Genomic DNA, 56,433 nt, shown 5'->3' on the forward strand with positions numbered 1-56,433 from the left:
ATGAGCAGACAGAGGTTGATAATGCTACTGTTCGTTCTGAGGATGTTTCTCTCATCTCTGGTTCTGGCTTGTCAAGCTATAGCGTAGTAGTTGGTTCTTTCTCTCTCAAGGCTAACGCTGAGGGATTGGCTAGTACATTGAAGAGCGCTGGCTACGATGCTCAGATCGCCTTGAACACAGAGCGTAACATGTATCGCGTGGTAGCTTCTACATTTGCTGATAAGGCTGCTGCAGTCAAGAGCCGCAATCAGCTTCGCGCTGGTAAGTATCCTGATGCTTGGTTACTCCTTAAGAAGTAATCTGATATTATATAAGGATAAGATATCCGTAGATTAATGCGAATTTTATCTATAGATTACGGTAAAAAACGTACCGGACTGGCTGTGACCGACCCATTGCAGATTATTGCCAATGGGTTGGCCACAGTTTCTACACATGAACTTTTCACTTATATCGAAACTTATATTCAGAAAGAACAGGTGGAGCGCATTGTTATCGGAAAACCGATGCAACCTAACGGGCAGCCAAGTGAAAACCTGGCAAGAGTAGAAAACTTCTACAACCGTTGGCGAAAGGCTCATCCTGAAATTCCAATTGAATATTATGACGAGAGATTTACATCAGTCCTGGCACATAGAGCCATGATAGATGGAGGTGTAAAGAAGAAAGTGAGAAAAGAAAATAAAGGATTGGTAGACGAGATAAGTGCTACCATCATATTACAAGATTATTTGCAATCAAGAAGATAATGATTTTACCGATTTATATTTATGGTCAGCCAGTGCTGAGAAAAGTGGCTGAAGATATTACACCTGATTATCCAGATCTCAAGGTGTTGATTAATAATATGTATGAAACCCTTGATTCCAGCAACGGCATCGGACTGGCTGCACCTCAGATTGGCTTGCCTATCCGCCTCGTTGTTATCGACCTGGATGTGCTCAGCGAGGATTTCCCTGAGTATAAAGGATTCCGTCATGCTTTCATCAATGCCCATATCCTAGAGCGCGATGAGGAAAATACCGACTCTTCTGAAGAGGGATGTCTTTCTATTCCTGGTATCAATGAGAATGTGGTTCGTCCTACACGCATCCATGTAAAGTATATGGATGAGGATTTTAATGAACATGATGAGTGGATAGGGGGATATCTGGCTCGCGTGATGCAGCATGAATTTGATCATTTGGAGGGTACAATGTTTGTTGACCGTGTGTCTCCTCTTCGCAAGAACATGATAGCAGGAAAGCTCAAGAGTATCATCAAGGGCAATTTCCGTGCTGCCTATCGTACTAAGATACGTCGATAGTTCTTCCGAAAATATAGTAAGCTTCATGGTAATCGTGACGATTGGGCTTACTATATTTTTTTATTCTACATTCAATAGGTTTTATTTCAGAGAGTTACGAACAGATGAAGAAGATTCTCTTAGTTCTTTTTATGGTAATGGGCACCATGTCGACTTCTGCCCAATATCGTGTAGACCGACTTGTTACGGCCGGTCGGAGTGCATTGTATTATGAGGATTTCGTCCTTTCAATCAAGTATTTTAATCTGGCTATCGGTGCCAAGCCTTATCTGTATGAGCCTTGGTATTACCGCAGTGTGGCAAAATTTAATCTGGATGACTTTACGGGTGCCGAAAGTGATGCCAGCGAGGCGTTGCATCTCAATCCCTATATCAATGATATTTATGACTTGAGAGCCATCTGTCGCATCAGACAAAACAGGTTTGATGATGCGATAGCTGACTATAATGAGGCTATCAGACTGGAACCGCGTAACCGCAACTATTGGTTCAACCGGGCTATCTGCCAGATGGAAAACAAAAAGTATGAGGCGGCGCAGCAGGAACTGGATACCATCGTGGGAAAATGGAAAGACTGGTCGAATGCTTATTCGCTCAAGGCTGAAGTGTATCTGCATCAGAAAGATACCGTGCAGGCTGAGAAATGGCTAGACAAGAGTCTGCAGCTCAATCCGTATGATGGGGATGCCTGGACTACGCGTGCCTATATGGCGCTGGCTAGAAAGGAATGGAAAACGGCAGATGAGGCGCTGACCAAGAGTCTGCATTTCAAACCTAACAATGTGAACAGTTACATTAACCGTGCTTTGGCGCGTATCAATCTGAATAACCTCAGGGGGGCGATGAGCGATTATGACAATGCCCTTGATCTGGATCCCAACAATTTCATGGCTCATTATAATAGAGGACTGATGCGTGTACAGTTGGGTGATGATAACCGTGCTATCACTGATTTCGACTTCATTATCAAGATGGAACCCCAGAACTTCATGGCTATCTTCAACCGAGCTCTATTGCATGACAAGACCGGTAATCTGAGAGCTGCCATCAAGGATTATACTATGGTTATTAACCAGTTCCCTAACTTCTGGACCGGTTTATCTAACCGTGCCAGCTGTTACCGACGCCTGGGCATGACAGCTAAGGCAGAGATGGATGAATTCCGTATCTTCAAGGCGCAGATGAACAAGCATATCGGAATCCAGCCGAGATGGAGCGCAAAGACCAAGAAGGAGATGCGTAAGCGCTCTGAGGTTGACCCGAATAAGTTTGCTTCGCTGGTAGTAGATGACGAACCGAAGTATGAACACAACTATAAGAGCGAGTATCGTGGTAAGGTTCAGAACCGTCAGGTAGAAACCGCCTTCCTGCCGATGTATCAGCTCTCTTATTTCCCAAACAATCAGAATGTAAATGGAGTTCAGGCCTATGACAAGGAGGTTGATGCGCTCAATCAGCATACCAAGGCAGACAAGGTTTATATCGTTTGCAGTAAGGAGCAACTCGATGAGAATGGTTCTATGAAGATATTCTCGATGATTGATAAACTTTCGGCAGAGTTGAGTGTGGCGAGCGATAATGAAACCAAAAAACGTCTCCTGATGCGCAGGGCCATCGCTCATAGTGTACTTCGTGATTTTGAGGCTGCCATCAGTGATTTCACCTATTATATCTCGCTCGATGACAAGAATTCTTTGGCTTACTGGCAGCGTGCTGTCTGCCAGGCTGAGATGGATGAATTTAACAAGGCTGAGGGCAAGGGTGTTCTGAACATCCATTCTGCCGAGGCTGATTTCAGTGATGCCATCCGCCAGAACAGTAACAATGCTTACATCTATTATAATAGAGGTAATCTTCATGCAGGCAGAAACGAACTTTCAAAGGCAATAGATGATTATACCATTGCCTTGAGAATTGATAACCGCCTTGCAGAGGCTTATTATAATAGAGGTATAGCACGAGCCAAGAGTGGCAATAAGCAGACTGCCATCCAGGATCTTTCAAAGGCAGGAGAACTTGGTTTGTATGATGCTTATTCTGTGATCAAGCGCTTGAATAAGTCGAAATAAAAAAATCCCGCAGTTTTTCTCTGCGGGATTTTTTTATGTATTCCGGTTTTATATTCTCGTTACCTGCTTAACGCCCTTCACGGCGCTCAGTTTCTTGATGAGTGCATCGGTCTTGCCAGCATCATCAATCATTACGGTAACATTGCCAGAGAAGAGACCATCCTTGGAAGAGATGTTGATGCCTCGCATGATGAGTTTGTCTTCCTTGGAAATGATGTTGGTGATGTTGCTCACGATACCGATATCGTCGTTTCCGATGATGCGGAGCGTGATGGCATACTTGGATGTTCCCTTGCCGCTCCATTTCGCCTTCACGATGCGGTAACCGAAACGGCGGCGCAGTTCCTTGGCGTTAGGACAATCCATGCGATGTACCTTGATACCCTTGCTGATGGTAACGAATCCGAAGATTGGGTCGCCGTAGATAGGGTGGCAGCAATGAGCCAGTTCGAAATCGATGCCCTTGAGGTGCTCATCGATAACCAGCACATCGTCGCTCTGTTTCATCAGTTCCTCGGTAGGATTCTCAAACTCGAAATTCTCTGCACTTTCTGCAGGCTTGTTGGTATTGGCGAGGTTCAGGTCGTGGTCGCGCTCCTCTATGTATCTCTCGATGATGCTGTTCACGTCGATTTTCTCCTCGGCTACATCCTTATAGAAGTCTGAGTTCTCCTTATATCCCATTTTCTTGATGATGCGCGCCATGATGCTCTCATCAATTTCCAGTTTCCTGTTCTTGAATCGGCGCTCCAGAAGTTCCTTGGCATAGAGGCCGTCCTTCTTCTGGGTTTCCTTCAGCGCTAGACGAATCTTGGCTTTAGCCTTGGATGTCTGCACGATGTTGAGCCATTCGCGGCGTGGCTTCTGGTTGCTCTGTGTGAGGATTTCTACCTGATCTCCCGAATGGAGTTCCTGTCGGAAGGTGACGGCTCTTCCGTTAATCTTTCCGCCCACACAGGTATTGCCGATGCGGGAGTGGATATAGTAGGCAAAGTCGAGTACCGTAGCTCCCTTCTGGAAGTTCAGCAGGTCGCCCTTTGGAGTGAACACGTATACTTCGTCTTCCTTCAGGTCGGTGGTAAACTGGTCCATCAGCTGCAGATCATCGTTGCTTTCCAGGGCAGCACGGATATTGGCAAGCCATTCGTCGATACCGCCTTCTCCCTGCTTGATGCCCTTGTAGCGCCAGTGGGCAGCGAGTCCGTGCTCTGCAATATCGTCCATGCGCTCGGTTCTGATCTGTACCTCTACCCATTTGTTTTCAGGACCCAGCACAGTGGTATGCAGACTTTCATAACCGTTGCTCTTAGGCACGCTGAGCCAGTCGCGCATACGCTTTGGGTTTGGCTGATACATGTCGGTGATGAGGGCAAAGGTCTGCCAGCACTGCATATACTCTTTCTCTCTTGGTGCATCGAGGATAATACGGATGGCAAAGAGATCGTATACACCCTCGAAGGCGCACTTCTGCTTCTTCATCTTCTGCCAGATGGAGTGGATACTCTTTGTGCGGCCCTTCATGTGATATTTCAGACCGGCAGCATCGAGCTTCTCCTGGATTGGCTGGATGAAGCGGGCGATATAGGCATCGCGCGAAGCCTTGGTGGCGTTCAGTTTGTCCTTTATCATATAGTAGGCATCGTGCTCGAGATACTTCAGACTGAGGTCTTCCAGTTCGCTCTTCAGCTTGTAGAGTCCCAGTTTGTGGGCGAGTGGGGCATAGAGGTAGCTTGCCTCTTCGCTTACTTCATGTTTTGCCTCTTCCTGTTTGGTATCGCGTATCTGTCGCATCACGTTCACGCGGTCGGCAATCATGATGAGGATGACGCGCATATCCTCAGAGAATGAGATAAGCAGATTTCTGAAGTTCTCGCTCTCGATGATAGGGTTGCGCTTGTATAAATCGTGGATGCGAAGCAGACCACTGATAATGTGGGCTACGCTATCTCCGTATTTCTTCTGTATCTCTTCGATGGTCTGATAGCCATCGATAACGCTGGTCTGCATCAGAATGGCGATGATGCCATCTCGTTTCAGACCTATCTCGTTTACTGCGATTTCTGCGGTTTGCAGGGCAGCGAGTATTGGATTCATTCCGAAGACATTGCGCTTAATCTGATGGTTGATGAAGGCATGCTGTATGTCTTCACGCAGATGCTGCTCATCGCCTGGCTTGAATGTATCGCCCACGGCGGTTCTCAGGCGCTCTAGTATCTGGAGTGTCTGTTCCTTTTCTTCGGATGTGAATTTAAAAGGTGTTTCATTCATTGTCGTTCCCTCCTGCTGATGATATATTATTGAGTTTTATAACTCGTCTATCCACTTCTGACCAGACTTAGTGTTGAGCCAGATGGCAAAGCTGGCACCTATCAAGGCTCCTAGCCCCATAAATATAGTATATAGTTCCATATTGTTTCTTATTTATCGTTATACTTCATAACTCTGTTTGCACTATACGCAAATACAAAAGCTGCTATTGCTCCAAGTACAAGGCAGAGTATATTATTTACCCCCATCTCGTCACCGGTAATCATTGGAGATAATCCGCCTATACCGGTTCCGCTGATGAACAAGTTAGATACCCCATAGAGGTAGTGTGATAGCCCCGACCTTCTGTCGTGCTCTTTTGATAATTTACTAACCATGTTGCAATATTCTATTTTAAATTTGACAAACAATGGCGTTTCGGCGTTAAAAACCGCGTACTTCGTTAAATTTTCATTGCAAAGGTACAAAAAAAAGCGGAAATATTTCTGATTATCAGAAAAAACTATTATCTTTGTAGCACATATAGTGTAAATTTAACATAAATATGGTATTATGAATCAGCAAGATCTAAACCAAATCTCTGCTCGCGGTATCTCCGAACAGCAGATTGAACACCAGTTGGAACAAATCAAGAATGGCTTCCCATTCCTCAAGCTCGAGGGTGCGGCTGCCATCGGTAAGGGTATCATGGCTCCTACAGCTCAGGAAGTAGAGAACTACGAGAAGGCGTGGAACGACTACAAGGCTGAGGGTCACAAGATTGTGAAGTTCGTACCTGCTTCAGGTGCGGCAAGCCGCATGTTCAAGAACATGTTCGCGTTCCTGGATGCTCCATACGATGTTCCTACTACTGACTTCGAAAAACAATTCTTCGAGAATATCAAGAAGTTTGCTTTCCGCAAGGCACTCTGCGATAAGTGCCATGTAAACAACGAGAAGGGCATTATGTGCCTTATCAAGAAGGGCGATTACAAGGCTATCGTGGCTAATCTCCTCAAGCCAGAGGGATTGAACTACGGACAGTTGCCTAAGGGATTGCTCCAGTTCCACGAGTATGAGGACGAGGTTCGCACCCCAATGGAGGAGCACCTGGTTGAGGCTGCGCTCTATGCTAGCAGCAACGGCGAGGCAAATGTTCACTTTACCGTTTCTCACGACCACCTGGAACTCTTCAAGCAGATGGTAGCCGAGAAGGCAGATAAGTATGCACAGCACTACGGCATCAAGTACAATATCTCATTCTCAGAGCAGAAGCCTAGCACCGATACCATCGCTGCCAATCCAGACAATACTCCTTTCCGCAACGAGGATGGCTCTTTGCTGTTCCGTCCGGGCGGTCATGGTGCACTCATCGAGAACCTCAACGAGATTGATGCTGATGTGGTATTCATCAAGAATATTGACAATGTGGTTCCTGATCGCCTGAAGGCTGAGACTGTTACCTGGAAGCAGGTGATTGCAGGTGTATTGGTTACTTTGCAGAAGCAGGCTTTCGATTATCTGAAGGTTTTGGATTCTGGTCAGTACAACCATGAGAAGCTGGAGGAGATTATCCGCTTCGTTCAGCGCGACCTCTGCTGCCGTAAGGCTGATATCAAGGAGCTGGAGGATGCCGAACTGGTTATCTATCTGCGTAAGAAGTTGAACCGTCCTATGCGTGTCTGCGGTGTCGTTAAGAACGTGGGCGAGCCTGGTGGTGGTCCATTCCTTACCTATAATCAGGATGGCACGGTAAGCCTTCAGATTTTGGAGAGCTCTCAGATTGACAAGAATAACGAGGAGTATATGAAGATGTTCACCGAGGGTACTCACTTCAACCCGGTAGATCTCGTCTGCGCGACCAAGGATTACCGGGGCAATGCCTTCGATCTTCCTAAGTTCGTTGATCCATCTACCGGTTTCATCTCCAGCAAGAGTAAGAATGGTAAGGATTTGAAGGCACTCGAGTTGCCAGGTCTCTGGAATGGTGCGATGAGTGACTGGAATACAGTATTTGTAGAGGTTCCTCTCGGTACATTCAACCCAGTGAAGACCGTGAACGATCTGCTCCGCGACCAGCATCAGGCTGTAGAGGGTGGTATCAAGCACGAGCATCATCACGAACACGGAGAGGGCGGCTGCTGTGGTAAGCACTAATATCCGATTCCGTATATCTCGATGGTAAGATATAAACACAATAAAGGCTCAGTTCCCGATTTTATTCGAGGATTGAGCCTTTATCATTGAGCTAATAATGTGTCTGCTAAAAATTATAAGATGTTCTGAATCAAATAAAAATAGCCTCTTGTTTCAAGTCTGCTAAAGGAAAAACTATCGGTTACAAAGGATAGGAATCCTTAGCAGGAAGTTCTTAGTTGTACCAAATTTCTCCGCCTAATACTGTTGGATACTCTTCAGCTGTTGCTCTTTCTACAGGAGCCGCAATTTCTACGAACTCACCATACTCCTTTACCTTGTTAATGTTCATAATTTGTTGGTTTTGTTGATTTATTAATTTATATTACGGATTGGTATCTAATAAGGATACTGATCTTTTACTTTTTTTCTACGCTGCAAAGTTACACAAAAAATGATATGCAACAAGTTTTTTGGCAAAAAACTGTCAATATTTAACCTTCGTTAAATGTTTTCTGCATATTTCCTGTAATACTATTCGGTTTTGTAGGGTAATTTTCTTTGTTTCGCTAAATGACTCATAATGAGCAAGTAAATGACAGTTTGCCAATCTGTAGTTTAATCGTATACACTATCGGGAGACTGTCATTAACTTCATTGCTTCATTATATGGATGAAGATTTCACCTTATACTATATAGAGATTTCGCCCGCCAGGGATTCGGTCAGTTTTTCTCTTACCTTTTTGTTATCTGCATATCTTCCCTGCAGATACATCATCTTGGTGACCATAGCCTCTACCGTAGAATCGTATCCGCTTATCACATGAGCTGCTTTCAACTGGAAGCCGGCTCCGTAGCGTTCCATCTCTACACTGCCCGTAAGACATTGGCTGATATTCACGATGTTTACTCCGCGATGGGCAGCCTGATCCAGAAGACGCATGATCCATGGCGTGTGAGGAGCATTGCCTGAACCGAAAGTACGCATCACGATGCCGCGGAGGTCTGGTGATTCCATCACGTGGCGCACAATGTTATCCTGGATACCTGGGAAGAGACTGAACACGATGACGTTCGGATCGAGCTTCAGGTGTGGAACCATTGGCTTTCTGTAATCCGGCGTAAGAATGTGATGGTCGTGATATTGGAAATTGATTCCTACATCGCAGAGGTGAGGGTAGTTGAATGATTCGAAAGCATGAAATCCCTCGGCATTGATCTTGATGGCACGGTTACCGCGAATCAGCTTGCCGTTGAAAAAGATGCATACCTCGGGCACCATAGGGCGTCCTTCAGCATTCTTGGCAGAAGCAATCTCTATGGCTGTCATCAGATTCTCCTTGCCGTCGGTTCGCAATTCACCGATAGGCAGCTGGCTACCTGTCAATATTACAGGCTTGGTCAGATTCTCAAGCATGAAAGATAGGGCAGACGAAGTGTAAGCCATAGTATCAGTGCCATGAAGGATTACGAATCCGTCATAGTCGTTGTAGTTGTTGGATATCATGCTTACGATTTCTGCCCAGCGCATTGGATCCATGTCGCTGGAATCGATAGGTGGGTCGAATTTTCGCACATCGATTTCTGCCTGAATGAGCTTGAATTCGGGCATGGAAGAAACGAGGTGATTGAAATCAAGAGGTTCCAGTACACCTGTCATCGGGTCCTTTCCCATACCGATGGTACCACCGGTATAGATGATGAGAATCTTTGGTTTTGCCATTTTCTATGTTTCTTTACATTTTGTCACGTTATCGGATGCAAAGATAATGAAAATATTTGTTTCTCCAAAACTTATTGGCTAAAAATGTATCTGAATTTTACAAAGTGTTACGAAATATTGGTAGAAAAGCAGATGAAAACTTCAATATCTCAGCATTTTCGGTCTTAAAAGCCCTTAATATAAAGAGGTATTAGCAAAGTTTAGCAAAATAAATGCATTTTTATTCGCTTGTTACAAAAAGAAATCGTACTTTTGCAGACGATTTAATAAAAATACTAAGTTGTTATGGTAAAAATCACATTCCCAGACGGATCTGTTCGTGAGTATGAACAGGGCGTAACTGGCTTACAAATCGCCGAGAGCATCTCACCGGCTCTCGCTCGCAACGTTGTATCTTGCGGTGTTAATGGTGAGACAGTAGAGTTGAACCGTCCTATCAATGAGGATGCAAATGTAGAACTCTACAAGTTTGAGGATGAGCAGGGTAAGCACACATTCTGGCATACATCTGCCCACTTGTTGGCTGAGGCTCTTCAGGAGCTTTACCCTGGCATCCAGTTCGGTTTCGGTCCAGCCGTAGAGAGTGGTTTCTTCTACGACGTGATGCCAGCCGAGGGTCAGGTGATCTCAGAGAATGATTTCGCCAAGATTGAGGCTAAGATGATGGAACTTGCCAAAAAGAACGAACCTGTGGTTCGCAAGGAGGTGGCTAAGGCTGATGCTCTCGCTGAGTTCAAGGCTGACGGTCAGACTTACAAGTGCGAGCATATTGAGCAGGACTTGGAGGATGGTACCATCACCACATATACCCAGGGCAATTTCACCGACCTCTGTCGTGGTCCTCACTTGATGAACACTGGCCTTATCAAGGCTGTGAAGATTACAAGTGTGGCTGGTGCATTCTGGCGCGGTGATGCCAAGCGCGAGCAGATGACCCGTATCTACGGTATCAGCTTCCCTAAGAAGAAGATGCTCGATGAGTACTTGGTAATTCTCGAAGAGGCTAAGAAGCGTGACCACCGTAAGATCGGTAAGGAGATGGAACTCTTCATGTTCTCAGAGCGTGTAGGTAAGGGTCTTCCTATCTGGTTGCCAAAGGGTACACAGCTCCGCCTCCGTTTGCAGGAGTTGCTCCGTTCTCTCCTGAAGCCTTACAACTATCAGGAGGTTATCTGCCCAGGTATCGGTGGCAAGAGTCTTTATGTTACATCTGGTCACTATGCTCACTATGGCAAGGATGCATTCCAGCCTATCCAGACTCCGGAGGAGGATGAGGAGTATATGCTCAAGCCAATGAACTGTCCTCACCACTGCGAAATCTACGCTCGTAAGCCTCGTTCTTACAAGGACCTTCCTTTGCGTATCGCTGAGTTCGGTACTGTGTTCCGCTATGAGAAGAGCGGTGAGCTCCACGGTTTGACCCGTGTTCGTACCTTTACACAGGATGATGCCCACATCTTCGTTCGTCCTGAGCAGGTGAAGACAGAGTTCGAGAACGTAATCGACGTAATCCTGAAGGTATTCAAGATTTTCGGTTTCGAGAACTACGAGGCACAGATTTCTCTCCGCGACCCTAAGGATACAGAGAAGTATATCGGTTCTGATGAGATTTGGGAAGAGAGTGAGAACGCTATCCGAGAGGCTTGCAAGGAGAAGGGTCTTGAGACTCGTGAGGAGATTGGCGAGGCAGCCTTCTATGGTCCTAAGCTCGACTTTATGGTAAAGGATGCCATCGGTCGTCGTTGGCAGTTGGGTACCATCCAGGTGGATTACAACTTGCCAGAGCGTTTCAAGTTGGAGTATACAGCCGAGGATAACTCTAAGAAAACTCCTGTGATGATTCACCGTGCACCATTCGGTTCATTGGAGCGATTCACAGCCGTTCTCATCGAGCATACAGCCGGTCACTTTCCATTGTGGTTGACTCCAGACCAGGTAGCAATTCTTCCAATCTCAGAGAAGTTCAACGACTATGCTCAGAAGGTACGTCAGTACTTTGACAAGCAGGGTGTACGTGCTTTGGTTGATGACCGTAACGAGAAGATAGGCCGCAAGATTCGTGACAACGAGTTGAAGCGTGTTCCTTACATGGTTATCGTTGGTGAGAAGGAGAGTGCCGAGGGCTTGGTATCTATGCGTAAGCAGGGTGGTGGCGAACAGGCTACCATGAGCATGGAAGAGTTCGCTCAGCGCATCAATGCCGAGGTTGCAGAGCAATTGAAGGCCGCTGAAGAGTAATCCCGCAGATTGATATTTTCTAATCTCCCGCAGATTTCACAGATTAACACAGATTTTTTGTGTTGAGGGTTTAGTCCCACAGATTTCACAGATTTACACAGATTTTTGTGTGTTCTGTTGAATATCTGTAACAACTGTGACGTCTGTGGGAGATTTTTTTTGTTAAGGAGGATTTTAAAATCGTTTGGTTATGACAGAAAATGAGATATCTTATAAGATCATTGGAGCTATTTATAAGGTTTATAATGAATTGGGACCAGGTTTACTTGAGTCGGTTTATGAAGCAGCTCTGTGCTATCAGTTGCGCAAAGATGGACTTAGGGTAGAGAATCAGGTAAAGTTGGATGTCATGTATGATGGTAAGGTTTTGCCTGTAGATTTCCGTCTGGATATTCTTGTAGAAGATAAAGTCATAGTCGAACTGAAGTCTGTGGCAGAAATGAAAGATGTCTTTCATAAGCAATTGCTTACGTATTTGCGTGTGGCGAAGAAGCATCTTGGAATATTGGTCAATTTTTCCACCACAGATATACGAAAATCAATCTTCCGTAAAGTCAATGGATATACTCCCATGGATTGAAAGCTTTTCTTAGTCCCCACTGATTTATTGTTTTCTTAAGTCCCACAGATTTCACAGAATTTTACAGATTTAGTTTCTTAATCATAAAGATCTGTGTTAATCTGTGAAATCTGTGGGACTAAAATATATCAATTTGCGGGATTAAATATATCAATCTGTGGGGTTAAAACATTAAATCCATTAGAAAAACAAAGAATCTGCGGGCAAAAATGAAAATAACCCACTGAAAATTTGGTGGTTTCACAAAATAATCGTAACTTTGCAGCCGTTTAATCAAAAAGACAAAAAAAGAATATATCGAATAGTTAATGAAAAATGACAAAATGAAAAATCAGTACCGCGTAAACGAACAGATTCGTGCACGCGACGTGAGAGTAGTGAGTGATGGTGGAGCAGAAGTGATGCCAGCACGTAAGGCGTTGGAGTTGGCACGTCAGCAAGAGCTTGACTTAGTCGAGATATCTCCTAATGCGCAACCACCAGTTTGCCGTATAGTTGACTATTCTAAATTCCTTTACCAGCAGAAGAAACATGCAAAGGAAATGAAGCAGAAGCAGGTAAAGGTGGAGACCAAGGAAATCCGTTTCGGACCTCAGACCGATGAGCACGACTATCAGTTCAAGCTCAAGCACGCTATGGAGTTCCTCAACGAGGGCAACAAGGTTCGCGCATACGTTTTCTTCCGTGGTCGCTCTATTCTCTTCAAGGAGCAGGGTGAGGTTCTTCTTCTCCGTTTCGCCAATGATTTGGAAGAGTACGGAAAGGTAGAGCAGATGCCAAAGCTTGAAGGTAAGAAGATGTTCCTCTATATGAGTCCTAAGAAGGCTGGTACTGCAAAGAAGAGCCAGCAGAAGATGGACCGTGAGAAGCGAGAGGCTGAAGCTAAGGCTGCTGCAGATGCAGAGCGCGCTGCTAATGCTGAGAAGAATGGCTTGCTCGCCAATGCTAAAGGCGGCGATGCCCTGAAGAAACTCGCAGAAGAGGCTGAGTAATTGAATTTGGCACGGATTACACGGATTTTTACAATCCCAAGGTAAAAAGGTAATCACAAAGTTCAAAGTAAAGAAAAAGATGCGTAACGCCCTGGTATATGCGTTGCCATCGCTATAATAAATAACAATTTAAAATTAAAAGTAAAAATGCCAAAAGTAAAGACTAATTCCGGCGCAAAGAAGAGATTCCGTTTCACCGGTACAGGTAAGATTAAGCGTCATCACGCTTTTCACAGTCACATCTTGACTAAGAAGACAAAGAAGCAGAAGAGAAATCTCCTCGGCGAGACTCTCGTAGACCGTTCAAACTTGAAGCAGGTTCGCGACTTGCTCTGCCTCCGTTAATTATTAACTTTTTAGTCGAACTTTTAAAGAAAAAAAATTATGCCAAGATCAGTAAATCACGTTGCATCAAAAGCAAAAAGAACAAGAATCTTGAAGCTCACTAAGGGTTACTATGGAGCTCGCAAGAATGTATGGACAGTAGCTAAGAACACTTGGGAGAAGGGTCTTACCTACGCTTATCGCGATCGTCGTAACAAGAAGCGCACATTCCGCGCATTGTGGATTCAGCGTATCAACGCTGCTGCTCGCCTCGATGGTATGAGCTACAGCCAGTTGATGGGTGCTCTTCACAAGGCTGGTATCGAGATTAACCGTAAGGTTCTCGCTGACCTCGCTGTAAACAACCCTGAGGCTTTCAAGGCTATCGTTGCAAAGGTGAAGTAAATCCGACGCTAGGCTCTTTTCTTTCGAGAATTTTTCTCGTAAGAAAGTGTTTAGCCTCTAGATTAAAGAAAACTGAAGATTGCATTGGTTGGAAGTATTTCCGCTGATGCAATCTTTTTTTTGTACCTGAAAAACAGGATGATAGCACAAAAGCCCTGCTGAACCAGCTATGAACAAAAAAATCCCCAGCCATCCATCAAAAGATAACCGGGGATTTTTGTGTGCTATATAAAAAACTATTACTTCTTAATCATCTTCTTGGTTTCACCGTTGGTGTACTTCACGATGTAAACCTGACCTGGCTGCATGTCTGTAACCTGCTGACCTGCCATGTTGTAGATGGCCTTCACGCCATTAGGCAAGGTGATGGTCTCCAAGTTCTTGATGCCAGTGGTATAGCCTGTTAAGGTGATGGTGCGGGTTACGCTGTTCTTCAAGTCGTTAGATGTAACGGTGAAGCTTACGTAGGTATTAAAATCATCGTTAGTAATCTTCTTGGTAACATAGGCACCGGCACCGATGGCCTCCAACTGGAAGTTATTGATATCCAAAGCCTTATTGTAGCCTTCAATCTCCAAGCCACCAGCTTCATCAAACTTATTTGTAATGTCCTCACCATCCATGGTAACCTTCTTTACATCAGCATTGTAAACCATTTCTACATCGTCCACATACAATACGTCTGGGTTGGTCTCGCTCTTGCTGCCGCCGCTTGGCACAGCGCAGGTTGACATGGTAACCAGGGCTGCCTTAGGCATTTCATTCTCATTATCGTAGGTGAATGGGATAGTGATCTCCTGCCACTCGTCCTTGCTCTCGATAGAAGAGTTCTGGGCACGGGCGATGATGTTGGCAGCATACTTGTCATCCTCTGGGTCCTGAGCATACTCGCCATTGGTCAAGAGGGCGCTGATGGTAGCCTTAGGATTCTTGTTGCCATCGCCAGCCTTGAACTTCACCCAAACCTTCATGGCATCTGGCTTGTTGTTGAGCACTGCATAGAATGGTTCGCCGTTGGCATCAACATCTTTTGAGGTGAAATCCAGGAATGAGCAGTTGTCCTTGCTTGATGCAGTCATGCTGCCAGCCTTCAAGCGGCCGGTGGTGATGGTACCGTTGGCAGAAGCCACAACCAATGTACCCACTTTCACTGGAGTTGAAACAATCTTTACACACTGCTTGTTGTCTTCTGCTGCGTTCTCGCGCACCTCAGAAGATGCATAGGTATGTACAGCTTCTGAAACCATGCTTGCCATGCTGCCGGTAGAACTCATGAATGAGTGCCATCCGTTAGGCTCCTGACTCTTGGCGTCGTTGTAAGATGCCTCGTGGAATTTCTCGAAACCGGCGTTTGGCAACTGACCCATCTCATTGCAATTTTTGCCGAGTTTCACGCCGACAATCATGCCGCCAGCCAATGGAATATTGAGGTAGGCGTTGAAATTGTCGCCCTTCAGTTCTCCCTTGAAGATGATGTTCACGTTGCCGAGACCTGGTCCCATCCATTCTACGTTCTTGTCGTCACCCTCAGTAATCTGGATGTCCTTTGCTGCATTGAGCATGATGACGTTGCCACACTTTGTTGCCTCTACGTCCTTGATAACGATGTTGCCAATCTGCATGTAATCGTTCATCTTGAAGTTGAGCAGACTCATGGTATATTTGCCTTCTCCCTGCTCATCTACGTTCACCTTCACGTCGCCCACTGGCATGTCCGTTCCCATCATGTTAACCACGAGAGGGCAGGTATACTCCTTTGCCATCATTGACATAGAGCAGAGCGCTGCTGCTACTAAAGTAAAAATCTTCTTCATAATTTTTCCTTTCTTTTATTTTGATATAATTTTCCTTTCCTATACATTATTATATATAGAGATTCTGGAGTTAATTTCCTTATTTCAGCTGATAGCTCGATTTATTTCAGCTGATAGCTCAGTCCGATGGTGCCGTAGATAGGATACATCGGTTGCTCTATCACGTGGAAGTCTTTCTTGAATACTTCCGTCAAGCCCCAGGTTAAGCCCACGTAGGCACCCCAGCGCTTCGAGAAATACCAGTCGGCACCCACATCAATACCAAACTGCCAGTTGCGCATATCGCTTGAGAAGTCGTATTCGCCACGCTCTCCGTCCTCATGACCCAGCTCAACCTTAGGTCCCGTAGGGTCACCCTGTCGCAGATAACCGTCGTAGGCACTGCCCTCAAACTTATGTGCGGTGACATAAGAGAAGTAAGGTCCCAGCTTCAGGCGAAGCTTCTCCGTGATGTCGTAAGTGGCTTGTACTGGGATGGTTGCAAGGCTTTGGTCAACCTTTGTTATCACGTTGCCCGTGAACATACCCTCCAGCTGCTCACCACCTTTCACCATGGTCATGTGGTAGTTTTTCACGCCCGCATCAATCTTCATACCCTTGCCCTCGAAGTGGAGGCCGAACATCAGTCCCCACTTGTTGTCCAGAGGATAGTGGGCATCGATGCCGAGCAGCAGGTTAGGGCGCAGCGAATAGCTGTGCAGGGTGCGGATGGTGGCAGGCATGCCGATAGGGGCAGTGCCACCCAGGTTGTAGCCGATGCGTGCCTGATAGGTGAAGTTGTGGAGCAGTTCTCCCAACTTCTGTCCCCATGCCTGGGTAGAACATAGGGATAGGGCAACGGCTGATATGATGAATGACTTTTTCATTGTCTTGTCTTCTTTTTTGTAAATCTTCGTCTTTTCTTTTTTTGTAGATCTTCTTATTCTTTTTCGCAGGTGATGCGGAACTTGTCCACCCACAGGGTGCTTCCGATGGCTCCCATGAACGAGGCGCCTTCTACGCTCGATGAACTGACGATGGCCATGCTGTAGCCCATGTTCTTCAGCTTCTGTGCATCCACCTCCTTCTTGTAGATGAAGTCGATGTCGAAGTGGGTCCACTCTGGTGTGTCGTCGATATCAGGCACGATGGCGAGTGCCACTACCTGTGGGCTGGTCTGCACGTTGTCGCCATAGAGCACGACGCTGTTGCCCTCCTCGTCGTGGTTGTCGTAGAACACGGCATAGATGGTGCCGTAGTCTTTCTTGCCTTCCACCACCTTCTTCTGGCGGTTGGTGAACACATCGCCACGCTTGTATTTGTAGTAGCCGCTGAATCTGGTAGGCTTGAAACTTACCGGCACGCCAAACTGGGTAGCCTTCATGGCATCCTTCAGTGCCTGTGTGGCATCGAACTTACCGATAAAGAGGTTGCCGGCAGCAATAGGCATCTTGGCCATCGAACCGAAGCTTCCGGTGTCGCAGGTGGTGAGTTTCACGCAGGCGCCGTCGTAGCCTTCTTTCACGGGCACGGTAGGGTATTCATCCGGTTTTGCCGAACCCTTGCTCATGTTGAAGCCCGGGTTTCCGGTGGCCCAGTTGTTGGCGAGCGTACCATCATCGTTCTTGTCGCTCCATACATAATATCTGTGTATAGGCTTGTTTTCGTTGAGGAAGTAGTTTTCAAAATCGTACTTCATCTCTTCGTAGATGATGGGTGGGAAGGTGAATCCCACTTTATATTGGCGTTTCCAGCTGCCGTCTTCTGATGTTACGGTATAGATGACCGGACCGTTGGTGAAGTCCTGTTCAGAACCGTTGGCAGGTGATAGGGTAGCGCCAGGAGTGAGGTTGAACTTCGGAGCGAAGTGGCTGAGGTCGGTGCCACGTTTCACGAGGAAGCTGATTTCCTGATCTGTTGACATCACGTTCTTGAGCGTATCAGTGGCGTTGAGGAAACAGTTTTCCCACTGTCCGTTGGTAGCAACGAATGCCTGCTCGATGTCGCATTCGGCATTGAGCGGTTCTTCCTTGAAGCAGGAGGAGAGGGTAGTGATACAACTCATTGATAGAGCGGCTACTATTAATCTTGACTGTTTCATATCTTGAACTTTCTTTTCCTTTTGTAATCTGGAGAATCGCTTCTCTTTCTTTTCAGATAATTCTTGAGAGAATGATTTCTCTAGCTCATATAAATTATTGCTTTATCGGTTGCAAAGATAATGCAAACGAGCGCAATGTAAGCTTGCTTACAAATTGCCGAGTGCAGCTTATCTTCTGCAAAGATAATGCAAACGAGCGCAATGTAAGCTTGCTTACAAATTGCCGAGTGCAGCTTATCTTCTGCAAAGATAAACAGAAAACTTGAAACCACCAAAGGTTTTTGTGTTTTTCGACATGTTATGATAGAAAAAAACATGAATTTGTGGTTTTAAGACATGATTTAGTAGAGATGAGTTTACCTAAGTAGGCAGATAGTGCCCGATAGTTTATTTTTTTTAATACACATAATAAAAAAGGGGACTGAAATCTCATTACTGAAATTTCAGTCCCCTGAATGTTATTTAGCTAATGAATAGCAAAAGCCTGATCTGTTTAAGATTAAGCCTTGCCCTCCATCTGAGCCTTCAACTTAGCGAGTGCATCGATATCACCGAGTGATGTGCTAGCAGCAACGTTGTTGATCATAGCTGTCTCGTTGTTGTTCTTGCGACCGCCGTTTGCACGCTTGTGAGCTGGCTTAGCAACTGGCTCGTTACCCTCCTCGAATGTACGAGAGTGAGAGAGGATGATGCGCTTTGTCTCCTTAACGAACTCGATAACCTTGAAGTCGAGAGTCTCGCCCTTCTTAGCCATTGCGCCGTCCTCCTTAGTGAGGTGCTTAGGAGTAGCGAAACCTTCACCACCCTCAGCGAGAGCTACAACAGCACCCTTGTCCATCAACTCAGTGATAGTACCCTGGTGAACAGAACCTGGAGTGTAGATTGCCTCATACTCATCCCATGGGTTCTTCTCCAACTGCTTGTGGCCGAGGCTCAAGCGACGGTTCTCCTTATCGATTTCGAGAACTACTACGTCGATAGAAGCGCCTACAGAAGTGAACTCAGATGGGTGCTTAACCTTCTTAGTCCAAGAGAGGTCAGAGATGTGGATCAAACCATCAACACCTTCCTCGAGCTCTACGAAGATACCGAAGTTAGTGAAGTTGCGAACCTTAGCTGTGTGCTTGCTGCCTACAGGATACTTAGCCTCAATAGCCTCCCATGGATCTTCCTTGAGCTGCTTGATACCAAGGCTCATCTTGCGCTCAGCGCGGTCGAGAGTCAGGATAACTGCCTCTACCTCGTCACCTACCTTCATGAAGTCCTGAGCAGAACGCAAGTGCTGGCTCCAAGACATCTCAGATACGTGGATCAAGCCCTCTACACCTGGAGCAATCTCAACGAATGCACCGTAGTCAGCCATAACCACTACCTTACCCTTCACGTGATCACCTACCTTGAGGTTCTCATCGAGAGCATCCCATGGATGTGGAGTGAGCTGCTTCAAACCGAGAGCGATACGCTTCTTCTCCTCATCGAAGTCGAGGATAACAACGTTGATCTTCTGGTCGAGAGATACAACCTCGTGTGGATCGCTTACGCGGCCCCAAGAGAGGTCTGTGATGTGGATCAAACCGTCAACACCGCCGAGGTCAACGAATACACCGTAAGTAGTGATGTTCTTAACGGTACCCTCGAGGATCTGACCCTTCTCGAGCTTGCCGATGATCTCCTTACGCTGCTGCTCGAGCTCCTGCTCGATGAGAGCCTTGTGAGATACAACGACATTGCGGAACTCCTGGTTGATCTTTACAACCTTGAACTCCATTGTCTTGCCTACGAATACGTCGTAGTCGCGTATAGGGTGAACGTCGATCTGGCTTCCTGGCAAGAAAGCTTCGATACCGAAAACGTCAACGATCATACCGCCCTTAGTACGGCACTTGATGTAACCCTGGATAACTTCCTCGTTCTCGAGAGCTGCATTAACACGCTCCCAAGACTTGCTGAGGCGAGCCTTCTTGTGAGAGAGTACCAACTGGCCCTTTACGTCCTCCTGGTTCTCTACATAAACCTCAACCTTGTCACCTACCTTGAGGTCTGGGTTGTAACGGAATTCAGAAGCAGGGATAATACCATCGCTCTTGTAACCGATGTTTACGATAACCTCTTTCTTGTCTACAGAGATTACTGTACCCTCTACAACCTGGTGTTCTGTTACCTTGTTAAGAGTTTCGTCATAGGCCTTCTCGAGGTCTGTTTTGCTGACGTTTGCGCTTGTGCCATTCTCAAACTCATCCCAATTGAAGTCGTCCAATGGCTTTACGTTCTTTAAATCTGACATAAAAAATAATTAAAAAATTAAAATTAATAAAGTTTGACTTTATGTGAATTGTATAAATCGGGCGCAAAATTACTCATTTTCTTTGAGTTACAGGCATTTACTCTTGATTTTCTTCTTTTTGTTAGTAATATTTAACTAAAATCGCTGTTTTTGGTGGGTTCCTTCGGGGAAATACATAATATTATATATACGCATAACCTTTTAAATATTCTGATAACTTCCTCCTCGATATTTCTTCCTGTGGTGTTCTTCTCTGTAATCCGTGTTTTCATCTGATTCTATGATGAAAATGAAGAGGGAAGAAAAATTATGGCGAACGAAAAAACGGGCGAAATTTTCATTTGTATGAAAATGAGTTAAATTCATTAAAAAAAGACACCGAAATGTTGGCGATAACAAAATAATTGTTACCTTTGCGCCCAAAATGTAATGAATATAATAAAATAATGATATGACACTAGTCATCCTTGCCATACTGATACTGGCATATATTCTCATTGCAACCGAGAATATTACCAAGGTGAACCGTGCTGCCGTAGCCATCTTTGCTGGAACGGTAGGATGGGTTCTCTATATCTGTTTCGGTATGGACTTCGTGACCAGTGAACACTCTTCTGATTATTCACGCTATCTGAATCTCGGAATGTGGAACGAGATAGAATCCACCAGTACAACGGTTAAGTATTTTATTGCCCGTAACATCTTCCTTCCTTATGTGGGTAGAGCAGCAGAAATCGTACTCTTCCTGCTAGCCACTATGACGATAGTTGAAATTCTCAATAACAACGGATGCTTCGATTTCATACGCCAGTTGTTACGTACCCGAAGCGCCAAGAAAATGCTATGGATTCTCGCTGCCGTGACCTTTGTTATTTCGGCAAATCTCGATAATCTTACTACAACAGTGATGATGCTTACGATGATGCATGGAGTAATTCCAAACCGTCGTCAGCGCATGGTGTATGGAGGTGCCATTCTTCTTTCTGCCAACTGTGGCGGAGCTCTTACCGTTATCGGAAATCCGGAAGGACTGGTGATGTGGAATATGGGTGCTGTAACGGCTACTCATTATTTTCTGTCGCTTCTGCTGCCATGTCTTGCAGCCTGGCTCATTCCGTTGTTGATGATGCAGCGCATGCTGCCTGAAAGAGTAGAGACAGAATGGATTGCTATGCCATACCGCGGGGATGATACCCGTCTCAATGTATGGCAGCGCTTGCTGATGCTCTTTGTGGGCATCGGTGGATTGTGGTTTATCCCTACCTTCCATAATATTACGAAATTAAGTCCTTTCCTCGGTGCGCTCTGCGTATTGGGCGTACTTTGGATTGTGAACGAGATATTCAACCGTAAACTCATGAATATGGATGCGATGGCTGACCGTCGCACTCCTAGAGTGTTCCAATATGGAGTCGTCCAGATGATTCTCTTCGTGATGGGTATCATGCTTGCCATCGGAGTGGTGAAGGAGACCGGTGCTTTTGACGATTTTGCTACTCTTCTCAACTCTGTCGGTATGGATGATAAGCGTTCTGGCGTGCTGTTGCATGGCGTTTTGGCTGGTATCATCAGTACTGTACTTGACAACTTTGCTACAGCCATGAACTTTTTCTCCCTTCATGATCTGGCAAATGTGAATGATCCTTCATTCAGCATGCTTACTGATTATCATACCAATGGTATCTACTGGCAGATGATTGCATATTGCGTAATGGCTGGTGGTAACGTTCTTGGTATCGGTACAATCAGCGGTCTTGCCCTGATGAAGATGGAACGTATGCACATGGGGTGGTATTTCCGCAATATTGGCTGGAAAGCTTTGATGGGTGGCGTCATCGGACTTGCTATCCTTTGGCTCTCCCATATCCTGGTGGCTGGTGCCGCAAACCTAATTATTTAAATCGATAAACCCAAACAAAGCAAGGGGTATACCCTTGGATACCTACTGTATATGTAGGGGTAATGGATGAAAACCATCATCCTGAGAGGATAATAAACTAACATTAAAAAAATATATATAATATAATAAGGTATAGTTATGGCAAAGATTAAGACTATTGGAATTTTAACATCTGGAGGAGATGCTCCAGGTATGAATGCTGCTATCCGTGCGGTTACCCGTTCGGCTATCTACAACGGTTTCACTGTGAAAGGTATCTATCGTGGTTACGATGGTCTCATCAATGATGAAATTAAAACCTTTTCTACAGAGAATGTAAGCGGTATCATCGGCACAGGTGGTACGATGCTGAAGACAGCCCGTTCTAAGGAATTCATGACCGAGGAAGGTCGCCAGAAGGCATTTGAAACGATTCAGAAAGAGGAAATAGATGCGCTTGTCGTGATTGGCGGTAACGGTTCGCTGACAGGTGCGATGAATTTCGCACGTGAGTTTGATATATGCTGCATCGGATTGCCAGGAACAATTGATAATGACCTTTATGGTACAGACAATACAATCGGTTATGATACTACGATGAATACCATCGTGGAGTGTGTAGACCGCATCCGTGATACTGCGCAGAGCCACGAGCGTATCTTCTTTATCGAGGTGATGGGCCGTGATGCCGGTTTCCTGGCGCAGAATTCAGCTATCGCCAGTGGAGCAGAGGCAGCTATCATTCCAGAGGATTCTACCGATGTAGACCAGTTGGCTCAATTCATGGAGCGTGGTATCCGTAAGTCTAAGAAGAGTTGTATCGTCATCGTGTCAGAGAGTCCTAAGTGCGGTGCTCTTTATTATGCCGACCGTGTGCGTAAGGAGTTCCCTGAGTTTGATGTACGTGTATCTATTCTGGGTCACTTGCAGCGTGGCGGCCGTCCATCAGCCCGTGACCGTATTCTTGCGAGCCGTACCGGTTGTGGTGCCATCGAGGCTATCATGCAGGGACAGCGCAATGTGATGATTGGTGTACGCAATAACGAGGTAGTATACGTTCCGCTTTCTGAAGCTATCCGCTCAGATAAGCCATTCGACCGTAAACTGATCAAGGTTTTGGACGAGTTGAGTATCTGATTTATAGAGATTGGAGTAAGAAGAAGGGAGTTTGGACTCCTGACTTCTTGCTTTTGCATAGGAAAATGGTTTAAAGGGAACTAAAAATGGTTTAATAAGGTATAAAAGCCGAATAAAACTTTTAATTAATTTGTGGTTTCCATAAATTGTTGTTACTTTTGCAGTCAAGAATAATATAAATATATATAACTTTTAAACTAATAAGCTTATGTCACAAATTAACGGACGTATCTCTCAGATTATCGGTCCTGTTATCGACGTTTACTTCGATACAAAGGGCGAGAATCCAGAGAAGGTGCTTCCTAAAATTTATGAAGCTCTGAAGGTAAAACGTCCAGACGGCCGCGAGCTTGTCATCGAGGTGCAGCAGCACATCGGTGAGGATACAGTTCGCTGTGTCGCTATGGATAATACTGACGGTTTGCAGCGCGGCTTGGAGGTTATCTCTACAGGTAACCCAATCCAGATGCCAGCCGGAGAGCAGATCAAGGGCCGTATGATGAATGTCATCGGACAGCCTATTGATGGTATGAATGAATTGGACATGAAGGGTGCTTATCCTATCCACCGTGAGGCTCCGAAGTTTGACGAACTTTCTACTCACAAGGAGATGCTTGCTACCGGTATTAAGGTGATCGACCTGCTCGAACCTTACATGAAGGGTGGTAAGATTGGTCTTTTCGGTGGTGCCGGTGTAGGTAAGACGGTGCTTATCATGGAGTTGATCAACAACATTGCCAAGGGACACAACGGTTACTCTGTATTTGCCGGAGTAGGTGAGCGTACCCGTGAGGGTAACGACTTGATTCGAGACATGCTCGAGTCTGGCGTTATCAAGTATGGCGAGAAGTTCCGTAAAGCGATGGAAGAAGGTAAGTGGGATCTCTCACTTGTCGATCCTGAGGAACTTGCCAAGAGTCAGGCTACCCTGGTATATGGTCAGATGAATGAGCCACCTGGGGCACGTGCTTCTGTAGCTCTCTCTGGTTTGACCGTAGCTGAGGAGTTCCGTGATCACGGAGGTAAGAATGGTGAGGCAGCGGATATCATGTTCTTCATCGATAACATCTTCCGTTTCACCCAGGCTGGTTCTGAGGTATCTGCGCTGTTGGGTCGTATGCCATCAGCCGTAGGTTATCAGCCAACGCTGGCTTCTGAGATGGGTGCCATGCAGGAGCGAATCACTTCTACCAAGAATGGTTCCATCACCTCAGTACAGGCCGTTTATGTGCCTGCCGATGACTTGACCGATCCTGCTCCAGCTACCACCTTTACTCACCTGGATGCTACCACTGAGCTTTCCCGTAAGATTGCATCTCTCGGTATCTATCCTGCCGTAGACCCGCTGGGTTCTACCTCTCGTATCCTCGACCCGCTGATTGTGGGCAAGGCGCACTACGATTGTGCACAGCGAGTAAAGCAGTTGTTGCAGCGTTATAACGAGTTGCAGGATATCATCGCCATCCTCGGTATGGATGAGCTCTCTGATGAGGATAAGTTGACCGTGAACCGTGCACGCCGTGTACAGCGTTTCCTGAGTCAGCCATTCACCGTAGCAGAGCAGTTCACCGGTTTGAAGGGTGTGATGGTTCCTATCGAAGAGACTATCAAGGGCTTCAACGCCATCCTTGACGGTGAGGTAGATGACTTGCCAGAGCAGGCATTCCTCAACGTAGGTACTATCGAGGATGCCAAGGAGAAGGCTAAGCAGTTGCTCGCAGCAGCACAGGCGTAGTCTTTAGTGAAGAGTGAAGAACGAAGAACGAAGAATTCAATAGCAATATTGGGTAATCATAAAGTTCAAAATTCAAAGTTAAAGATTATGTTACAGCTAAAAATAGTATCTCCTGAGAAAGTAGTCTTCCAGGGTGAGGTAGAGAGCGTACTGGTTCCGGGAACCCTCGGCTCGTTCGAGATTCTCAAGGATCACGCGCCTATCATCTCTTCGCTCGAAGTGGGCAAGGTGGAATACACTACCAAGGAAGGCAAGCAGGTAATGAACATCAAGGGCGGATTCGTGGAATGTAAGAAAAACGAAGTAAGCCTTTGCGTAGAAGTATAATTTAGTTAATAGTTGACAGTTAATAGTTGACAGCTATATTGATAAAATAGAACAATGGAAAAAGACGAAAAGTTGCGCTTGCAGACTATCAGACAGGCGAGTATCAGGTATAAGCAGATTTCTTTGTGGCTTACAGCAGCAGTGGCTCTTGCCGTGCTCTTTGCCTGCAGATTATCTGCTCAATGCGATGATATGATAGCCCAGGTTGTTAACCCGTTGGTAGTGAGTGCGATATTCTCACTCGTTGCAAGTACTGCTTATGGTGAAGCATGGAAGGCTGTTGCAAAGTCATCGCCAGCCAATCTCGCCAAGTTCTATCTGGCGGCATTGGTCTTGAAACTGATGGCCGGTACATTGGTATTCCTCATCTATGTGCTGGTATGCGACAGGCAGAACATTCTGGGTTTTACCGCAATCTTTGCCCTTTTCTATGTCGTACTGCTCGTGTTCGACTGCATCTACTTCGCTCGGGTAGAGAAAAAGAACCGTCTTTCATAAGCGGTTCTGAACAAATAATTAATAAACAAAAGTAAGAATTAAAGAATATGAAACATCTCAAGCAATTCCTCTTGATGGCGATGCTGCTCTTTACGCTTGCACCTCTGCAGGTATCGGCTAAGGAGAACATCGATGTGAAAGAGATATTGTGGGGTCATATCAAGGATTCTTATGAATGGCATATCACCAAGGTGGGAGACCATCCCGTAGTGATTCATCTGCCTGTCATCGTTAACACCACTTCGGGCTGGCACGTGTTCTGCAGCAGCGAATTCTCGGAAGAGAAGGATGCCAATGGAGACCGTCCGGGCCCTTATAATCTGGTGATCAAGAACGCTGATGCGCAGGCGAATCCCAACAAGATAGTAGAGAAGGTGGGAGACCAGGAGGTTCGTCCGCTTGACATCTCCATCACGAAGACCGTTTGCGTGCTCTTCATCGATGCTATCATTCTGTTGCTCTGTGTCCTGATACCAGCCCGCTGGTGCAGGAAGCACAAGGTGGATGATCCTGCACCAAAGGGTTTTGTGGGACTGATGCACATGTTCATCATGTCGGTATATACCGATGTAATAGAGGCCACCCTGGGTAAGGAAGCCCCAAAGTACGCACCATGGTTGCTTACTTGCTTCTTCTTTATCTTCGTGGCGAACATCATGGGTATCGTACCATTCCCTCCAGGTGGTGGTAACCTGACGGGTAATATCGCCTGCACCGTATTCTTCGGTGTAACGACATTCCTGATCACCAACTTCACCGGTACCAAGGAATACTGGAAGGAAATCTTCTGGCCGGAGGTACCAACGTGGTTGAAGGTGCCAGTGCCACTGATGCCATTCATCGAGCTCTTCGGAATCTTTACGAAACCGCTGGCTCTGATTATCCGACTCTTCGCCAACATGATGGCGGGTCACGCCATCGCACTTTCGTTTGCGGCTATCATTTTCATCATGTTCAACATCAGTGAGAATGCTATCGCCAACTATGTGGCAGGTACGGGTATGACAATAGTAAGTGTTGCGATGAGCGCCTTTATGATGCTCCTCGAAGTATTGGTAAGCTACATTCAGGCATTGGTATTCACCATGCTGAGTGCAGTATTCATCTCGCTGGCTCATGTAAAGTCTCATGAGGCTGAGCCAGAGGTAGTGAAGTAGTTTATAGATTATAGATTACGGATCTAATTTCATTCAGATAATAAACAAAGAAAATATTAACAACTTAAATTATTAAGATTATGTTATCACTTTTATTAGCAGCAGAGATTGCAAAGTTGGGTGCCGCAGTAGGTGCAGGTTTGGCCGCTATTGGCGCAGGTATTGGTATCGGTCGCATTGGTGGCCAGGCTATGGACGCTATGGCTCGTCAGCCAGAGAAGATGGGCGACCTCCGTTCTTCTATGATTATTGCAGCTGCGTTGGTTGAGGGTGTTGCGTTCTTCGCTGTCATCATCGCCATTCTGGCAATCGTTATGTAATCATCTCATCTGTCGCTATCATCTGCCCCGATAAAAGGAAGTCTCAGGCATCAGCCTGATGTCTTTCCGGGGCATGATAGAGATGATTCTAGAGTTAGTTTTAAAAAAAACGTTTAAGTAAAACTTTAACCAGTATATATGGATTTATTAATTCCTGATAGCGGTTTGCTCTTCTGGATGACGCTGGTCTTCATCATCGTCTTCATCATTCTTTGGAAGGCTGGATTCCCAGCCATCATTAAGATGGTGAACGAGCGCAAGGCTTTCATCGATGATAGTCTGAAGAAGGCTCACGAAGCCAACGAGAAGCTTGCCAATATCCAAAAAGAAGGTGAATCCATCTTGCAGGAAGCTCGCGAGAAGCAGGCTGCCCTCCTCAAGGAGGCTGCCGAAACCCGCGATGCCATTGTAGAGAAAGCACAGGATAAAGCACGCGAAGAAGGCGCACGTCTCCTCTCTGATGCCAAGAAGCAGATTGAGACCGAGAAGCAGAACGCCATTCGTGAAATCCGCGGCCAGGTAGCCGAACTCTCTGTTCAGATTGCAGAGAAGGTGCTCAAGGCTAAGCTCTCTGACGACAAGGCACAGATGGATATGATAAATCGACTGCTGGACGAGGTTTCTTCTGACAACAAATAGTAAAGCTTATGGATATAGGTGTAATATCGGTGCGTTATGCCCGTGCCCTCATCAAGGCTGCACTCGGCATGAAGCTCGAAGATCAGGTCTACCAGGAGATGCAGACGCTCTTTAAGAGCTACATCGACGTGCCTGAACTGAGATTTACGATAGACAACCCTATGCTTTCCAAAGACAAGAAAGAGGCACTTCTCATCACAGCCCTGGGCAAAGAGCCTACGGAACTGAGCAAGAAGTTTATCGCTCTCGTCTTGAAAGAGGATAGGGAGAGCACCCTGCAATTCATGGCTGCTTCGTATATCACTCTTTACAGGAAACAGAAGAACATCATCCGCGGTAAGCTGATCACCGCCACTGCCGTTGACGCCTCTACTGAGGATAAGATGCGCAAGATGGTGGAGCAGAGAACGAAAGGTACTGTGGAGTTCAAGACCGAGGTGAACCCTGAACTGATTGGCGGTTTCATCCTTGAGTATGATACTTACAGAATGGATGCGAGCGTAAAGACTAAGCTCAACAACATTCTGACACAGCTCAAAAAGTAGGAGATAAGTGAAGAGTGAAGAACGATGAGTGAATAATTCAAGTGCTTTACTCTTTATGAATTTCTAATTTTAAAATTTTAAAGTAAATAAACAATGTCAGATAAAATTAAACCAAGTGAGGTGTCTGAGGTTCTTCAGCAGCAGCTCCAGGAGGTTAATGGCTCTCAGCAGTTTGACGAGGTGGGTACCGTGCTTACCGTCAGCGATGGCGTGGCTCGTATCTATGGTCTGCGCAATGCCGAGGCTAATGAACTTCTTGAGTTTGAGAATGGAACCATGGCTATCGTCATGAACTTGGAGGAAGACAATGTAGGTTGTGTCCTCTTAGGTGCTACAGCTGGCATCAAGGAGGGACAGAGCGTGAAGCGTACACACCGTATTGCTTCTATCCGCGTAAACGACAACTTCCTCGGACGTGTCGTAAACCCTCTGGGTCAGGCTATTGATGGTCTGGGTGACATCGACCTCACCGATTCTTTCGAGATGCCTTTGGATCGCAAGGCACCTGGTGTAATCTATCGTCAGCCAGTAAAGGAACCTCTTCAGACTGGTTTGAAGGCGGTAGACTCTATGATTCCTATCGGTCGTGGACAGCGTGAGTTGATCATCGGTGACCGTCAGACCGGTAAGACTGCCATCGCAGTGGATACCATCATCAACCAGAAGAGCTTTTATGAGGCTGGCAAGCCAGTATATTGTATCTATGTAGCTATCGGTCAGAAAGCATCTACTGTTGCTGCATTGGTACAGAACCTCAAGGAACATGGCGCCCTGCCATATACCATCATCGTAAGTGCTACCGCTGCCGATCCTGCAGCTATGCAGTATTACGCACCATTTGCCGGTGCAGCTATTGGTGAATACTTCCGCGATCGTGGTTACTCAGCTCTCGTAGTATACGATGACTTGAGTAAGCAGGCTGTGGCTTATCGTGAGGTATCTCTGATCCTCCGCCGTCCATCAGGACGTGAGGCTTATCCTGGTGATGTGTTCTATCTCCACTCTCGTCTGTTGGAGCGTGCCGCTCGTATCAACGACCAGCAGGAGGTAGCCGAGCAGATGAACGACCTTCCAGAGTGCATGAAGGGGCACGTAAAGGGTGGTGGTTCTTTGACAGCCCTTCCTATCATCGAAACACAGGCAGGTGACGTATCAGCATACATCCCAACCAACGTGATTTCCATCACCGATGGTCAGATCTTCCTTGAGACCGACCTCTTCAATCAGGGCTTCCGTCCAGCTATCAACGTAGGTATTTCCGTATCTCGTGTAGGTGGCTCTGCCCAGATCAAGAGTATGAAGAAGGTAGCTGGAACACTGAAGATTGATATGGCTCAGTATCGTGAGCTGGAGGCCTTCTCTAAGTTCTCTAGCGATATGGATGCCGTAACAGCGATGACTCTGGACCGTGGCCGTAAGAACGACCAGTTGCTGGTTCAGCCTCAGTACCGCCCAATGCCGGTAGGCGAGCAGGTAGCTATTCTCTATTGTGGTGTTCACGGATTGATGCACGACGTGCCAATGGATAAGGTTCGCGACTGTCAGGATCAGTTCCTCGATGCTATGCGCAGCCAGCATGCTGATGTGATTGAGACTTTGGGCGATGGTAAACTCACCGACGATGCCATTAAGGTAGTCGAGGAGACCATGGCTAATGTTGCAGGACAATATAAAGCGTAATAGCCTATGCCGTCATTAAAAGAGATAAAAACTCGCATAGCCAGCGTTAACAGTACCCGTAAGATTACGAGTGCGATGAAGATGGTGGCTTCCAGTAAGTTGCATCATGCTCAGGTGGCTATCCAGAATATGCTGCCTTATGGAAATATGTTGGAACATATCCTCAAGAGTTTCCTGGTAAGTACTCCGAATGTAGACCATCCGTTGCAGTTGGAGCACAAGGAGACCAAGCGTGTAGCTCTTGTGGTATACAGTTCTAACAGCAGCTTGTGTGGTGGATTCAATTCCAACGTTATCAAGATGATGATGCATGCGGTGGACGAGTATAAGGCTCAAGGCATTGACGACATCACGGTATATCCTATCGGACGAAAAGTGGCAGAGAAGGCACAGAAACTAGGTTTGAAGATTGGCGGTAACTTTTATGATCTTGCCGATCATCCTCATGCCAGCGCCTGTGCAGATATCGCCCATTCACTTGCCAAGCAGTATGCTGCTGGTGAGCTCGATAAGGTGGAGATGATTTATCATCACTTTAAGAGTGCCGGTTCACAGATTCTGACCCGCAAGACTTTCTTGCCTATTGACCTCAGCACTGAGGCGATAGGAGTGGACAACGATCGTGACCTTACCTCTAATGTGGCTACGGCAAAGGCTCAGGAATATCTGCGCCAAAAGCAGGCTGAAGCTGACGAACGCCAGAGTTCTGAGGCAAAACCTCTGAATGATGACTTCATTGTAGAGCCAGACTTGGAGACTGTTTTGGGAGTCTTGATTCCTAAGCAGCTTCGTCTGATGATTTATACAGCGTTGCTGGATAGCCAGGCGAGTGAGCATGCTGCCAGAATGGTGGCCATGCAGACCGCTACGGATAATGCCGATGAACTCTTGCGCGAACTTAACTTGCAGTACAACAAGAGTCGTCAACAGGCCATTACCAATGAATTGCTTGATATTGTGGGAGGTAGCGTAAACAACTAAGTTGCGCATCTCTTCAATCTATAAAATTAAATCGGGATGTTTGCAGTTCTGAACTTGCAGACATCCCGATTTTTTATCTTCCTTAGTTACGAGTGCTATCTCCCTTAGTTACGGGTATTATCTCCCTTAGTTACGAAATTATCTCCGAAGGTTACGAAATTATCTCCGAAGGTTATGAAATTATCTCCGAAGGTTATGAAAATATCTTTCGGAGATATTCTCCTGTTATAGTCCTGTATATTTCCTGATAGCCTTGATGAAGGTGTCACCATATTTATTGAGCTTGAATTCTCCGATACCACTGATCAGACTCATGGCATTCTTGGTGGTAGGTTTCATCCTTGCAAGTTCATGAAGACTCTTGTCGCTGAGTACGATATATGGAGGATAACCCTGTTCGTCGGCAAGGTTCTTGCGTATCTTTCTGAGGTGTTCAAAGAGCCCTTTGTCTTCCACGCCTTTCGAGTCTTCCTGGAAGATGACACGTTCGGCATGCACCTCAGGAATGAGATTTCCCGGCTGGGTGATGGCGCCCTTCCTGTTGCGTACCGTTTTCTGTGGGCGGGTGGCTTTATCATCTTCTTCGATATAAGCCAGCGAAACATGATGTTCTCCTTTCAGTACCTTCCAACCTAAATCGGTAACCTTCATGTAGTTGTGGTTGTTGTAGGCAATCTCGAAGAATCCCATCTGTAGCATCTGCAGCAGATAAGCATTCCAGTCCTTAGATGTTGTATCCCTGCCCACACCGAAGGTTTTCATCTCGTTGTATTTGTTTTTCACAACTGCAGAAGAATGCATGCCTCTCAGAATCTCGATGCAGGTACCTACTGCAATATGCTCACCCGAACGGACCACGGCACTCAGGGCTTTCTGGGCTCTGATGGTGCCGTCGAAGGTGTGTGGAGGATTCTTGCAAACATCACAGTTGCCGCAGTTGCAGGATGATGTCTCGCCAAAATAATTCAGCAGAATGCGTCGTCGGCATACTCTCGATTCGGCATATTCCTCCATGCGGCGCAGTTTTTCCATGTTCACATCACGCTGTCCGCTGTCTTCGCAGAAAGAACGGAGGGTGATGATGTCGGCCATCGAATAGAACAGCACGGTATCTGATGGTGCTCCATCTCTTCCGGCTCTACCTATTTCCTGATAGAAACTCTCGATGCTTTTAGGCATATTATAGTGGATTACCCAGCGCACATTACTCTTGTCGATGCCCATTCCGAAAGCGATGGTAGCACATACCACCTGAATCTGGTCCATCTTGAACCGCTCCTGTACTGAAGCTCTGGTCTGGGCAGTCATTCCGGCGTGATAGGCTGCGGCATTGATACCCAGATCGATAAGTTCCTGAGCTACCATTTCGGTGTTCTTGCGGGAGAGACAGTAGATGATGCCCGCTTCTTCCGGATGATTACTGATGAAGCGGGTGATGTATTGGAGCTTTGCCTTTTTGGTACTCTCCTGTCTTACGGTGAGGGAGAGATTGGGGCGGTCGAAACTGCTTACGAACGTCTGCCCATTGAGATGAAGCTGGCGTATGATATCTTCGCGCGTTATCTTGTCGGCTGTGGCTGTGAGCGCCATCACCGGGACATTGCGGAAATTCTCGTGCAGCATACCTAGCTGCGAATACTCCGGACGGAAATCGTGTCCCCACTGGCTGATACAGTGGGCCTCGTCAACGGCAAAGAGCGAAATCTTGATGTTGCTGAATAAATAAGGTATCTCGCTGATGAGTTTTTCGGGCGAAACATAAAGGAGTTTCAGTTCTCCCTTCTCGCATCGACGGCGGATGATAAGTTCGTCGGTCGTGTCGTTTCCGCTGTTCAGTGCCTCAGCCGGGATACCGTTTGCCTTGAGCGCCTCCACCTGGTCGTGCATCAGACTGATGAGCGGTGAAATGACCACAGCGGTACCTTCCATTGCTAATGCGGGAACCTGGTAGCACAGACTCTTTCCACCACCAGTCGGCATGAGAACCAGACAGTCGTGTCCCTGCATTACCTCTTTGATAATCGCTTCCTGGTTGGGGCGGAAGGAATCGTATCCAAAATAGCTTTTTAATATCTCGTTTATCTGCATGATTGCCGTTTTATGTTTTCTGCCTTTACCGGCATGTTTTTGTTTTGATTTTCATGCAAAGGTAATGAATAATCTGCATAAATAAAAGTTTTCTCCAAGAAAAAGTGCATATTTCAAGTAAAAAACTTTGCAAAGAGCGAAAAACAGGAGGAAAAGTTTGGTATGTGGAAAAAATGTATTACTTTTGCATGGTAAATACAGATAAAAATGGCAAAATGTAATGTAAACACTCAAGAGCGATTTGCCGATATCCAGATGCTCCGTTATGAGCTGAAGGGTTTCGAAAACCTGTCGCTCACACAGAAAATTTATATTTATTGCTTGTCGAAGGCAACCCTCTTGGGACGTGATATCACCTTCGACCAGCAGGGCAAATACAACCTGCGCATCCGTAAAACCCTGGAGGCTGTATACCGTCATTACGAGGGTAATCGCGAAAGCGAAGATTTCAAGGCTTTCGAAGTTTATCTGAAGCGTGTCTGGTTTGCCAGCGGCATCCATCATCACTATGGATGTGAAAAGTTTGTGCCAGGATTTTCAGAGGAATCTTTCTATGAGATGGTTGGGGCTGTAGCCGATGAATACCTGCCTCTTTCCAAGGGACAGAGCAAGGAAGATCTGTTGGGCATTCTGGTGCCTGTCATCTTCAATCCGGAAGTCATGCCTAAGCGCGTGAATCAGACGGATGGCGAGGATCTGGTACAGACTTCAGCCTGCAATTTCTATGAGAATGTTTCTCAGGCAGAAGTTGAACGTTTCTATGCCAGGATGAAGGAAGAGAGCAACGAACAGGCACCTTCGTATGGACTGAACTCTAAACTGACCAAGCGTAATGGTGAACTGGTGGAGCTGAAATGGACAGAAGACGGACTCTATGGCGCTGCTATCAAGGAGATTGTTTCCTGGTTGCTCCGTGCTCAGAAATATGCTGAAAATGAGGAACAGAAACATCTCATCGATCTCCTGGTGAAGTATTATCGTACAGGCGATCTCAAGGATTTCGACCGTTACAGCATCGCCTGGGTGCAGCAGCACGAGGGAATGATTGATTTCATCAACGGATTTATCGAAGTGTATGGCGATCCGCTCGGGCTGAAAGGTACTTGGGAAGGCATCGTAGAATATAAGGATCTTGAAGCAACGAAGCGCACCCAGACCATCAGTCAGAATGCCCAGTGGTTTGAAGATCATTCACCTGTAGACTCACGTTTCCGCAAGCCGGAGGTGAAGGGTGTTACAGCCAATGTCATCTGTGCGGCGATGTTGGGTGGCGAGGAATATCCTGCTTCTGCCATCGGCATCAATCTTCCGAATGCCAACTGGATCCGTCAGGAATATGGTTCTAAGAGTGTGACCATCGGTAACCTGACCGAGGCATATAACAAGGCAGCTCAAGGCAATGGTTTCCGCGATGAATTCGTTATCGATGAGGATACCATCAGTCTGATGAATCAGTACGAGGATATTACCGATGATCTGCATACCGACCTGCATGAGTGTCTGGGACATGGTAGCGGACAGCTTTTGCCTGGTACCGACCCTGATGCACTGAAGGCGTATGGCAGTACGATAGAAGAGGCGAGAGCCGATCTCTTCGGACTCTATTATGTAGCCGACCATAAATTGGTAGAACTGGGGCTGACTCCGAATGATGAGGCATATAAGGCTCAGTATTACGGTTATCTGATGAACGGTCTGCTCACCCAGACCATCCGCATCAAGGAAGGCGACAAGATAGAGGAAGCCCACATGCGCAACCGTGCGCTGATAGCCTGGTGGGTGATGGAGCATGCCGAGGGTGCTGTGGAACTGGTGAAGATGGATATGAACTATGCTTCTGCCGAGGATGCTTTGAAGGACAGCGAGGGCAATATCATTACTACGAAGACTTATGTGAAGATTAATGATTATGCCAAGCTCCGCCATCTCTTCGGCGAGTTGCTTGCTGAAATTCAGCGCATCAAGAGTGAGGGTGATTTCGAGGCAGCCCGCCTGTTGGTAGAGAAGTATGCCGTGAATATTGATCCGGAATTGCATCGCGAGATACTGGCAAGATACAAGAAACTGAATCTCGCTCCATACAAGGGATTCATCAATCCGAAGATGACTCTGGAGATGGATGAAGAAGGCGAAATTACAGACGTAGTATTGGATTACGAGGAGAGCTATGTTGACCAGATGTTGCGCTACTCTGATGAATACGGAACGCTTTAGAAAGTTAATAGTTAAGAGTTGATAGTTTATAGGGTAATCTTGCTATACGGCAACCATGCTATACGGCGAAGCCGCTATAAACTGTTAACTATAAACTCTTAAAATGATGATGGATAATAAGAACGAGGAATTTCCGATAGTAGATGAAATGGGCAACATCCTGGGCGCTGTTACCCGCGGTCATGCCCATGACGGAAGCAAGATATTGCATCCGGTTGTTCATCTGCATGTATTCAACAGCCGGGGTGATCTGTATCTGCAGCATCGTCCAACCTGGAAGGATATCCAGCCGGATAAATGGGATACAGCCTGCGGCGGTCATGTAGATTTAGGAGAAAGTGTGAGTCAGGCATTGCATCGCGAGGTAAGGGAAGAATTGGGTATCACCGATTTTGAACCGGAATCTCTGGGACATTATGTCTTTGAGAGCCAGCGGGAAAAGGAACTGGTTTACGTACATCGTTGTGTATATGATGGCGAGGTGAAACCGAGCCAGGAAGAATTGGCCGGTGGCAGATTCTGGACAAAGGATGAAATCAGCGAAAACATCGGCAAGGGTGTTTTCACTCCGAACTTCGAAAACGAATACCAGAAGTATTTCATGTAATGACGAAAATAGCCATAAAAATACGTCCCGACGTAGCATTTGCTGCATCGGGACGTATTTTTTTGTATGTCGGGACGCAGCACCATGCTACGTCGGGACGTAATTTCTGCAGGGTCGTGGCCTGTTTCTGACTGCGTCAGCAGAGCCATTATATCTCGTAGATACCCTTGAGTGCTCCTCTTGCAATTTGTTCGAAATCTTCACCGAAGTCGCAGAAACGGAGAACCGCATTAGAGGCAGCATGTTTTATTCCCATGTTGTCACCCTGCAATGCTGCGGCAGCCTGATCCAGGAATTCGTTGATGCCACGCTCGTTAGGCTCTTTTCCATTGGCAAAGAGACGGGCCAGGAGCTGGAAACCGGCAATCTCGTAGAGTGGCTTGTCACTCGCTATCCACTGGTAGGCGATGACAGGCGCGTAATCTACGTGCTGCAATAGGTTGAAGGCAAGCATCTCTGCCATCTCCTGACTCTGTACCTGTTCCATCCATAAATCTGTGATTTCCGGAAGCATCTTATCGGCAGGCATGATGAGTGTAGCCAGAATCTTGCATTCCCGGATATCTTCCTTCCACAGTTCGATGGCCAGGTCATAGTCTTTACCATATTCCTCAGCCATCTTTTTCAGTTCATAGAATGGTACGCCCCAATTCAGTTTATATCCCAGTCCCTTATCGCGCATAGATTGCGATCCCGGACCGTTCATCAGCAAGCGGAAGCTTCGCTTGATAGTCATCAGTTTCTGATGTGTTTCTTCGTTCATTATATTTAGAGTTTATAATTGATAGTTTATAGTTAATAGGGCATTCTTGCTATTATTTTACGTTATCTTTCTATAGACACTATAGACATCTTTTGTCTATACGGCGTAGCCGCTATTAACAATAAACTATTAACTAAATTAAAGTTTCATTATTTTACAGAACATTCCTTCGAACTGTTCCTCGATATTTGCAGGTTTATGCTTGAAGATACCGAAGATGGCACTTCCGCTACCACTCATCGCTGCATATACGGCGCCCAGGTTGTATAGTTTCTGTTTGATTTCAGCCAGTTCCGGGTGCATCTTGAAGATAGGTGCCTCAAAATCGTTGACAAGTTCCTCTTTCCAAGTCTCGATAGGCTGGCGTACAATGTCGCGGCAACATTTGGCTGGTGTCTGTAGGGTGATGGCTGCATAAGCCTCTTTGGTGCTGACGGCAATGTCATTGCGCTTTACTACAACCAGATGATAGCCCCTCAGATTATCGCCAGGACCACTTACCGGCATCAGTTCTTCTCCGATACCTTCTGCATAGCAAGCAGTATCGCCATCCTCAGGATCGGCAGAAATGAAGTAGGCACAGTCTGCGCCCAGCTTGGCAGCATATCTTTCCATCTCCGGATTACCGATGTTGAGACGGAAACGCTCGTCCAACAAACGAATCATGAAGGCTGCATCGGCAGAACCGCCACCCAAACCTGCCTGCGAAGGAATACGCTTCACCAGGTGAGCATGGATGCGTGGAATCCTGAAGTCGGCAGCCAGGAGATTATAAGCTTTTACAACGAGATTGTTCTGTTCATCGCAATCCACTGCGTTACCTGTAATCTTCAGATCACAAGGAACATCGCTAGGGAATTCATCGCCCATGAGTTTGATTTCAAGTGCATCGGTCAGCGGAATAGGGTAGAACACCGTTTCGAGATTGTGGTATCCATCTTTCCGCTTGCTAACTATATTTAAACCAAGATTGATCTTGGCGCAAGGAAATGTAATCATAACTTTTCAGTTTAAAGGGTTCGTTACTATTTCTTTTTCTTTGCAAAGATACAGAAAAATATCTAACATGGTGCATCTTTTACAGGATTATTTTTATCTGTAGCATTAAAAATATTAAAATAAGCCCTGTTTTGCAATATCTTTTGTATCTTTGCAATTACAAATTATTAATAGATTATGAAAAAAGGAGATAAAGTCAGATTCTTGAGCGAAGTGGGTGGCGGAAAGGTTGCCGGCTTCCAAGGTAAAAATATTGTGCTCGTTGAGGATGAGGATGGTTTTGAGATTCCGATGCCTATCAACGAGGTAGTTGTGGTGGAGCAGGATGAATACTCCATGGGTAAGATGATTTCGGCTAAGATGGATGCGCAGCAGAAGGCTGAGGAGCATGCTAATACCGAACTGCATCAGGACAGCCGGAGTATCAAGGCCATCTTGAATGATCACGATGACGTGGATATGGAGGTAGAGGAATATGATGCTGCCGACCGTGAGATAACCTTTGTGAAACCGGTTCAGGAACGTACGGGTGGCAACAAGCTCAGTGCTTATCTCGCCTTTGTACCTATCAACATCAAGGACGTAACCAATACCCGTTTCGAGACCTATATGGTGAATGACAGCAACTACTATCTCCACTATACTTATCTTGTGGCTGAGGGAAATGCATGGACTCTGAAAGCAGAGGGAGAAATAGAACCGAACACCAAACTCTTCATCGAGGAATTCGGTCGTGAGGCTCTAAACGAGATGGAACATATCGCCATCCAGATGATAGCTTACAAGAAGGACAAGCCATTCCTTCTGAAGCCGGCAACAGATGTTCAGTTCCGTCTCGATCCCGTGAAATTCTATAAACTTCATCTTTTCGAGGAGAACGATTTCTTCGAGACTCCAGCCTATCTCTTTACGATTGTAGAGAACGATGAAATAGCCCGTCCGCTGGTTATCGATTCCAAGCGTCTGAAAGAGCAGATGTATAAGGATGAGAAGGTTGTCGCCAACACCAGCAAGAAGAAGAGCAAGAAGGATGATGGTACTCTTGTGATAGATCTTCATGCGGATGAAGTGCTTGAAACAACTGCTGGAATGAATTCTGCAGATATTCTTCATTATCAGATGGATATCTTCAAGAAGACCATGGAGGAATATAAGAAAAAGAAGGGACAGAAAATTATCTTTATTCATGGAAAGGGCGAAGGTGTGTTGCGCCAGACTCTCATTCATGAGTTGAACTATCGCTATAAGAGTTGCACCTATCAGGATGCTTCTTTCCAGGAGTATGGCTATGGTGCTACACAGGTAACAATAAAGTAATTTATTATGAAGTACGGATTTATTAAGGTAGCTAGTGCCATCCCTGCCGTAAAGGTGGGTGATGTCATTTTTAATACCCAGCAGATAGAGGAACAGATAGCGCTGGCTGAGGGAAAGGGTGTAGAGATCATTACATTTCCGGAACTCTCTGTTACGGGCTATTCCTGTCAGGATCTCTTCCGTCAGCAGATGCTTCTCGAATCATCTGAACAGGCGGTGATGATGTTGCTCGATTTCACACGCAAACTCGATGTCATCTCTATCGTGGGTGCGCCGGTGATAGCGGGCGACTTGTTGCTCAATTGTGGTATCGTTATCCAGCATGGACAGATTCTCGGTATTGTACCGAAGACATATCTTCCAAACTACAGCGAGTTTTATGAGAAACGCTGGTTTGCCTCGGCTCAGGACCTGAGAGATTGCGAAGTCCGTTATGCCGGACATAAGGTGAAACTGACGCCTGATGTTCAGATTTTTCAAACTTTCGATGGCGTACAGTTTGGTGTGGAAATCTGCGAAGATGTATGGGCTCCGGCTCCTCCTAGCAACAAACTGGCGCTAGCAGGAGCAGACCTGATTTTCAATCTTTCTGCAAGTGACGAACTCATCGGAAAACATCATTATCTGAAGAGTCTGCTCAGCCAGCAGAGTGCCCGTACCATGACCGGATATATCTACAGTTCCTGCGGATTCGGTGAGAGTACGCAGGATGTGGTTTATGGTGGAAATGCCCTGATTTATGAGAATGGAGTTTTACTTTCACAGAGTGAACGTTTCTCTATTGAACCGCAGATGGTTATCTCACAGATAGATGTAGAGAAACTCCGCTCTGAGCGTCGTACAAATTCTACTTATGTAAATGCCCAGCGCAATATTAAGTATTCTGTTCTCGGCGGTCAGTTCAATATCCGTAATATCGAAGCCGAACCAACCGAGAATGAGCGCGATTTTGTGTTGGAGCGTGAAGTAAATCCTCATCCGTTTATTCCTACCAGCAGCGATATGAATGCCTCTTGCGAGGAAATTTTCAATATCCAACTCATGGGACTAGCCAAGCGTATCGTTCATACCCATGCCAAGACCGTAGTAATCGGTATTAGCGGCGGTTTGGATTCTACGCTGGCCTTACTCGTTTGTGTAAAAGCTTTTGATAAACTCAAAATGAACCGAAAGGGTATCGTAGGTGTCACAATGCCGGGATTCGGAACCACAGACAGAACCTACAATAATGCTATCTCGCTGATGCAGAGTCTTGGTATTACCATTAAGGAAATCAGCATCGCCAAGGCTGTAACCCAGCACTTTGAGGACATCGGTCAGGATGCCAGTGTGCATGATGTGACTTACGAGAATTCCCAGGCTCGTGAACGTACCCAGATTCTGATGGATTTAGCCAATAAGATGGGTGGTATGGTTATCGGTACCGGCGACCTTTCAGAGTTGGCATTAGGATGGGCTACCTATAATGGTGACCACATGAGCATGTATGGCGTGAATGCCAGCATTCCTAAGACCCTGATCCGTCATCTCGTAAATCATGTAGCAGAGAGTGGGGTAGACGAACAGAGCCGCATCACTCTTCGTGATATCATCGATACGCCTATCAGTCCAGAGTTGATTCCGGCAGATGAGAATGGAAATATCAAGCAGAAGACGGAAGATTTGGTGGGACCATACGAACTGCATGATTTCTTCCTTTACTATTTCCTGCGTTTCGGTTTCCGTCCTTCCAAGATTTACATGTTGGCAAAGAAGGCATTTATTGATTCCGAACTGGAGCGTGTAAAGATCAGTGATAATGATCCTGACAGCTATGATGAGGAGACTATCAAAAAGTGGCTGAAGACCTTCGTGCGCCGTTTCTTCAATCAGCAATTCAAGCGCAGCTGTCTGCCAGACGGCCCGAAAGTAGGTAGCGTAAGCCTCAGTCCTCGTGGCGACTGGCGTATGCCTAGTGATGCAGCTTCAGCCATCTGGCTGCAAGAGGCTGAAAACCTCTGAATTTGATTTCGGACAAGCCAAAAGTACAATATTCTTTCTGTTTTCTGGCGCGCCCGTTATATTAATTATAAAGGGGCTGGATTTTGTAAATATTTGGTTTACAGAATCCAGCCTCTTTTTCTTAATATTTGTGAAATCGATTGCACAAAAATATCAGCAGAAAAGTGAAATATCTTGTTGGGCGGATAGAAATAGTTTGTAATTTTGCGGCAGATAATTCAACTATTCAATTTTAACTTAACAATTTCATTATGAAGAAACTTGCCGCAAAATTATGGGCAGTTTTAATGCTCATGTTGGTCTCTATGCAGACGATGGCTACAGACACGTTTACCAGCAATCGTACTGATTTCCGAGACGAAAGTATCTATTTCATGATCACCACCCGTTTTTACGATGGAGATCCAAGTAACAACGTGCTCTGCTGGGATAACCAGGAAGCGCAGAAGAGTACCAAGGACCCTTGTTGGCGAGGTGACTTCCAGGGTGTGATCGACAAGCTCGACTACATCAAGGCTTTAGGTTTTACAGCCATCTGGATTACACCTGTCGTTCAGAATGCGTCTGGTTATGACTACCACGGCTATCATGCCATGGATTTCTCTAAGGTTGACTGCCGCTATCAGAGCGGTGACGGCAGCAAGAGTGGTGACGTGATGTTCCAGGAACTCATCAACAAGGCTCACGACAAGGGTATCAAGATCATTCTTGACATCGTGCTCAACCACACCGGTAACTTCGGTGAGGAGAAGCTCTGCAAGATGTTCGACCGTGATACTCATCTTCGTAACCAAGCATACATTGATGCTTGTATGATCCCTGATGAGAGCAAGTTGGGCAACGATTACTTGGGCAATGTAAAGATACAGTATCAGCGTCGTCTTGCCCTGATGAAGAATACAGATGGCAATAACCACGATATACACAACTATTGGCACCATACTGCCAACAACTGGAACTGGGACTTCCCAAGCCGTTGGATGGGTCAGATTGCTGGTGACTGTGTGGATCTCAACACAGAGAACGACTACGTGGCTAAGTATCTCGTAGATTGCTATGGACAGTTTATCAAGATGGGTGTCGATGGTTTCCGTATTGATACATCCGGCCACATCTCCCGCTTGACATTCAACAAGGAGTTTATCCCTCAATTTGAAGCACTTGGTAAGCAGTACGAGAACAAGCGCTTGAACAAGGCACCTTTCTTTATGTATGGTGAGGTTTGTACACGTATGAACGATGTAACCTATAGAGGTCAGGCAAACCTCTCTTGCTACTTCTATACCTGGAAGTCGGACGAGGCCTTGCTCAACAAATGGGATGGAAGCAAAAGTTACTGGGATAATCAGGTGATTCCTGAGGGTTCTGAGCCTGTAGGCCCACAACTGCTTTGCTTGGAGGAGACTACTTCTCCAAAGAGCAACAATGCCAAGATGCTCAATGGTGCATGGCACGAGCCAGACTATTCTCAGTCAAGCGGATTCAACGTCATTGACTTCCCTATGCACTACAGCTACAACACTGCCCAACAGGCTTTCAGCTTGGCAAGCGGCGACGAGTGCTATAATGACGCTACTTTCAATGTGGTATATGTAGATAGCCATGACTATAGTCCAGGTCCAAGCGATACCAACCGTTTCGGTGGTACAGATGCTCAGTGGGCTGAGAACCTCTCTCTCTTGTTTACCTTCCGTGGAATCCCATGTCTCTATTATGGTTCTGAGGTAGGTTTCCGTCGTGGTGTAGTAATTGATAAAGGTCCTAATGGTCCTCTTTCTAACACCGGTCGTGCTTACTTCGGTGGTTATATCACAGGTGATGTAGAAGCATCAGACTTCGGTGAATACAAGGCTTCTGGTAATGTGGCTGCCTCTTTGAATCATGATGTGGCTCAGCACCTCATCCGTTTGAACAAGATTCGTCAGGCTGTTCCTGCTCTCCGTAAGGGTCAGTGGACTACAGATGGTTGTAAGGCCAATGGTGGTATCGCTTTCAAGCGTGCTTATAAGGACAGCTATGCACTCGTAGCCCTCAATGGTGGTGCTACTTTCACAGATTGCCCAGCTGGTACTTATACAGACTTGGTAACAGGCAAGACTTACACAGGTCCTACTATCACCGTTGATGCTCCTAATAATCAGGGTCAGGTTCGCGTACTCGTGAAAGACTGGACTGGTGGCAAGCTCATTGAGGATGGTGCTTTCATCTACGAAACTGCTGCTCAGCATAAGGGTGGTCAGACCTATGATGGTAATGAAGAGGCTGGTACAACTTGGATTGATGAGGCTCCTATTCAGCCTGCAAGCGTTTCATTCTCACAGGCAGGTGGATCATTCCGCACTGAGACTATTAACATGACAGTTACTCTCTCTGAAGACGCTAAGTCTGGTTGGTATCAGATACAAGGCCAGGATAAGGTGAACTTGACTCCTGGTGTGAGTGAGAACCTTACCATCGGCGAAGGTATGAACTTTGGCGACACCAAGACTATTGATTGGAGCGCAGAGGGCCAGGACGGTAAAGTGAAGAGCGGTAGCTTGACCTTCACCAAGGTAGATCCTAATGCTTCTATCATGGTATATGTAAAGGCTGCTAATGCTCCTCACATCCATGCTTGGACAACAGGTACAGACGGCAAAGACTTGACAGGCGCATGGCCTGGTAAGGTAATGGCCGGTCCTGTGGAGATTGATGGTGCTAAATACTGGACTTACTCTTTCGATGGCGTAGAGAATTTCAATGTCATCTTGAATAATGGAAATGGTGCACAGTCTGGTGAAATCACTGGTATCACAGGCGATATCTACTTGGAGTATGATGGTGGTACAAGTGCCAAGAAGATTGACGCTCCTGTCAATACTGCAGCCAAGGTTACTTTGAGTCCTAATGGTGGTGACTTCCAGAAGACTATCTCCGTAACAGCAACCCTCAGCAACAATGCCAAGAGCGGTTGGTATAAGATTGGTGATGGCGAGCAGGTGGCTTTTACTCCTGGTAAGGCTGCTACTTTCACTCTCGGTGCTGACATGATGGAAGGCGAGAGCAAGACTGTAACTTGGAGCGCAACCAATACTGACAATGAAACCAAGACTGGTTCTGCAACCTTCAACAAGATAAAAGAGGTAGTTATTCCTACTCCAACAGGTATCTTCGCTTACTTCCTCGCTCCTGCAGAATGGAGTGACATCCACGTATGGGCTTGGAATGATGCAGACAACTTTACCGGTGGTACCTGGCCAGGTGTAAGCTGTACCAAGACTGACATGAAGAAGAATGGTCTGGATGTCTGGATGTGGAAGTTTGATGGTGATTTGACAGGTGCTCCTACTAATATTATCTTCAACAATAATGGTAATGGTGTCAACCAGACAGAAACTTTTGCTTTCGTCAACGGTGCAGTTTATGACCGCAACGGTAAGACCAATAAGAAGATTGACGCTCCTGTCAATACTGTAGCCAAGGTTACTTTGAGTCCTAATGGTGGTGACTTTCAGAAGACTATCTCCGTAACAGCAACCCTCAGCAACAATGCCAAGAGCGGTTGGTATAAGATTGGTGATGGCGAGCAGGTGGCTTTTACTCCTGGTAAGGCTGCTACTTTCACTCTCGGTGCTGACATGATGGAAGGCGAGAGCAAGACTGTAACTTGGAGCGCAACCAATACTGACAATGAAACCAAGACTGGTTCTGCAACCTTCAACAAGATAAAAGAGGTAGTTATTCCTACTCCAACAGGTATCTTCGCTTACTTCCTCGCTCCTGCAGAATGGAGTGACATCCACGTATGGGCTTGGAATGATGCAGACAACTTTACCGGTGGTACCTGGCCAGGTGTAAGCTGTACCAAGACTGACATGAAGAAGAATGGTCTGGATGTCTGGATGTGGAAGTTTGATGGTGATTTGACAGGTGCTCCTACTAATATTATCTTCAACAATAATGGTAATGGTGTCAACCAGACAGAAACTTTTACTTTCGTCAACGGTGCAGTTTATGACCGCAACGGTAAGACCAATGCTTTCGTCAATGGTGCAGTTTACGACCGCAACGGTAAGACCAATGAGTCTGTCTCAACAGGTATCAACCAGGTAGGTAGCAAGAAGGCTCCTGCTAAGTTGAAGATTTACTCTATCAATGGTGTGAAGGTAGCCGAAGTAAACAAGGTTTCTGATGCAGAATACGTTCTGGCTCCAGGTATGTATATCTGCAATGGCAAGAAGTTTGTTATCAAGTAGTCAATGGTTAGCCGCCATTACTTTTAGAAACATTTAGTTTATCATATTTCATTTATTTTAGGTTTAAGTACTCCTAAATGACTTGAAAAGAGCAATTTTTCAGTCATTTAGGAGTCTTTTTTGTATATATAAGTAGAAAATATATTAAAGATTTTGGGTAAAACCTTTTTTTTTTGTAACTTTGCGCCCAAAAGTAAAAACAATATAAAAATATAAGATAATATGGCTAAGAAATTTGCCGAGCACAACGGTCTGAATTTGACTCAGACAAACAATGACGTACTAGCAGCGTGGGAGAAAAATGATATCTTCCACAAGTCTATCGACGAGCGTGAAGGCTGCCCTCAGTTTATCTTCTTCGAGGGACCTCCATCAGCTAATGGCCACCCGGGTATTCACCACGTGTTGGCACGTAGTATCAAGGATACATTCAACAGATACAAGACCATGAAGGGCTTCCAGGTTCACCGCAAGGCGGGATGGGATACCCACGGACTCCCTGTTGAACTCGGTGTCGAGAAGGAACTCGGCATCACCAAGAAGGATATCGACAACAAGGCTTCTGAGAAGTATATCTCTACAGAAGACTACAACCACAAGTGCCGCGAGAACGTGATGAAGTTCACCGCTGAGTGGCGCGAGTTGACCGAGAAGATGGGTTACTTCGTAGATCTCGATCATCCTTATATCACCTACGATAACAAGTTTATCGAGACACTCTGGTGGCTCCTCAAGCAGCTCTACAACAAGGGCCTGCTCTACAAGGGTTACACCATCCAGCCATACTCTCCAGGTGCAGGTACAGGTTTGAGCTCTCACGAGTTGAACCAGCCTGGATGCTATCGCGATGTAAAGGACCTTACCACCACAGCCCAGTTCCTCATCAAGGATCCTAAGGCTGAGTGGACCAAGTGGGGCAAGCCTTACTTCATCGCATGGACCACTACACCTTGGACTTTGCCATCAAACGTGGCTCTCTGTGTGGGTCCTAAGATTGACTATGTAGCCATCGAGACCTACAACCTCTACAATGGCGAGCCTATGACACTCGTGATGGCTGAGGCTCTGGTAGATTCATATCTCAAGGCCGACCAGGAGTGCAAGGAGGGTGATCTCCTGCCATTCGACAAGGAGAAGAAGCAGTGCCCATGGCGCATTATCGACCACATGAAGGGTACAGAACTCGAAGGCTTGCACTACGAGCAGCTCCTGCCATGGGTGAAGCCATGCGAGAAGGTTGATGCTTTTGCTCCAGCTTTCGTTACAGAATATGCTGCTGCTCATCCTGAGAAGGTGTTCGCTTCTGAGGATGGTCGCGATCAGTTCGTCGAGATGGAGAGTGAGGCTTTCCGCGTAATCCTCGGCGACTACGTTACTACCGATGACGGTACAGGTATCGTTCACATCGCTCCTACATTCGGTGCCGATGATGCCAAGGTGGCTAAGGATGCCAACATCCCAGCTCTCTACCTTATTAATAAGAAGGGCGAGACCCGCCCAATGGTTGACCTCCAGGGTAAGTTCTATCTCATCGAAGACCTCGATGCCAACTTCGTGAACGCTTGCGTCAACAAGGAGGCATATGCTCATCACGCAGGCGACTACGTGAAGAATGCCTACGACCCACAGTTTAATGTGGATGGCGTCTGGAACAAGAAGGCTTCTGATAAGGCTGAAGACCTGAACATCGTACTCTGCTACGAGTTGAAGCAGGAGGGCAAGGCTTTCAAGAGCGAGAAGCACGTGCACAACTATCCTCACTGTTGGCGTACCGACAAGCCTATCCTATATTATCCATTGGATAGCTGGTTTATCAAGGATACAGCCCGCAAGGAGCGCATGGTAGAACTCAACAAGACCATCAACTGGCAGCCTGAGAGCACCGGTACAGGCCGTTTCGGCAACTGGCTCGAGAACCTGAACGACTGGAACCTTTCACGTTCCCGCTTCTGGGGTACTCCATTGCCAATCTGGCGTGATGAGAACCGTGGCGAGAAGTGCATCGGCAGCCTTGAGGAACTCTATGCTGAAATCGAGAAGTCTGTGGCTGCCGGTATCATGCAGAGCAACCCATTGAAGGAGAATGGTTTCGTTCCTGGCGACTACAGTCAGGAGAACTATGATAAGATTGACCTCCACCGTCCATACGTTGACAAGATTGTATTGGTTAACGAGGAGGGCAAGCCAATGTATCGTGAGAGCGACCTCATCGACGTTTGGTTCGATTCAGGTTCAATGCCTTACGCCCAGCTCCACTACCCATTCGAGGGTGAGATGGCCCGTGGCACAGAGGCAGACCGCGATGCACTCATCCACAGCACCTACGAGGGATATGCTATTCCTCCTAAGTTCTATCCAGCCGACTTCATCAACGAGGGCGTGGATCAGACCCGTGGATGGTTCTTCACCCTGCACGCCATCGCTACCATGGTATTCGATAGCGTAGCCTTCAAGAACGTAATCTCTTCTGGTCTCGTTCTAGATGCCAAGGGTAACAAGATGAGTAAGCACGTGGGTAACGTGACTAACCCATTCGAGATGATTGACAAGTATGGTGCCGATCCTGTTCGTTTCTATATGATGACCAACAGCGAGCCTTGGGACAACCTCAAGTTCGACCCTAATGGTGTGGACGAGACCCGTCGTAAGTTCTTCGGTACCTTATATAATACCTACAGCTTCTTCGCCCTCTATGCTAATGTAGATGGTTTCGATGCTGAGGCTGCTCAGGTGCCATTCGAGAAGCGCCCAGAGATAGACCGCTGGATTCTCTCTTCACTCAATACCCTCATCAAGGGCGTTGACAGAGAGTTGGCTGGCTATGATCCAACCCGCGCAGGCCGTCTCATCGATGCTTTCGTCAACGATGACCTCTCTAACTGGTACGTTCGTCTGAACCGTAAACGTTTCTGGGGTAAGGAGATGAGCGAGGATAAGCTGAGTGCTTATCAGACTCTCTATACCTGCCTGATGACAGTGGCTAAGCTGCTGGCACCATTCGCTCCATTCTATGCAGACGAGTTGTATCACGACTTGGGCGGCGAGTTGGAGAGCGTACATCTCGATAAGTTCCCTGTAGCTGATGAGGCTGCTATCGATGCCGACCTGGAGGAGCGTATGGCCATCGCCCAGAAGATTACTTCTATGGTATTGGCTTTGCGCCGCAAGGTGAACATCAAGGTGCGTCAGCCACTCCAGCAGATTATGATTCCTGCAGTAGATGATGTACAGAAGGCACACATCGAGGCAGTAGCAGGACTGTTGAAGAACGAGGTGAACGTGAAGGAGGTTAACTTCATTGAGGGTCAGGGTATTCTCGTAAAGAAGGTGAAGTGTAACTTTAGAGTGATGGGTAAGAAGTTCGGCAAGCTGATGAAGGGTGTTGCTGCCCAGATTTCAGCGCTCGATCAGGACCAGATTGCAGCCTTTGAGAAGGCAGGCAACATCACATTGAATATCGACGGACAGGAAGCCGTAGTAGAGGTAGCCGACGTGGAGATTATCTCAGAGGATATCCCAGGATGGCTCGTATCTAACGAGGGCAATCTGACCGTAGCGCTTGAGGTAGAGTTGACCCCAGAATTGAAGAAGGAGGGTATGGCTCGTGAGTTGATCAACCGTATCCAGAACCTCCGCAAGGAGACAGGTCTGGAGATTACCGACCGCATCAACGTAACTGTGGCTCCTAATGAGGAGACTGACGCAGCCATCAAGGCATTCGCTGACTACATCAAGGGTCAGGTATTGGCAGACAGCATCGAAATCGGCGACAACTCAGGTGTTGAGACCGAGTTTGATGACTTTAAGTTGAACATTCTCGTAGAGAAGAATTAAATAGTTAGGAGTTAGGAGTTAGAAGTTAGGAGCATTTCCAAACTGCTTGCTTCTAACTTTCTAGCCCTTATTTCCTAAAAACATTAACAAATAACATAATAGATAACATCTATGGCTAACGAAAAACTACGTTATAGCGATCAGGAGCTCGAGGAGTTCCGCGCTATCATTGATGAGAAATTGAAGGTGGCAAAGCAGACTTATCATGATTGCATGGCTCAGCTGAACCACTCAGACAGTAATGATGTGGTAGATACATCACCAACCTACAAGGCTCTTGAAGAGGGTAGTGAAGCACAAAGCAAGGAAGAAATCATCCAGATGGCTCAGCGTCAGCAGAAGTTCATCAAGGGATTGGAAGCAGCTTTGGTGCGTATCCAGAACAAGACCTATGGAATTGACCGCGAAACAGGCGAGTTGATTCCTAAGGAGCGTTTGCGTGCTGTACCTCATGCCACTTTGAGTGTAGCTTCTAAGGAGGCTAGAAAAAAGTAATAAATGGAGAAAACAAGTAAAATTAAATACGGATGGCTCGTCACGGCAATGGTGGTTGTGCTTCTTGTTATCGATCAGATTATCAAGGTGTACATCAAGACCCATTTTTGCCTTGGCGAGTCTGTTCGTGTTACTGATTGGTTTTATATCGAATTTGTAGAGAACAACGGAATGGCTTGGGGTATGTCGTTTATCGGCAAGTTCTGGCTAAGTCTGTTGCGCCTGGTAGCCATCTGTGCGTTGAGCATTTATCTGCATCGCATCATTAAGCGTGGTACCTATCGCTTGTTATACATCATTTTGGTGGCGCTGGTTCTGACGGGTGCAATCGGCAATATGATTGATTCCATCTTCTACGGACTTATCTTTACCGGTGCTTCACCTTATTATGTATCTTATCTTGTGCCTTTCGGCGAGGGGTATGCACCCGTGCTCATGGGCAAGGTGGTTGATATGTTCCGCTTTCCGTTCTTCACATATACATGGCCTGGATGGTTCCCTTTCTGGGGTGGACAGCATGGTACATTCTTCGATCCTGTATTCAATTTTGCAGATTCCTGTGTATCAGTCGGTATCATTTCTCTCTTGCTTTTCTGTAGAAAAGAACTGGAAGCTCTCGGAGGTGGTGATAAGGAGAAGAAGGTTAAAGATTCTTCTTTTATTGAAACTGCTGAAGAAAAGATAAAGTCTCAATCTCAAGAAAATAAGGAGGACAAGTAATCATGAAGAAAGCTTTTCTTTATCTCTGTTGGATAGTAACCTTTTGTGCAGCCTTCGCTTCTTGCAAGCCTTCGCTGCCAAGAGATGTGCTCTCTAAAGGAAAGATGACGGATATTCTCTTCGATTATCACATCGCTCTTGCTATGGCGCAGAACGAAGACGGTGGTAGTGAGAAGAATAGTCTGGCTTATCGCGAGGCTGTACTGAAGAAACATGATGTCACCTCGGCAGACTTCGACAGTTCGATGGTTTATTATATGCGCCATACAGAATTGCTGCATGATGTGTATAAGGATTTGGCTGAAAGATTGGATAAAGAGGTGGTTGCATTGGGTGGAAACAGTACAGGAAATAGTGATTTTGACAATCTTACTGCTGTTGGCGATACTGCCAATATCTGGAAGGATGCTACTTCGATGGTATTCTCGCCTGATGAGGGCTTCAACAGTCGCAGTTTTAAAATTGAAGCTGATACTGCTTTCCATAAGGGTGACCGGTTCCGTCTTGATTTCGAATCGCAGTTTATCTTCCAGGATGGTATGCGTGATGGTATCGCTTTGCTGGCTGTTCAGTTTAAGAACGATAGTGTGGCACAGACTGTAATTCATATTCAGAGTGCTCAGCACTATAGTGTAGAACTCGCTGATAATGATAGCCTTGGAATCAAATGTATAAAGGGGTACTTTATGTTGAATGAGGGTGGCTTCAGTTCTGATGCCGGTTCTTTGACGACTCTTAAACTGATGTTTGTCAATAAGATTCGTCTCATCCGTATGCATCCTAAAAGGGTGGCACCGGTTTCTTCTTCTGCAGCATCTTCTGATTCGGCAAAAGTAGATACTGCTCGTAAGACCCGTATACCAGGTCCGAGTGTTCCAGCACGTCCGGATGGAGCTTTGGCGCCTCCGACCAGTGCACCGGTTTCTATGCCTGATAAACCTATTCAGATGACGAGTAATTAGTCTGGATGTTTAAGATATGGCTGAAATGAGGAGATGCGGAGCCCATCAGGTGATATTGCCGGATGGCTCGATATTGCAGCAGGCTGTGGTAGAAATACAAGAGGGCAGGGTGGTGAACTACTTCGAGTTTCGCGAGGAGTTGCCGATGACCGAATGGTTAGGCGGCGAAATCCGGGTGGAACGCGATGAGGAAGGCATCCTCCGTGCCCTGTGGAACGGAAAAGTAATCAATAAACATTAAACATAAACATTAATAATATGTTAAGCGTAGATCAATTAGAAGACAAGTTGATAGACTTGGCATTTGCTGAGGATATCGGTGATGGCGACCACACAACTTTGTGTTGTATCCCAGAAGACGCCATGGGTAAGAGCCACTTGCTTATCAAGGAAGATGGCGTGTTGGCAGGTGTTGAAATGGCAAAGAAGGTATTTGCCCGTTTCGATCCTACCATGAAGGTAGAAGTGTTGCTTCAGGATGGAACCCATGTTAAGAAAGGTGACATTGCAATGATTGTAGAGGGTAAGACCCGTTCTTTGCTCCAGACAGAGCGTTTGATGCTCAATATCATGCAGCGTATGAGTGGCATTGCTACCATGACTGCTAAATATGTAAAGCGTCTTGAGGGTACAAAGACTCATATCCTTGACACCCGTAAGACTACTCCAGGTCTCCGTATGTTGGAGAAGCAGGCTGTGAAGATTGGTGGTGGTATGAACCATCGCATCGGTCTTTTTGATATGATTCTCTTGAAAGATAACCATATCGATTTTGCTGGTGGTATCGATAACGCTATCGACCGTTGCCATGCTTATCTGCAGGAGAAGGGCCTCGACCTAAAGATTGAAATCGAGGTTCGCAGTTTCGATGAACTTGACCAGGTATTGAAGCATGGTGGTGTAAATCGTATCATGCTCGATAACTTCTCTGTGCCTGATACTAAGAAGGCTGTAGACATCATCGCAGGTAAGTATGAGACTGAGTCTTCTGGCGGTATCACTTACGATACCATCCGCGATTATGCAGAGCAGGGAGTTGATTTCATCTCAGTTGGTGCCTTGACACATAGTGTGAAGGGCTTGGATATGAGTTTCAAGGCTTGCGAATAAGTGAAGAATGAAGAGGGAAGAGTGAAGAATTCAAATGCTCTTCTCTTTTTGTATATATAAACTTTGTATATATAAATTAAGGTATATTTTATGAATAAGATTTTTGCTTCTGCCTTGATGGCTGTGGCTATGTTGGGCAGTGTCTCTGAGGCTGAGGCATGTACCAACTTTATAGTAGGAAAAAAAGCATCGGTTGATGGATCTGTGATGTGTTCATATAGTGCCGATGACTATGGTATGTTCCAAAATCTCTGTCATTTTCCTGCCGGTAAGCATGCTAAGGGCGAGATGCGTAAGATTTACGATTGGGATACCAATAAATATCATGGTGAGATTCCGGAGGCTGCCGAGACTTATAATGTGATTGGCAATATCAATGAATGGCAGGTCACCATCGGTGAAACTACTTATGGTGGACGTGAGGAGATGGCTGATTCTACAGGTATCATGGACTATGGTTCACTCATTTATGTTGCCCTGCAGCGTAGTAAGACTGCCCGTGAGGCTATCAAAGTGATGACAACCATCGCCAATACTTACGGCTATAATTCAGAAGGCGAGACCTTTACCATCTGTGATCCGAACGAAGCTTGGATTATGGAGATGATGGGCAAGGGACCAGGCTCTAAGGGCGTGGTTTGGGTAGCTCTCCGTATTCCTGATAATGCAGTTTGTGCACATGCTAACCAGAGTCGCATCGGCAAGTTCAATATGAAGGACAAGAAAAACGTGATGTATGCCAAGGATGTCGTTTCTTTTGCTCGTAGTAAGGGATGGTATCAGGGCAAGGATGCTGATTTCTCATGGAAAATGGCATATGCTAAGCCTGATTTCTCAGGACGTCGTTTCTGCGATGCTCGTGCTTGGGCTCTTTTGAATCATTTTTATGATATGAGTCCTTATCTTGATTGGGCTTTGGGTAAGGATCCTAATGCGAAGGATATGCCTCTCTGGGTGGTTCCAAACAAGAAGGTGAGTGTTGCTGATGTTGAGGCTTGCATGCGTGACCATTATGAGGGTACACCTCTTTCTGTTGCTGATGGCACTGATATCGGAGGTGGTATCTGGCAGATGCCTTACAGGCCAACTCCATTGATGTTTAAGGTGGATGGAAAGCAGTGCTTCAACGAACGACCGGTCAGCACCCAGCAGAGTGGTTTTGTTTTTGTTAGCCAGATGCGTTCATGGATGCCTAGAGAGATTGGCGGTGTTCTTTGGTTTGGTAATGATGATGCCAATATGGTAGCGTTCACACCAATCTACTGTTCTTCTACAGTTCGTCCTGAGTGTTATAACACACCGGGAGCAGATGCAGTGAATTTCAGTTTCAAGAATGCTTACTGGGTGTGCAATATGACCAGCAATATGGTTTATCCTCGTTACAGCCAGATGTTCCCAACTTTAAAGGAGGTTCGTGACAGTCTGGATAACAGCTATTTTGCTGCACAGCCAGGTGTTGAGGCTAAGGCTCAGGAACTGTATGCACAGAATCCACAGGCTGCTGTCAAGTATCTCAATGATTATGGTATTGAGAAGGCACAGCAGATGTTGGCGCGTTGGCAACAGCTCTTCCAGTTTATGGTAGTGAAGTATAATGACATGATTATCAAGCCAACCAAAAAAGATGGCAGTTTCGAGAAGACTCCTTATGGATTAGGTGCAACCCCAGTTCGTCCTGGGTATCCTGAGAAATATGCCAAAGAACTTATTAAGCAAACAGGAGACAAGTTCCTGGTTCCTGAAACAAAGTAACAATATTTATCACCACATAAAGAAAGCCGATTCAAGTATATTACTATACAAGAATCGGCTTTCCTGTTTTCTTGACTTACAATACTAAATAGTATTATAATTTTTAAAGTTACGTCTTTTAAAATCTATTACTTGAAGTATCTCTTGTAGAGACCTGCAAAACCTGCACAGTGGCGGGCTTCATCCTTAGCCATCTCATGAACGGTATCGTGGATAGCATCTGAACCCTGCTCCTTAGCAAGCTTGGCAATGCGGAACTTATCCTCACAAGCACCCTTCTCTGCTGCAATACGAGCCTCGAGATTGCTCTTGGTATCACCCAAAACCTCACCGAGAAGTTCTGCAAAACGAGAAGCGTGATCAGCCTCCTCATAGGCATAACGTTTGTAAGCCTCTGCAATTTCAGGATAGCCCTCACGATCTGCCTGGCGTGCCATAGCAAGATACATACCTACCTCGCCACACTCACCATTGAAATGGTCCTTCAAACCCTTGATAACGTCTTCATTAACGCTATCCTTAAATGCCTGACCGAGAACGTGAACGGTAGCAAATGTCATATCGTCATCTACTGCATCTTCCATCTCTTTGAACTTGCTGGCTGGAGCCTTACAGATAGGGCACTTCTCAGGTGCTTCTGTACCTTCGTAAATGTAACCGCAAACGGTGCAAATAAACTTTTTCTTCATAATGCTTTTGTTTTAAATGTTGTTGTATAATTATTGTCTTTTGAATTAGTGAACAGTCTCTGTGAGAGGTGACTTTACGCCTTTTTTAGCGCATTCTGTACAGATTCCTCTGTAGTAGAGCTGTTCTTCCAATACGATGTTTCCTTCAATTTCCTTTCCTGGTTCCACTGTTGGAGCAGGTTCGCCGAAAAAGTCAATTACCTTGCCGCAATTTCTGCAATAGAAGTGAACGTGGCTTTTAATATTTCCATCATAACATACGCGATGTTCATCGATTGTGATCATCTGAGCCGCATTGTGCTCACTCAACATTCTGAGTGTATTGTAAACGGTTGTCTTGCTCAATGTTGGGATACTTTCAGCTAATCCTTTGTACACATCCTCGATAGTTGGATGAGTGGGATGATTGATAAGCCAATCCATGATGGCAATACGCTGGAGTGATGGTCGGATACCTTTCTCCACGAGTCTTTGATAGGCTTCTGTCTGCTTCATAATTACTTGTTTTTATAATTTGTTGTTGCAAAGATAAGCAATTCTTTTGTATCCGCCAAATATTTTTGCAAAAATCCCAAAGTATTTTTGAAAGTTTTACAATTGCATAGTTGTTTTAAGATTTGTTGTGCAAAAAGGTAGAGCCTATGATTCGCTTTTGGAAATTATTGATACTAAAACCCTTTTGGAAAAAGTAATTCCCCGTCACGCTACCGGAGTGTTGTGGCGGGGAATCTTATTTGAAAATAAACTTTATACGATATTTCAGGCGATTATCTCAGGTCGATGACTTCAGCTCCTGGACATTCCTTGCTGTTGAAATTGAATGTGCTGTTAGAAACGCTCTTGGCTCTGAAGTTACTTACCGTGATGGTACTCCAGGTATTGCCCTGTCGCATCTTGACAACTGATGGAATATGTGTCTTTTTGTTGATGGTGATATACATTTCGGCTACAGAACGTTTCTGGTTATTGGCAACGAGATGTACTACATAGTTACTGCCTGCTGTCTTGAGCGTTGACTTATAACCAGTCTTATATATATTAATAAAGGTATAAGGGTTCATGGACATCTGCTGAGCCTGTGTAGGGTTGCTGACATTCACCTCGTTGGTTTTCTTTAGATAAGTCCACTGGGTCTTGCCGTTGAACCAGACGATGGCTTGCGGGGTATGGGCGTTAAACTTGTTGCCTTTGATGGCAATACTGCCGCTTGCTGATCCATACTTAGAACTGCTCATCTTGAAGTTGGCGCTAGCTCCACCTTTGTTGCCAATAACGGCAGCGGTCTTATCAAGTACCTGTTGCGCAGTCTGCGCCATGGCTCCGATGCTCATCATTGCAACGAAAGCCAATGCTAAAATCTTTTTCATTTTTATCTTTTCCTTTCTTTTAAAATTCTATGTTATATCTTCTATCTTCTAAAATTTCATACTCTATCATAAAGCCGTAAAAACGTCTTTTCTCTCTTAGACGTTTTCACGGCTTCAGGGTTTAATAATTTAACCTTTTCCAATATTATCTTCTTTCATACCCTTAGTTATTTACTAAAATTA

At 46.0% G+C, this 56,433-nt stretch carries 46 protein-coding genes (1 of these 46 running past the window's edge); 33 read left to right on the forward strand and 13 right to left on the reverse strand.

Translation table 11 applies throughout. From position 1 onward, the window contains the following. From ONT08_RS16010 to ONT08_RS16025, 4 genes are all read left to right on the forward strand, one after another. Positions 1-299: the 3' portion of an SPOR domain-containing protein gene (locus ONT08_RS16010; protein ID WP_006846876.1), read on the forward strand. It extends 187 nt beyond the left edge of the window; only the last 299 of its 486 coding nucleotides appear in the window; the start codon falls outside the window, past its left edge; its stop codon occupies positions 297-299. Between the two features lie 36 nt (positions 300-335). Next, a complete protein-coding gene (gene ruvX, locus ONT08_RS16015; protein WP_006846875.1) occupies positions 336-749 on the forward strand; it encodes a Holliday junction resolvase RuvX in 414 nt (137 codons plus the stop codon). After that, on the forward strand, positions 749-1,306 hold the full coding sequence (gene def, locus ONT08_RS16020; protein ID WP_117586275.1) for a peptide deformylase: 558 nt from the start codon (positions 749-751) through the stop codon (positions 1,304-1,306). The genes ruvX and def overlap by 1 nt, the downstream gene beginning before the upstream one ends. Positions 1,307-1,410: 104 nt before the next feature. Then, positions 1,411-3,375 (forward strand): tetratricopeptide repeat protein, encoded by a 1,965-nt coding sequence (locus tag ONT08_RS16025; RefSeq protein WP_254973782.1) that lies wholly within the window; start codon positions 1,411-1,413, stop codon positions 3,373-3,375. Positions 3,376-3,423: 48 nt separating this feature from the next. Here ONT08_RS16025 and ONT08_RS16030 read toward each other — a convergent pair whose 3' ends face one another. Together ONT08_RS16030 and ONT08_RS16035 are read right to left on the reverse strand one after the other, a co-directional pair. After that, positions 3,424-5,643: a RelA/SpoT family protein gene (locus tag ONT08_RS16030; RefSeq protein WP_118201048.1), complete on the reverse strand. Its 2,220-nt coding sequence runs from the start codon at positions 5,641-5,643 to the stop codon at positions 3,424-3,426. Positions 5,644-5,792: 149 nt separating this feature from the next. Further along, complete coding sequence (locus tag ONT08_RS16035; RefSeq protein WP_147379999.1) at positions 5,793-6,020, reverse strand: hypothetical protein; 228 nt, start codon at positions 6,018-6,020, stop codon at positions 5,793-5,795. A 175-nt stretch (positions 6,021-6,195) separates the two neighbouring features. On the opposite strand from ONT08_RS16035, the gene ONT08_RS16040 reads away from it, so the two are divergent. Then, positions 6,196-7,779, forward strand: a complete 1,584-nt coding sequence (locus ONT08_RS16040; RefSeq protein WP_264960439.1) for a DUF4301 family protein — start codon at positions 6,196-6,198, stop codon at positions 7,777-7,779. A 671-nt stretch (positions 7,780-8,450) separates the two neighbouring features. On the opposite strand, the gene ONT08_RS16045 is transcribed toward ONT08_RS16040, so the two are convergent. After that, on the reverse strand, positions 8,451-9,482 hold the full coding sequence (locus tag ONT08_RS16045; protein WP_117586279.1) for an asparaginase: 1,032 nt from the start codon (positions 9,480-9,482) through the stop codon (positions 8,451-8,453). Positions 9,483-9,767: 285 nt separating this feature from the next. Here ONT08_RS16045 and thrS point away from each other — a divergent pair, with 285 nt between their 5' ends. The 5 genes from thrS to rplT all read left to right on the forward strand — a co-directional run bounded on the left by thrS (position 9,768) and on the right by rplT (position 14,021). Beyond that, positions 9,768-11,720 carry a threonine--tRNA ligase gene (thrS, locus tag ONT08_RS16050; RefSeq protein WP_264960440.1) on the forward strand — a complete coding sequence of 651 codons (1,953 nt, stop codon included), beginning with the start codon at positions 9,768-9,770 and terminating at the stop codon, positions 11,718-11,720. A gap of 190 nt (positions 11,721-11,910) precedes the next feature. Next, entirely contained in the window at positions 11,911-12,300 is a 390-nt protein-coding gene (locus tag ONT08_RS16055; protein ID WP_117586280.1) for a GxxExxY protein, read from the forward strand. A 308-nt stretch (positions 12,301-12,608) separates the two neighbouring features. Beyond that, on the forward strand, positions 12,609-13,292 hold the full coding sequence (infC, locus tag ONT08_RS16060) for a translation initiation factor IF-3 (RefSeq protein WP_118085536.1): 684 nt from the start codon (positions 12,609-12,611) through the stop codon (positions 13,290-13,292). A gap of 147 nt (positions 13,293-13,439) precedes the next feature. Then, a complete protein-coding gene (gene rpmI / locus ONT08_RS16065; protein ID WP_006846865.1) occupies positions 13,440-13,637 on the forward strand; it encodes a 50S ribosomal protein L35 in 198 nt (65 codons plus the stop codon). 39 nt (positions 13,638-13,676) lie between these two features. Next, positions 13,677-14,021, forward strand: coding sequence for a 50S ribosomal protein L20 (gene rplT / locus ONT08_RS16070; protein WP_006846863.1), 345 nt, complete (start codon positions 13,677-13,679; stop codon positions 14,019-14,021). Positions 14,022-14,260: 239 nt separating this feature from the next. On the opposite strand, the gene ONT08_RS16075 is transcribed toward rplT, so the two are convergent. The 4 genes from ONT08_RS16075 to rpsA all read right to left on the reverse strand — a co-directional run bounded on the left by ONT08_RS16075 (position 14,261) and on the right by rpsA (position 20,199). Next, on the reverse strand, positions 14,261-15,835 hold the full coding sequence (locus ONT08_RS16075; protein WP_264960441.1) for a calycin-like domain-containing protein: 1,575 nt from the start codon (positions 15,833-15,835) through the stop codon (positions 14,261-14,263). Between the two features lie 101 nt (positions 15,836-15,936). Beyond that, positions 15,937-16,701: a porin family protein gene (locus ONT08_RS16080; protein WP_264960442.1), complete on the reverse strand. Its 765-nt coding sequence runs from the start codon at positions 16,699-16,701 to the stop codon at positions 15,937-15,939. A gap of 53 nt (positions 16,702-16,754) precedes the next feature. Beyond that, the gene (locus ONT08_RS16085; protein WP_182429247.1) at positions 16,755-17,915 is read right to left on the reverse strand and encodes a PCMD domain-containing protein; all 1,161 of its coding nucleotides are present in this window, start codon (positions 17,913-17,915) and stop codon (positions 16,755-16,757) included. Between the two features lie 499 nt (positions 17,916-18,414). Then, positions 18,415-20,199 carry a 30S ribosomal protein S1 gene (gene rpsA, locus ONT08_RS16090; protein WP_117586285.1) on the reverse strand — a complete coding sequence of 595 codons (1,785 nt, stop codon included), beginning with the start codon at positions 20,197-20,199 and terminating at the stop codon, positions 18,415-18,417. Between the two features lie 451 nt (positions 20,200-20,650). On the opposite strand from rpsA, the gene ONT08_RS16095 reads away from it, so the two are divergent. The 11 genes from ONT08_RS16095 (at position 20,651) to ONT08_RS16145 (ending at position 31,097) form a co-directional block, all read left to right on the forward strand. Then, positions 20,651-22,099, forward strand: a complete 1,449-nt coding sequence (locus ONT08_RS16095) for an SLC13 family permease (protein ID WP_264960443.1) — start codon at positions 20,651-20,653, stop codon at positions 22,097-22,099. 138 nt (positions 22,100-22,237) lie between these two features. Then, a complete protein-coding gene (gene pfkA / locus ONT08_RS16100; protein ID WP_006846856.1) occupies positions 22,238-23,215 on the forward strand; it encodes a 6-phosphofructokinase in 978 nt (325 codons plus the stop codon). A gap of 208 nt (positions 23,216-23,423) precedes the next feature. After that, on the forward strand, positions 23,424-24,950 hold the full coding sequence (gene atpD / locus ONT08_RS16105; RefSeq protein WP_118201327.1) for a F0F1 ATP synthase subunit beta: 1,527 nt from the start codon (positions 23,424-23,426) through the stop codon (positions 24,948-24,950). An 87-nt stretch (positions 24,951-25,037) separates the two neighbouring features. After that, positions 25,038-25,277 (forward strand): ATP synthase F1 subunit epsilon, encoded by a 240-nt coding sequence (gene atpC / locus ONT08_RS16110; protein ID WP_022121941.1) that lies wholly within the window; start codon positions 25,038-25,040, stop codon positions 25,275-25,277. A gap of 54 nt (positions 25,278-25,331) precedes the next feature. After that, positions 25,332-25,775 carry a hypothetical protein gene (locus ONT08_RS16115; protein WP_006846853.1) on the forward strand — a complete coding sequence of 148 codons (444 nt, stop codon included), beginning with the start codon at positions 25,332-25,334 and terminating at the stop codon, positions 25,773-25,775. A 47-nt stretch (positions 25,776-25,822) separates the two neighbouring features. Next, entirely contained in the window at positions 25,823-26,932 is a 1,110-nt protein-coding gene (locus ONT08_RS16120; RefSeq protein ID WP_118201326.1) for a F0F1 ATP synthase subunit A, read from the forward strand. An 80-nt stretch (positions 26,933-27,012) separates the two neighbouring features. After that, the gene (gene atpE, locus ONT08_RS16125) at positions 27,013-27,252 is read left to right on the forward strand and encodes an ATP synthase F0 subunit C (RefSeq protein ID WP_006846851.1); all 240 of its coding nucleotides are present in this window, start codon (positions 27,013-27,015) and stop codon (positions 27,250-27,252) included. Between the two features lie 138 nt (positions 27,253-27,390). Further along, positions 27,391-27,891: a F0F1 ATP synthase subunit B gene (atpF, locus tag ONT08_RS16130; RefSeq protein WP_006846850.1), complete on the forward strand. Its 501-nt coding sequence runs from the start codon at positions 27,391-27,393 to the stop codon at positions 27,889-27,891. An 8-nt stretch (positions 27,892-27,899) separates the two neighbouring features. After that, positions 27,900-28,436 carry a F0F1 ATP synthase subunit delta gene (locus ONT08_RS16135; protein ID WP_022121944.1) on the forward strand — a complete coding sequence of 179 codons (537 nt, stop codon included), beginning with the start codon at positions 27,900-27,902 and terminating at the stop codon, positions 28,434-28,436. Between the two features lie 93 nt (positions 28,437-28,529). Next, positions 28,530-30,116 carry a F0F1 ATP synthase subunit alpha gene (atpA, locus tag ONT08_RS16140; protein ID WP_264960444.1) on the forward strand — a complete coding sequence of 529 codons (1,587 nt, stop codon included), beginning with the start codon at positions 28,530-28,532 and terminating at the stop codon, positions 30,114-30,116. 6 nt (positions 30,117-30,122) lie between these two features. Beyond that, positions 30,123-31,097: a F0F1 ATP synthase subunit gamma gene (locus tag ONT08_RS16145; protein WP_264960445.1), complete on the forward strand. Its 975-nt coding sequence runs from the start codon at positions 30,123-30,125 to the stop codon at positions 31,095-31,097. 225 nt (positions 31,098-31,322) lie between these two features. Here ONT08_RS16145 and recQ read toward each other — a convergent pair whose 3' ends face one another. Continuing rightward, on the reverse strand, positions 31,323-33,185 hold the full coding sequence (gene recQ, locus ONT08_RS16150; protein WP_118201323.1) for a DNA helicase RecQ: 1,863 nt from the start codon (positions 33,183-33,185) through the stop codon (positions 31,323-31,325). Between the two features lie 207 nt (positions 33,186-33,392). Between recQ and ONT08_RS16155 the strand changes: the two genes are divergently transcribed. Together ONT08_RS16155 and ONT08_RS16160 are read left to right on the forward strand one after the other, a co-directional pair. Further along, entirely contained in the window at positions 33,393-35,399 is a 2,007-nt protein-coding gene (locus ONT08_RS16155; RefSeq protein WP_117586638.1) for a dipeptidyl-peptidase 3 family protein, read from the forward strand. Between the two features lie 103 nt (positions 35,400-35,502). Beyond that, on the forward strand, positions 35,503-36,006 hold the full coding sequence (locus tag ONT08_RS16160; RefSeq protein ID WP_118066558.1) for an NUDIX hydrolase: 504 nt from the start codon (positions 35,503-35,505) through the stop codon (positions 36,004-36,006). Between the two features lie 148 nt (positions 36,007-36,154). Here the strand turns inward: ONT08_RS16160 and ONT08_RS16165 are convergent, their stop codons facing one another. Continuing rightward, the gene (locus ONT08_RS16165; protein ID WP_117726956.1) at positions 36,155-36,769 is read right to left on the reverse strand and encodes a DNA alkylation repair protein; all 615 of its coding nucleotides are present in this window, start codon (positions 36,767-36,769) and stop codon (positions 36,155-36,157) included. Between the two features lie 138 nt (positions 36,770-36,907). Next, the gene (gene ispE / locus ONT08_RS16170) at positions 36,908-37,768 is read right to left on the reverse strand and encodes a 4-(cytidine 5'-diphospho)-2-C-methyl-D-erythritol kinase (RefSeq protein ID WP_118201321.1); all 861 of its coding nucleotides are present in this window, start codon (positions 37,766-37,768) and stop codon (positions 36,908-36,910) included. A 177-nt stretch (positions 37,769-37,945) separates the two neighbouring features. Here ispE and ONT08_RS16175 point away from each other — a divergent pair, with 177 nt between their 5' ends. From ONT08_RS16175 to ONT08_RS16220, 10 genes are all read left to right on the forward strand, one after another. Further along, positions 37,946-39,085, forward strand: a complete 1,140-nt coding sequence (locus tag ONT08_RS16175; RefSeq protein WP_118201320.1) for a DUF2027 domain-containing protein — start codon at positions 37,946-37,948, stop codon at positions 39,083-39,085. 6 nt (positions 39,086-39,091) lie between these two features. Then, positions 39,092-41,086 (forward strand): NAD(+) synthase, encoded by a 1,995-nt coding sequence (locus tag ONT08_RS16180; protein ID WP_264903910.1) that lies wholly within the window; start codon positions 39,092-39,094, stop codon positions 41,084-41,086. 251 nt (positions 41,087-41,337) lie between these two features. Beyond that, positions 41,338-45,321: an alpha-amylase family glycosyl hydrolase gene (locus tag ONT08_RS16185; protein ID WP_264960446.1), complete on the forward strand. Its 3,984-nt coding sequence runs from the start codon at positions 41,338-41,340 to the stop codon at positions 45,319-45,321. Between the two features lie 222 nt (positions 45,322-45,543). Next, positions 45,544-49,155, forward strand: coding sequence for an isoleucine--tRNA ligase (gene ileS / locus ONT08_RS16190; RefSeq protein WP_264960447.1), 3,612 nt, complete (start codon positions 45,544-45,546; stop codon positions 49,153-49,155). A 111-nt stretch (positions 49,156-49,266) separates the two neighbouring features. Continuing rightward, positions 49,267-49,650 carry a TraR/DksA family transcriptional regulator gene (locus tag ONT08_RS16195; protein WP_022120972.1) on the forward strand — a complete coding sequence of 128 codons (384 nt, stop codon included), beginning with the start codon at positions 49,267-49,269 and terminating at the stop codon, positions 49,648-49,650. 3 nt (positions 49,651-49,653) lie between these two features. Continuing rightward, complete coding sequence (locus ONT08_RS16200; RefSeq protein WP_117586632.1) at positions 49,654-50,370, forward strand: lipoprotein signal peptidase; 717 nt, start codon at positions 49,654-49,656, stop codon at positions 50,368-50,370. Positions 50,371-50,372: 2 nt separating this feature from the next. Continuing rightward, on the forward strand, positions 50,373-51,332 hold the full coding sequence (locus ONT08_RS16205) for a DUF4296 domain-containing protein (protein ID WP_254974721.1): 960 nt from the start codon (positions 50,373-50,375) through the stop codon (positions 51,330-51,332). A 16-nt stretch (positions 51,333-51,348) separates the two neighbouring features. Continuing rightward, positions 51,349-51,573 carry a hypothetical protein gene (locus ONT08_RS16210; protein WP_117586629.1) on the forward strand — a complete coding sequence of 75 codons (225 nt, stop codon included), beginning with the start codon at positions 51,349-51,351 and terminating at the stop codon, positions 51,571-51,573. Positions 51,574-51,590: 17 nt separating this feature from the next. Continuing rightward, positions 51,591-52,442, forward strand: a complete 852-nt coding sequence (nadC, locus tag ONT08_RS16215; protein ID WP_119235917.1) for a carboxylating nicotinate-nucleotide diphosphorylase — start codon at positions 51,591-51,593, stop codon at positions 52,440-52,442. A gap of 117 nt (positions 52,443-52,559) precedes the next feature. Then, positions 52,560-54,194, forward strand: coding sequence for a dipeptidase (locus ONT08_RS16220; RefSeq protein ID WP_420493317.1), 1,635 nt, complete (start codon positions 52,560-52,562; stop codon positions 54,192-54,194). A 128-nt stretch (positions 54,195-54,322) separates the two neighbouring features. Here the strand turns inward: ONT08_RS16220 and ONT08_RS16225 are convergent, their stop codons facing one another. The 3 genes from ONT08_RS16225 to ONT08_RS16235 form a co-directional block, all read right to left on the reverse strand. After that, entirely contained in the window at positions 54,323-54,883 is a 561-nt protein-coding gene (locus ONT08_RS16225; RefSeq protein WP_117586627.1) for an NADH peroxidase, read from the reverse strand. Positions 54,884-54,928: 45 nt separating this feature from the next. Further along, complete coding sequence (locus ONT08_RS16230) at positions 54,929-55,378, reverse strand: Fur family transcriptional regulator (protein ID WP_117586626.1); 450 nt, start codon at positions 55,376-55,378, stop codon at positions 54,929-54,931. A 272-nt stretch (positions 55,379-55,650) separates the two neighbouring features. After that, entirely contained in the window at positions 55,651-56,250 is a 600-nt protein-coding gene (locus ONT08_RS16235; RefSeq protein ID WP_117586624.1) for a LolA-like putative outer membrane lipoprotein chaperone, read from the reverse strand. Between the last annotated feature and the right edge of the window lie 183 nt (positions 56,251-56,433).

This window comes from Segatella copri (assembly GCF_026015465.1).
Lineage (GTDB): Bacteria > Bacteroidota > Bacteroidia > Bacteroidales > Bacteroidaceae > Prevotella > Prevotella copri_E.

Bases quoted from the DNA above. Each gene is read 5' to 3' on its own strand.
- ruvX (WP_006846875.1), top strand. From the start codon at position 336: ATGCGAATTTTATCTATAGATTACGGTAAAAAACGTACCGGACTGGCT.
- def (WP_117586275.1), top strand. From the start codon at position 749: ATGATTTTACCGATTTATATTTATGGTCAGCCAGTGCTGAGAAAAGTG.
- ONT08_RS16025 (WP_254973782.1), top strand. From the start codon at position 1,411: ATGAAGAAGATTCTCTTAGTTCTTTTTATGGTAATGGGCACCATGTCG.
- ONT08_RS16030 (WP_118201048.1), bottom strand. From the start codon at position 5,643: ATGAATGAAACACCTTTTAAATTCACATCCGAAGAAAAGGAACAGACA.
- ONT08_RS16035 (WP_147379999.1), bottom strand. From the start codon at position 6,020: ATGGTTAGTAAATTATCAAAAGAGCACGACAGAAGGTCGGGGCTATCA.
- ONT08_RS16040 (WP_264960439.1), top strand. From the start codon at position 6,196: ATGAATCAGCAAGATCTAAACCAAATCTCTGCTCGCGGTATCTCCGAA.
- ONT08_RS16045 (WP_117586279.1), bottom strand. From the start codon at position 9,482: ATGGCAAAACCAAAGATTCTCATCATCTATACCGGTGGTACCATCGGT.
- thrS (WP_264960440.1), top strand. From the start codon at position 9,768: ATGGTAAAAATCACATTCCCAGACGGATCTGTTCGTGAGTATGAACAG.
- ONT08_RS16055 (WP_117586280.1), top strand. From the start codon at position 11,911: ATGACAGAAAATGAGATATCTTATAAGATCATTGGAGCTATTTATAAG.
- infC (WP_118085536.1), top strand. From the start codon at position 12,609: ATGAAAAATGACAAAATGAAAAATCAGTACCGCGTAAACGAACAGATT.
- rpmI (WP_006846865.1), top strand. From the start codon at position 13,440: ATGCCAAAAGTAAAGACTAATTCCGGCGCAAAGAAGAGATTCCGTTTC.
- rplT (WP_006846863.1), top strand. From the start codon at position 13,677: ATGCCAAGATCAGTAAATCACGTTGCATCAAAAGCAAAAAGAACAAGA.
- ONT08_RS16075 (WP_264960441.1), bottom strand. From the start codon at position 15,835: ATGAAGAAGATTTTTACTTTAGTAGCAGCAGCGCTCTGCTCTATGTCA.
- ONT08_RS16080 (WP_264960442.1), bottom strand. From the start codon at position 16,701: ATGAAAAAGTCATTCATCATATCAGCCGTTGCCCTATCCCTATGTTCT.
- ONT08_RS16085 (WP_182429247.1), bottom strand. From the start codon at position 17,915: ATGAAACAGTCAAGATTAATAGTAGCCGCTCTATCAATGAGTTGTATC.
- rpsA (WP_117586285.1), bottom strand. From the start codon at position 20,199: ATGTCAGATTTAAAGAACGTAAAGCCATTGGACGACTTCAATTGGGAT.
- ONT08_RS16095 (WP_264960443.1), top strand. From the start codon at position 20,651: ATGACACTAGTCATCCTTGCCATACTGATACTGGCATATATTCTCATT.
- pfkA (WP_006846856.1), top strand. From the start codon at position 22,238: ATGGCAAAGATTAAGACTATTGGAATTTTAACATCTGGAGGAGATGCT.
- atpD (WP_118201327.1), top strand. From the start codon at position 23,424: ATGTCACAAATTAACGGACGTATCTCTCAGATTATCGGTCCTGTTATC.
- atpC (WP_022121941.1), top strand. From the start codon at position 25,038: ATGTTACAGCTAAAAATAGTATCTCCTGAGAAAGTAGTCTTCCAGGGT.
- ONT08_RS16115 (WP_006846853.1), top strand. From the start codon at position 25,332: ATGGAAAAAGACGAAAAGTTGCGCTTGCAGACTATCAGACAGGCGAGT.
- ONT08_RS16120 (WP_118201326.1), top strand. From the start codon at position 25,823: ATGAAACATCTCAAGCAATTCCTCTTGATGGCGATGCTGCTCTTTACG.
- atpE (WP_006846851.1), top strand. From the start codon at position 27,013: ATGTTATCACTTTTATTAGCAGCAGAGATTGCAAAGTTGGGTGCCGCA.
- atpF (WP_006846850.1), top strand. From the start codon at position 27,391: ATGGATTTATTAATTCCTGATAGCGGTTTGCTCTTCTGGATGACGCTG.
- ONT08_RS16135 (WP_022121944.1), top strand. From the start codon at position 27,900: ATGGATATAGGTGTAATATCGGTGCGTTATGCCCGTGCCCTCATCAAG.
- atpA (WP_264960444.1), top strand. From the start codon at position 28,530: ATGTCAGATAAAATTAAACCAAGTGAGGTGTCTGAGGTTCTTCAGCAG.
- ONT08_RS16145 (WP_264960445.1), top strand. From the start codon at position 30,123: ATGCCGTCATTAAAAGAGATAAAAACTCGCATAGCCAGCGTTAACAGT.
- recQ (WP_118201323.1), bottom strand. From the start codon at position 33,185: ATGCAGATAAACGAGATATTAAAAAGCTATTTTGGATACGATTCCTTC.
- ONT08_RS16155 (WP_117586638.1), top strand. From the start codon at position 33,393: ATGGCAAAATGTAATGTAAACACTCAAGAGCGATTTGCCGATATCCAG.
- ONT08_RS16160 (WP_118066558.1), top strand. From the start codon at position 35,503: ATGATGATGGATAATAAGAACGAGGAATTTCCGATAGTAGATGAAATG.
- ONT08_RS16165 (WP_117726956.1), bottom strand. From the start codon at position 36,769: ATGAACGAAGAAACACATCAGAAACTGATGACTATCAAGCGAAGCTTC.
- ispE (WP_118201321.1), bottom strand. From the start codon at position 37,768: ATGATTACATTTCCTTGCGCCAAGATCAATCTTGGTTTAAATATAGTT.
- ONT08_RS16175 (WP_118201320.1), top strand. From the start codon at position 37,946: ATGAAAAAAGGAGATAAAGTCAGATTCTTGAGCGAAGTGGGTGGCGGA.
- ONT08_RS16180 (WP_264903910.1), top strand. From the start codon at position 39,092: ATGAAGTACGGATTTATTAAGGTAGCTAGTGCCATCCCTGCCGTAAAG.
- ONT08_RS16185 (WP_264960446.1), top strand. From the start codon at position 41,338: ATGAAGAAACTTGCCGCAAAATTATGGGCAGTTTTAATGCTCATGTTG.
- ileS (WP_264960447.1), top strand. From the start codon at position 45,544: ATGGCTAAGAAATTTGCCGAGCACAACGGTCTGAATTTGACTCAGACA.
- ONT08_RS16195 (WP_022120972.1), top strand. From the start codon at position 49,267: ATGGCTAACGAAAAACTACGTTATAGCGATCAGGAGCTCGAGGAGTTC.
- ONT08_RS16200 (WP_117586632.1), top strand. From the start codon at position 49,654: ATGGAGAAAACAAGTAAAATTAAATACGGATGGCTCGTCACGGCAATG.
- ONT08_RS16205 (WP_254974721.1), top strand. From the start codon at position 50,373: ATGAAGAAAGCTTTTCTTTATCTCTGTTGGATAGTAACCTTTTGTGCA.
- ONT08_RS16210 (WP_117586629.1), top strand. From the start codon at position 51,349: ATGGCTGAAATGAGGAGATGCGGAGCCCATCAGGTGATATTGCCGGAT.
- nadC (WP_119235917.1), top strand. From the start codon at position 51,591: ATGTTAAGCGTAGATCAATTAGAAGACAAGTTGATAGACTTGGCATTT.
- ONT08_RS16220 (WP_420493317.1), top strand. From the start codon at position 52,560: ATGGCTGTGGCTATGTTGGGCAGTGTCTCTGAGGCTGAGGCATGTACC.
- ONT08_RS16225 (WP_117586627.1), bottom strand. From the start codon at position 54,883: ATGAAGAAAAAGTTTATTTGCACCGTTTGCGGTTACATTTACGAAGGT.
- ONT08_RS16230 (WP_117586626.1), bottom strand. From the start codon at position 55,378: ATGAAGCAGACAGAAGCCTATCAAAGACTCGTGGAGAAAGGTATCCGA.
- ONT08_RS16235 (WP_117586624.1), bottom strand. From the start codon at position 56,250: ATGAAAAAGATTTTAGCATTGGCTTTCGTTGCAATGATGAGCATCGGA.